The organism is Cupriavidus sp. FW305-46 (assembly GCF_058787075.1).
The window spans coordinates 8866-49382 of record NZ_JBYSZI010000051.1; the positions used below are offsets into that span (position 1 = coordinate 8866).

At 67.8% G+C, this 40517-nt stretch carries 41 protein-coding genes; 16 read left to right on the forward strand and 25 right to left on the reverse strand.

The window, feature by feature from the left end; genetic code table 11:
• The first annotated feature begins 19 nt into the window (after window positions 1–19).
• Window positions 20–1564, forward strand: a complete 1545-nt coding sequence (lysS, locus tag AC3WON_RS22770; RefSeq protein ID WP_492320851.1) for a lysine--tRNA ligase — start codon at window positions 20–22, stop codon at window positions 1562–1564.
• Between the two features lie 250 nt (window positions 1565–1814).
• Window positions 1815–2561, forward strand: coding sequence for a glycine zipper 2TM domain-containing protein (locus AC3WON_RS22775; protein WP_492320852.1), 747 nt, complete (start codon window positions 1815–1817; stop codon window positions 2559–2561).
• Between the two features lie 76 nt (window positions 2562–2637).
• Here the strand turns inward: AC3WON_RS22775 and iscX are convergent, their stop codons facing one another.
• The 14 genes from iscX to uvrB form a co-directional block, all read right to left on the reverse strand.
• On the reverse strand, window positions 2638–2832 hold the full coding sequence (iscX, locus tag AC3WON_RS22780) for a Fe-S cluster assembly protein IscX (protein ID WP_010809019.1): 195 nt from the start codon (window positions 2830–2832) through the stop codon (window positions 2638–2640).
• 32 nt (window positions 2833–2864) lie between these two features.
• Window positions 2865–3203, reverse strand: coding sequence for an ISC system 2Fe-2S type ferredoxin (gene fdx, locus AC3WON_RS22785; RefSeq protein ID WP_010809020.1), 339 nt, complete (start codon window positions 3201–3203; stop codon window positions 2865–2867).
• A gap of 40 nt (window positions 3204–3243) precedes the next feature.
• A complete protein-coding gene (gene hscA / locus AC3WON_RS22790; protein WP_492352807.1) occupies window positions 3244–5109 on the reverse strand; it encodes a Fe-S protein assembly chaperone HscA in 1866 nt (621 codons plus the stop codon).
• Between the two features lie 109 nt (window positions 5110–5218).
• The gene (gene hscB / locus AC3WON_RS22795; protein WP_492320854.1) at window positions 5219–5737 is read right to left on the reverse strand and encodes a Fe-S protein assembly co-chaperone HscB; all 519 of its coding nucleotides are present in this window, start codon (window positions 5735–5737) and stop codon (window positions 5219–5221) included.
• A 63-nt stretch (window positions 5738–5800) separates the two neighbouring features.
• On the reverse strand, window positions 5801–6022 hold the full coding sequence (locus AC3WON_RS22800) for a DUF3565 domain-containing protein (RefSeq protein ID WP_010809023.1): 222 nt from the start codon (window positions 6020–6022) through the stop codon (window positions 5801–5803).
• A gap of 25 nt (window positions 6023–6047) precedes the next feature.
• Entirely contained in the window at window positions 6048–6368 is a 321-nt protein-coding gene (iscA, locus tag AC3WON_RS22805; RefSeq protein ID WP_010809024.1) for an iron-sulfur cluster assembly protein IscA, read from the reverse strand.
• 43 nt (window positions 6369–6411) lie between these two features.
• A complete protein-coding gene (iscU, locus tag AC3WON_RS22810) occupies window positions 6412–6810 on the reverse strand; it encodes a Fe-S cluster assembly scaffold IscU (RefSeq protein ID WP_010809025.1) in 399 nt (132 codons plus the stop codon).
• A 66-nt stretch (window positions 6811–6876) separates the two neighbouring features.
• On the reverse strand, window positions 6877–8100 hold the full coding sequence (locus tag AC3WON_RS22815) for an IscS subfamily cysteine desulfurase (protein WP_269446663.1): 1224 nt from the start codon (window positions 8098–8100) through the stop codon (window positions 6877–6879).
• Between the two features lie 55 nt (window positions 8101–8155).
• On the reverse strand, window positions 8156–8710 hold the full coding sequence (gene iscR, locus AC3WON_RS22820; protein WP_011614910.1) for a Fe-S cluster assembly transcriptional regulator IscR: 555 nt from the start codon (window positions 8708–8710) through the stop codon (window positions 8156–8158).
• A 106-nt stretch (window positions 8711–8816) separates the two neighbouring features.
• On the reverse strand, window positions 8817–10913 hold the full coding sequence (locus AC3WON_RS22825) for a site-specific recombinase (protein WP_492352808.1): 2097 nt from the start codon (window positions 10911–10913) through the stop codon (window positions 8817–8819).
• An 87-nt stretch (window positions 10914–11000) separates the two neighbouring features.
• Complete coding sequence (locus AC3WON_RS22830) at window positions 11001–11489, reverse strand: low molecular weight protein-tyrosine-phosphatase (RefSeq protein WP_492320856.1); 489 nt, start codon at window positions 11487–11489, stop codon at window positions 11001–11003.
• A 90-nt stretch (window positions 11490–11579) separates the two neighbouring features.
• Window positions 11580–11822, reverse strand: coding sequence for a hypothetical protein (locus AC3WON_RS22835; RefSeq protein ID WP_035822940.1), 243 nt, complete (start codon window positions 11820–11822; stop codon window positions 11580–11582).
• Between the two features lie 33 nt (window positions 11823–11855).
• Window positions 11856–12077: a hypothetical protein gene (locus AC3WON_RS22840; protein ID WP_010809031.1), complete on the reverse strand. Its 222-nt coding sequence runs from the start codon at window positions 12075–12077 to the stop codon at window positions 11856–11858.
• A 97-nt stretch (window positions 12078–12174) separates the two neighbouring features.
• Entirely contained in the window at window positions 12175–14259 is a 2085-nt protein-coding gene (gene uvrB / locus AC3WON_RS22845; RefSeq protein ID WP_492320857.1) for an excinuclease ABC subunit UvrB, read from the reverse strand.
• Between the two features lie 185 nt (window positions 14260–14444).
• Here uvrB and AC3WON_RS22850 point away from each other — a divergent pair, with 185 nt between their 5' ends.
• Together AC3WON_RS22850 and AC3WON_RS22855 are read left to right on the forward strand one after the other, a co-directional pair.
• Complete coding sequence (locus AC3WON_RS22850; protein WP_010809033.1) at window positions 14445–15641, forward strand: amino acid aminotransferase; 1197 nt, start codon at window positions 14445–14447, stop codon at window positions 15639–15641.
• 311 nt (window positions 15642–15952) lie between these two features.
• Window positions 15953–17212 carry a polyhydroxyalkanoate depolymerase gene (locus AC3WON_RS22855; RefSeq protein ID WP_492320858.1) on the forward strand — a complete coding sequence of 420 codons (1260 nt, stop codon included), beginning with the start codon at window positions 15953–15955 and terminating at the stop codon, window positions 17210–17212.
• Between the two features lie 52 nt (window positions 17213–17264).
• Here AC3WON_RS22855 and AC3WON_RS22860 read toward each other — a convergent pair whose 3' ends face one another.
• Entirely contained in the window at window positions 17265–17900 is a 636-nt protein-coding gene (locus AC3WON_RS22860; protein WP_010809035.1) for a TetR/AcrR family transcriptional regulator, read from the reverse strand.
• A gap of 293 nt (window positions 17901–18193) precedes the next feature.
• Here AC3WON_RS22860 and rsxB point away from each other — a divergent pair, with 293 nt between their 5' ends.
• Together rsxB and nth are read left to right on the forward strand one after the other, a co-directional pair.
• Window positions 18194–19003: an electron transport complex subunit RsxB gene (rsxB, locus tag AC3WON_RS22865; protein ID WP_492352809.1), complete on the forward strand. Its 810-nt coding sequence runs from the start codon at window positions 18194–18196 to the stop codon at window positions 19001–19003.
• Entirely contained in the window at window positions 19000–19644 is a 645-nt protein-coding gene (nth, locus tag AC3WON_RS22870) for an endonuclease III (RefSeq protein ID WP_011614905.1), read from the forward strand. Before rsxB ends, nth begins: the two co-directional genes overlap by 4 nt.
• Before the next feature lie 15 nt (window positions 19645–19659).
• On the opposite strand, the gene AC3WON_RS22875 is transcribed toward nth, so the two are convergent.
• The gene (locus AC3WON_RS22875; protein ID WP_492320860.1) at window positions 19660–20286 is read right to left on the reverse strand and encodes a TetR/AcrR family transcriptional regulator; all 627 of its coding nucleotides are present in this window, start codon (window positions 20284–20286) and stop codon (window positions 19660–19662) included.
• An 85-nt stretch (window positions 20287–20371) separates the two neighbouring features.
• Here AC3WON_RS22875 and AC3WON_RS22880 point away from each other — a divergent pair, with 85 nt between their 5' ends.
• From AC3WON_RS22880 to AC3WON_RS22890, 3 genes are read left to right on the forward strand one after another with little or no spacing between them, the layout of a single operon-like run.
• Window positions 20372–21937, forward strand: coding sequence for a flavin-containing monooxygenase (locus AC3WON_RS22880; protein WP_492352810.1), 1566 nt, complete (start codon window positions 20372–20374; stop codon window positions 21935–21937).
• The gene (locus AC3WON_RS22885) at window positions 21934–22917 is read left to right on the forward strand and encodes an alpha/beta fold hydrolase (RefSeq protein ID WP_492320862.1); all 984 of its coding nucleotides are present in this window, start codon (window positions 21934–21936) and stop codon (window positions 22915–22917) included. Before AC3WON_RS22880 ends, AC3WON_RS22885 begins: the two co-directional genes overlap by 4 nt.
• A gap of 17 nt (window positions 22918–22934) precedes the next feature.
• Window positions 22935–23660, forward strand: a complete 726-nt coding sequence (locus AC3WON_RS22890; RefSeq protein ID WP_492320863.1) for a Coq4 family protein — start codon at window positions 22935–22937, stop codon at window positions 23658–23660.
• Window positions 23661–23739: 79 nt separating this feature from the next.
• Here the strand turns inward: AC3WON_RS22890 and AC3WON_RS22895 are convergent, their stop codons facing one another.
• On the reverse strand, window positions 23740–24327 hold the full coding sequence (locus tag AC3WON_RS22895) for a malonic semialdehyde reductase (protein WP_492352811.1): 588 nt from the start codon (window positions 24325–24327) through the stop codon (window positions 23740–23742).
• 88 nt (window positions 24328–24415) lie between these two features.
• Window positions 24416–25354 carry a DMT family transporter gene (locus AC3WON_RS22900; protein ID WP_492352812.1) on the reverse strand — a complete coding sequence of 313 codons (939 nt, stop codon included), beginning with the start codon at window positions 25352–25354 and terminating at the stop codon, window positions 24416–24418.
• A 102-nt stretch (window positions 25355–25456) separates the two neighbouring features.
• Between AC3WON_RS22900 and AC3WON_RS22905 the strand changes: the two genes are divergently transcribed.
• Entirely contained in the window at window positions 25457–25888 is a 432-nt protein-coding gene (locus AC3WON_RS22905) for a DUF1841 family protein (RefSeq protein WP_010809044.1), read from the forward strand.
• A gap of 133 nt (window positions 25889–26021) precedes the next feature.
• On the forward strand, window positions 26022–27314 hold the full coding sequence (locus tag AC3WON_RS22910; RefSeq protein ID WP_492352813.1) for a phospholipase A: 1293 nt from the start codon (window positions 26022–26024) through the stop codon (window positions 27312–27314).
• A gap of 15 nt (window positions 27315–27329) precedes the next feature.
• Here the strand turns inward: AC3WON_RS22910 and AC3WON_RS22915 are convergent, their stop codons facing one another.
• Both AC3WON_RS22915 and grpE read right to left on the reverse strand, forming a co-directional pair.
• The gene (locus AC3WON_RS22915; RefSeq protein ID WP_492320866.1) at window positions 27330–27758 is read right to left on the reverse strand and encodes a thioredoxin family protein; all 429 of its coding nucleotides are present in this window, start codon (window positions 27756–27758) and stop codon (window positions 27330–27332) included.
• 88 nt (window positions 27759–27846) lie between these two features.
• Entirely contained in the window at window positions 27847–28407 is a 561-nt protein-coding gene (grpE, locus tag AC3WON_RS22920; RefSeq protein ID WP_010809047.1) for a nucleotide exchange factor GrpE, read from the reverse strand.
• Here grpE and AC3WON_RS22925 point away from each other — a divergent pair.
• Window positions 28406–28855, forward strand: coding sequence for a hypothetical protein (locus AC3WON_RS22925; protein WP_492352816.1), 450 nt, complete (start codon window positions 28406–28408; stop codon window positions 28853–28855). The two genes, grpE and AC3WON_RS22925, sit on opposite strands and share 2 nt — an antisense overlap.
• A gap of 69 nt (window positions 28856–28924) precedes the next feature.
• Here the strand turns inward: AC3WON_RS22925 and AC3WON_RS22930 are convergent, their stop codons facing one another.
• The 3 genes from AC3WON_RS22930 to hrcA all read right to left on the reverse strand — a co-directional run bounded on the left by AC3WON_RS22930 (window position 28925) and on the right by hrcA (window position 31573).
• Window positions 28925–29320 carry an RNA-binding S4 domain-containing protein gene (locus tag AC3WON_RS22930; protein ID WP_492352814.1) on the reverse strand — a complete coding sequence of 132 codons (396 nt, stop codon included), beginning with the start codon at window positions 29318–29320 and terminating at the stop codon, window positions 28925–28927.
• Complete coding sequence (hemH, locus tag AC3WON_RS22935) at window positions 29317–30432, reverse strand: ferrochelatase (protein WP_492352815.1); 1116 nt, start codon at window positions 30430–30432, stop codon at window positions 29317–29319. The genes AC3WON_RS22930 and hemH overlap by 4 nt, the downstream gene beginning before the upstream one ends.
• A 106-nt stretch (window positions 30433–30538) precedes the next feature.
• On the reverse strand, window positions 30539–31573 hold the full coding sequence (gene hrcA, locus AC3WON_RS22940; protein ID WP_492320869.1) for a heat-inducible transcriptional repressor HrcA: 1035 nt from the start codon (window positions 31571–31573) through the stop codon (window positions 30539–30541).
• Window positions 31574–31675: 102 nt separating this feature from the next.
• On the opposite strand from hrcA, the gene AC3WON_RS22945 reads away from it, so the two are divergent.
• The 4 genes from AC3WON_RS22945 (at window position 31676) to mprA (ending at window position 36651) form a co-directional block, all read left to right on the forward strand.
• Window positions 31676–32593: an NAD kinase gene (locus AC3WON_RS22945; protein WP_492320870.1), complete on the forward strand. Its 918-nt coding sequence runs from the start codon at window positions 31676–31678 to the stop codon at window positions 32591–32593.
• Between the two features lie 66 nt (window positions 32594–32659).
• Window positions 32660–34414, forward strand: a complete 1755-nt coding sequence (gene recN / locus AC3WON_RS22950) for a DNA repair protein RecN (RefSeq protein ID WP_492320871.1) — start codon at window positions 32660–32662, stop codon at window positions 34412–34414.
• A 55-nt stretch (window positions 34415–34469) separates the two neighbouring features.
• Entirely contained in the window at window positions 34470–34919 is a 450-nt protein-coding gene (locus tag AC3WON_RS22955; protein ID WP_011614896.1) for a hypothetical protein, read from the forward strand.
• Window positions 34920–35028: 109 nt separating this feature from the next.
• A complete protein-coding gene (mprA, locus tag AC3WON_RS22960) occupies window positions 35029–36651 on the forward strand; it encodes an MprA protease, GlyGly-CTERM protein-sorting domain-containing form (RefSeq protein WP_492320872.1) in 1623 nt (540 codons plus the stop codon).
• Between the two features lie 18 nt (window positions 36652–36669).
• Here the strand turns inward: mprA and rrtA are convergent, their stop codons facing one another.
• Together rrtA and glnE are read right to left on the reverse strand one after the other, a co-directional pair.
• Window positions 36670–37308 (reverse strand): rhombosortase, encoded by a 639-nt coding sequence (gene rrtA / locus AC3WON_RS22965; RefSeq protein WP_492320873.1) that lies wholly within the window; start codon window positions 37306–37308, stop codon window positions 36670–36672.
• Window positions 37298–40171 (reverse strand): bifunctional [glutamate--ammonia ligase]-adenylyl-L-tyrosine phosphorylase/[glutamate--ammonia-ligase] adenylyltransferase, encoded by a 2874-nt coding sequence (glnE, locus tag AC3WON_RS22970; protein ID WP_492340389.1) that lies wholly within the window; start codon window positions 40169–40171, stop codon window positions 37298–37300. Before glnE ends, rrtA begins: the two co-directional genes overlap by 11 nt.
• Between the last annotated feature and the right edge of the window lie 346 nt (window positions 40172–40517).

Genomic DNA, 40517 nt, shown 5'->3' on the forward strand with positions numbered 1-40517 from the left:
CGCGATCCGACAAGACATCATGACTGAACCGAACCGCGCCCAGGCCAAGCCAGCCGCCGCAGACACACCCGCCGTCGACGAGAACAAGATCATCGCGGAGCGGCGCGAGAAACTGGCCACGCTGCGCCAGCAGGGCGTGCCCTTCCCCAACGATTTCCGCCCCACCCACCAGGCCGCCGCGCTGCAGGCGCAGTACGCCGAGACCGAGCAGGCCACGCTCGAGGCCGCGCCGGTCGAGGTCGCCATCGCCGGGCGCATGATGCTCAAGCGCGTGATGGGCAAGGCCAGCTTTGCCACGGTGCAGGACGGCAGCGGCCAGATCCAGTTCTACATCACCCGCGACAAGGTCGGCGAAGAGGTCTACGCGGCCTTCAAGCACTGGGATCTGGGCGACATCATCAGCGCCCGCGGCGAGCTGTTCCGCACCAACAAGGGCGAGCTGTCGGTGCAGGTGCGCGAACTGCGCCTGCTGTCCAAGTCGCTGCGCCCGCTGCCGGACAAGTTCCACGGCCTGGCCGACCAGGAAATGAAGTACCGCCAGCGCTATGTCGACCTGATCGTGTCGCCGGAAACACGCAACACCTTCCGCGCCCGCACCAATGCGATCTCGTCGCTGCGCCGCCATATGGCCGATGCCGGCTTCATGGAAGTGGAAACGCCGATGCTGCACCCGATCCCGGGCGGCGCCGCGGCCAAGCCGTTTATCACGCACCACAATGCGCTGGACATGCAGATGTTCATGCGCATCGCGCCCGAGCTGTACCTGAAGCGCCTGATCGTCGGCGGCTTCGAGCGCGTGTTCGAGATCAACCGCAACTTCCGCAACGAAGGGGTGAGCCCGCGCCACAACCCCGAGTTCACCATGATGGAGTTCTACGCGGCCTACACGGACTACCGCTGGCTGATGGACTTCACCGAGGACCTGATCCGCAAGGCCGCGATCGATGCGCGCGGCAGTGCCGTGCTGACCTACCAGGACCGCGAGCTGGACCTGTCCAAGCCGTTCCATCGGCTGACGATCTGCCAGGCGATCCAGAAGTTCGCACCGCAGTACACCGATGCGCAACTGGCCGATGCCGGGTTCCTGCGCACCGAGCTGAAGAAGTTCGGCGTCAACACCAACGCGCCGCAGTTCCTCAACGCCGGCCTGGGCACGCTGCAACTGGTGCTGTTCGAGGAAACCGCGGAAAGCCAGCTGTGGGAGCCGACCTTTATCGTCGACTACCCGGTCGAGGTCTCGCCGCTGGCACGCGCCTCGGACACGGTGCCTGGCATCACCGAGCGCTTCGAACTGTTCATCACCGGCCGCGAGATCGCCAACGGCTTCTCGGAGCTGAACGATGCCGAGGACCAGGCCGACCGCTTCCGCAAGCAGGTCGAACAGAAGGACGCCGGCGATGAAGAAGCCATGTACTTCGACGCCGACTACATCCGCGCGCTGGAATACGGCATGCCCCCGACGGGCGGCTGCGGCATCGGCATCGACCGCCTGGTGATGCTGCTGACGGATAGCCCGAATATCCGCGACGTCATCCTGTTCCCGCACCTGCGCCGGGAAGATTGAGCAAGCGCTTTGGCAAGATGAAGCCCCACCGAATCGGTGGGGCTTTTTCCTTGGGGCGCCGCCAATGTCATGCCAAGCCGCCGAATGTTACAGCCTGGCCCCGTGATATGCGCCCCAACCAACCATAAGGCATTGATATAAAAGATATTTTCCGCCTACATATATTTACAAAAACAAACGGAAAACCCCACCCGCTTCGGCCACACTGGTTCCATCCCAACGCGGCCTTCGCCGCACCGGAACCATAGCAATGCAAAGCCAAGCCACCCCGAACGACAACACCCCTGCCCCGCTGCCGCCGCAACGCCGGCTGCATCCGCTCGTCGGTGCGGCAGCCGTCGCCGTGGTGATCGCCAGCCTGACCGCGGTCGCCGCCGTCACTGGCGTGCTGCCGATCGGCAAGGCCAGCCCTGACCTGCCGGCGCAGGCCGGTGCGCAGGCAGACCCGCAAGGGCCGCTGCCGGTCACGGCAGCGCCCGCCCCGGGCAGCACCACCCGGCCGCCGGTCTACAACGACGGCCAGCAGCGCCCGGCCGGCCAGGATGCCGCCGGTTCCTCGCAAGCCGCGCCACGCACCGCCCCGGCACGCCAGGCCGCGCAGCGCGACAGCGAGCCGCGCGCCAGCCAGCGTGCCGACACCGAGCGCCACGCTGCCAAGGGCAGCCCCTACGCCGGCCGTATCGTCTCGGTGACCCCGATCCAGACCCAGAAGCCCAACACCAGCGGCCTGGGCGCGCTCGGCGGCGCGGTGGTGGGTGGGCTGCTGGGCAACCAGGTCGGCAAGGGCAATGGCCGCATCGTCGGCACCGTGGTGGGTGCCGTGGGTGGCGGCGTGGCGGGCAACCAGATCGAGAAGACCGTCAGCAAGGACACGCACTATGAAGTGCGCGTGCGCATGGATGACGGCAGCCACCGCACCTTCACCTACGAGAAAGACCCCGCCGTGCAGCCAGGCGAGCGCGTGCACCTGGAGAACGGCGCGCTGATGCGGGGCTGATCCGGCTCCCGCGCAGCGGCAAAGCAAAAGGCCGGCAATTTGCCGGCCTTTTGTCGTCATCCCGATACTGCGTCGCTTATTCGGCTTCCTGGATCCAGGCCTGCTGGATCGCCTCCAGGATCTTCTCGCCCGAGCGCTCGGGCGCGTCGGCAAAGCCGTCGAGCTCCAGCACCCAGCGGCGCAGGTCAGTGAAGCGCACGCCCGCCGGATCGACATCCGGGAACTTGTCATACAGCGCTTCGGCAATGGCGTAGGTATCGGTCCACTTCATGGGATTGTTCTCCGCTGAGATTTGCCGGCCGCTCAGTGGCCTTCCTTGGCGTGGTTGATGGTGTACTTCGGGATCTCGATGGTCAGGTCTTCATCATCGACGATGGCCTGGCACGACAGCCGCGAATTCGGCTCCAGCCCCCAGGCCTTGTCGAGCAGGTCTTCTTCCTTCTCCTCGGCCTCGTTGAGCGAATTGAAGCCCTCGCGCACGATCACGTGGCAGGTGGTGCAGGCGCACGACTTCTCGCACGCATGCTCGATCTCGATGCCGTGCGAGAGCAGCGCGTCGCAGACGCTGACGCCCTTCTCGGCTTCGATCACCGTCCCTTCCGGGCAATATTCAACGTGGGGCAAAACAACGATCTGTGGCATGTGGTGTCCTGATGTCTGTATGTCGGTGCGGGCCCGGTGATCAGCCCAGCTCCTGCACCTTGCGCCCGGCCAGCGCGCTCTTGATCGAACGGTCCATGCGGCGGGCGGCGAATTCGTCGGTACCGTGCGACAGCTTCTCCACCGCGGCGTGGATGGCGTGGTGGTCTTCGCCGGAGGCGATCTCGCGCACCGTAGCCATCAGCGCCTCGACCGCGGTGCGCTCTTCCGCCGACAGCAGGTCGCCATCGGTTTCCAGCGCGCGCTGCGTGGCCTCGACCAGCCGGTCGGCTTCCACGCGCTCTTCGGCCAGCGCGCGGCTCTTCATGTCGTGCTCGGCTTCGCGGAAGCTTTCCTGCAGCATGCGCGCGATATCGTCGTCGGCCAGGCCGTACGACGGCTTGACCGTGACCGCGGCTTCCACGCCCGAATGCGTTTCGCGCGCGGTCACCGACAGCAGCCCGTCTGCATCGACCTGGTAGGTCACGCGGATGCGCGCCGCGCCCGCCACCATCGGCGGGATGCCGCGCAGCTCGAAGCGCGCCAGCGAGCGGCAGTCGCTGGCCAGCTCGCGCTCGCCCTGCAGCACGTGGATCGCCATCGCGGTCTGGCCATCCTTGAAGGTGGTGAATTCCTGCGCGCGCGCCACCGGGATGGTGCTGTTGCGCGGGATGATCTTCTCGACCAGGCCGCCCATGGTCTCGACGCCCAGCGACAGCGGGATCACGTCGAGCAGCAGCCAGTCTTCGCCCGGGGCATGGTTGCCGGCCAGCAGGTTGGCCTGCATCGCGGCGCCCAGCGCCACCACGCGGTCCGGATCGAGGTTGGTCAGCGGGGTCTGGCCGAAGTAGTCGCCCACGGCCTTGCGGATCGACGGCATGCGCGTGGCGCCGCCCACCAGCACCACGCCCTTGACCTCGTCGGGCGCGACGCCCGCGTCGCGCAGCGCCTTGCGCACCGGCGCCAGGGTCTTCTGCACCAGGTGCGCGGTGACCTGGTCGAAGATCTCGACAGTCAGCGTCAGGTGGACGATCTCGCCGGACTCCAGCACGGCGTCGATCACGGTGCTGTCGCTTTCCGACAGCGCTTCCTTGGCCGCGCGCGCCCGCACCATCAGCAGGCGCATGTCCTGCGCCGATAGCGGCTGCAGGCTGGCCTGCTCGACGATCCAGCACAGCAGGCGCTGGTCGAAGTCATCGCCGCCGAGGGCCGAGTCGCCGCCCGTGGCCATCACTTCAAACACGCCCTGCGTCAGCTTGAGCACCGAGATATCGAAGGTGCCGCCGCCCAGGTCGTAGACCGCGTAGATGCCTTCCGAGGCATTGTCCAGGCCGTAGGCAATGGCCGCGGCAGTGGGCTCGTTGAGCAGGCGCAGCACTTCCAGGCCGGCCAGGCGCGCGGCGTCCTTGGTCGCCTGGCGCTGGGCCTCGTCGAAGTAGGCCGGCACCGTGATGACGGCGCCGACCAGGTCGTCGCCCAGCGTGTCTTCAGCGCGCTGGCGCAGCGTGGCCAGGATCTCGGCCGAGATCTCCACCGGGCTCTTTACGCCGGCGGCGGTCTTGATCTGCAGCATGCCCGGCGCGTCGACAAAGTCATACGGGCTGTGCTCGATATTGGCCACGTCGCGCAGGCCGCGGCCCATGAAGCGCTTGACCGAGACGATGGTGTTCTTGGGGTCGCGCACCGCTTCTTCCTGGGCCCGGTAGCCGATATGGGCGGTACGGTCCGGCAGGTAGCGCACGACCGAGGGCAGCAGCGCGCGGCCGCGCTCGTCGCCCAGCACTTCGGGAATGCTGCTGCGCACCGCGGCCACCAGCGAATTGGTGGTGCCGAGGTCGATGCCGACGGCCAGGCGGCGTTGGTGGGGCGCCGGCGACATGCCGGGTTCGGAAATCTGGAGCAGTGCCATGGTATTTCTTTGCTGTCTTGTGCGGCAGTGGAAACCGCCATGCGGGTGGCATTGGGGAGCGGTTTTCGCGCCGGGCGCCATTGTGTCACGGCCCCGGCAAACGTGCCGGTCAGTGTTCCAGCCGGTCGATGGCCTCGCTGGTATCGTGCTCGATCTTCTCGATAAACATCAGTTGCCGCACCGCGCCGCCAGCCGCCTCGTTGTCGCCGGAATCCAGCAACGCGCCCAGTGCTTCGTGGCGCTCGCGCTTTTCCTGGCGCAGCTCGCGCAGCAGCGCATCGAGCCGGTCCACTGCGCGCTCTTCCACCGCTTCCTGCAGCGCTTCGCGCCATTCCATCTGCTGCATCAGGAAGGCCGGCGTCATGGCCGTGTTGTTCTCGGCCTGCACATCGACGCCGCGCAGCTTCAGCAGGTAGGTCGCGCGCCGCAACGGCTGGCGCAGCGTACGGTAGGCTTCATTGGCATGCGCGGCCCATTGCATGGCCACGCGGCGTTCGGCGTCGCCCGCCTTGGCAAAGCGGTCCGGATGCGCCTGCGACTGCACGGTGCGGTACGCCGCATCCAGCGCGGCTTCATCGACGCCGTACTGCGCCGGCAGGCCGAACAGCGCAAAAAAATCGTCTTTCAACTGCTTCCCCAAGAAAAAAGAGCGGCCGCGCCGCCCCTTTGTCCATTGCCGCCACGGTGCCGCTCAGGCGGGCTTGCGTGCCCACTCGGCCGGCGGTTCGTTGCGGTCGCACTTCAGGCAGTTCACCCGCATGCCGATCATGCCGGCGCGGCCCTGCTCGCTTTGCGTCCATGGCCGCGACTGCCATGGCGGGTCGTGCCGCATATGCTGGCCGTGCCCGCATTCGAGTTCGGCCACCCAGTGGCCTTCCTCGTCCCGGCGGAACCCGACGATGCTGCGCTCCACCGGGGCTTGCTTGCGCTGGCGCGCCTCAGACCGTGAAGGACTCGCCGCAGCCGCACTCGTCCTTGACGTTAGGGTTGTTGAAGCGGAAACCTTCGTTCAACCCTTCACGTGCGTAGTCGAGTTCGGTGCCGTCGATATACGGCAGGCTCTTGGCGTCGACGATGACCTTGATGCCGTGCGATTCGAACACCGCGTCTTCCGGCAGCAGCTCGTCGACGTATTCCAGCTTGTAGGCCAGGCCCGAGCAGCCGGTGGTCTTCACGCCCAGGCGCAGGCCCACGCCCTTGCCGCGGCGCTCCAGGTAGCGGGCCACATGCTTGGCCGCCTTCTCGGTCATGGTGATCATCGTTGCGTCTTCCTTCGTCGATGCCGTGGTCAGTGCGACAGAATCAGGCAGCCTTCTGCTCGGCGCCGTGCTTCTTCTTGTAGTCTTCGACGGCGGCCTTGATCGCGTCTTCGGCCAGGATCGAGCAGTGGATCTTCACCGGCGGCAGCGCCAGTTCTTCGGCGATCTGGGTGTTCTTGATCTCCAGCGCCTGGTCCACGGTCTTGCCCTTGACCCACTCGGTCACGAGCGAGGACGAGGCAATGGCCGAGCCGCAGCCGTAGGTCTTGAACTTGGCGTCTTCGATCACGCCCGCCTCGTTGACCTTGATCTGCAGCTTCATCACGTCGCCGCAGGCCGGCGCACCGACCATGCCGGTGCCGACCGCATCGTCGTTCTTATCGAACGAACCGACGTTGCGGGGGTTTTCATAGTGGTCGAGAACCTTGGTGCTGTATGACATTTTGCTTACCTCTTGCGTATCTTTGCGGGGGTATTGCTTTTTGTTCTGATGATCTGTGCGGGCGCGTCAGTGCGCGGCCCACTGGATCGAATTCAAATCGACGCCGTCCTTGAACATTTCCCACAGCGGCGACAGGTCGCGCAGCTTGCCGATCTTGCTCTTGAGCAGTTCGATGGTGTAGTCGATCTCCTGCTCGGTGGTGAAGCGGCCCACCGTGAAGCGGATCGAGCTGTGGGCCAGTTCGTCGTTGCGGCCCAGCGCGCGCAGCACATACGACGGCTCCAGCGAGGCCGAGGTGCAGGCCGAACCCGACGACACCGCCACGTCCTTGATCGCCATGATCAGCGATTCGCCTTCGACGAAGTTGAAGCTGACATTCAGGTTGTGCGGCACGCGCTGTTCCAGGTCGCCGTTCAGGTAGACCTCTTCCATGTCCGACAGGCCGTTCCACAGGCGGTCGCGCAGCATGCGGATGCGTTCGTTCTCGGTCGCCATCTCTTCGCGGGCGATGCGGAAGGCTTCGCCCATGCCGACGATCTGGTGCGTGGCCAGCGTCCCCGAGCGCATGCCGCGCTCATGGCCGCCGCCGTGCATCTGCGCCTCGATGCGCACGCGCGGCTTGCGGCGCACGTACAGCGCGCCGATGCCCTTGGGGCCGTAGGTCTTGTGGGCCGAGAACGACATCAGGTCGCACTTCAGCTTGCCCAGGTCGATCGCCACCTTGCCGGTCGCCTGCGCGGCGTCGCAATGGAAGATGATGCCCTTCTCGCGGCAGATCTCGCCGATCTGCGCGACGTCCTGGATCACGCCGATCTCGTTGTTGACCAGCATCACCGAGACCAGGATGGTGTCCGGGCGCAGCGCCTGCTTGAACACTTCCATGTCGAGCAGGCCGTTTTCCTTCACGTCCAGGTAGGTCACTTCAAAGCCCTGGCGCTCCAGCTCGCGCGTGGTGTCGAGCACGGCCTTGTGCTCGGTCTTCAGGGTGATGATGTGCTTGCCCTTGCCCGAATAGAAGTTCGCGGCGCCCTTGATCGCCAGGTTGTTCGATTCGGTTGCACCCGAGGTCCACACGATCTCGCGCGGGTCGGCGCCGACCAGTGCGGCCACCTGCTCACGTGCTTCTTCCACCGCGCGCTCCGCTTCCCAGCCGTACGCGTGGCTGCGCGAGGCGGGGTTGCCGAACTGCTCGCGCAGGTACGGAATCATCTTGTCCGCCACGCGCGGGTCCACCGGCGTGGTGGCCGAGTAATCCATGTAGATGGGGAAATGTGGGGTGCTCATCGTTATGACTGCCTTGTTAGGGACCGCTGATCGCTGTTTTGCTGTCGTTGCCTGGGCGCGCTCAGGACTGCGCCAGGCTGAAAACTGAATTCACCATTCTGGCCCGGACCGGCTTTTCCTGCTTGTCGGCCTTGCCGCGCGCAGCGGCCGCGACCGGCTGCGCGGCGTCTTCGCGCATGTCGTGCAGCACGGCAGGCTGGCGCTCGCGTTGCTGGTCCACCAGGTTCTTGAGGGAAACGGAGTCGAGGTACTCGACCATCTTCTGGTTCAGCGTCGCCCACAGTTCGTGGGTCATGCAGCGCCCGGAGCCGTCATCTCCGTTACAATTGCCCTTGCCCCCGCACTGGGTGGCATCCAGGGGCTCGTCCACGGCGATGATGATGTCCGCCACGGTGACGTCTTCGGCCTTGCGCGCCAGACTGTAGCCGCCGCCCGGGCCGCGCACGCTTTCAACAATCTCGTGCCGGCGCAGCTTGCCAAACAGCTGCTCCAGGTAGGACAACGAGATCTTTTGCCGCTGGCTGATGCCGGCGAGCGTGACCGGTCCCTGGTCCTGGCGCATGGCCAGGTCGATCATCGCAGTGACCGCGAAGCGGCCTTTGGTGGTCAGTCTCATGGTGCAGGGCTCTGGGGGTGAAGCTAATACTTGATCGTTTCCGTCAAGTATAAAGGTACCCGACTAATTCAGTCAACTACCCCTGCCGCAGCGCACCACGCCCCGATCACGCTTCGCGCCCGCGCGCGGCCGTCTCCGGGCCTGCCGCGCGCGGCGGCGTCACCAGCGACAACGGGTGCTTCAGGATGCGCCGCCGCACGGCCGCGCTCAGTTCGGCGCGGTCCACGCGCCGCAGGTTGCGTGACCGCAGCGCCATATTGAACGCCAGCGCGAAGCTCACTGCCACGTTCAGCATCCCCATCAGCGCAATGCCCGCCACCGCCAGCCACAGCGCCGGCATGCGCAGTGCGTCCAACCCCAGCACGCCGAGCGCGGTGCCGACCGAGCCGGTCGACAGCGTCACATGGCGCACTTCCATATGCGGCCCGAAGAAGCTCAGGATTTCCGGCCCCAGCCCCAGCAGCAGGCCCAGCGACACGTTGGCGGCTATGCCCGACAGGTTGCGCTTCCAGAAATCCGCCAGCCGGGTGGCGCCGCGCGCACCCAGCACGTACTGGAGGCGCCGGTTGTAGGCCATCACGTCATGCACGCGATGCAGCGCGAACCAGTTGTCGGCCCAGCCGGCAATCAGGCTGGACAGCCACAGCAGCACGCCGGTGAAGGCGGCATAGAGCGGCGTCGGGCCCAGGATCGAGAACGACTCGATGGTGGCAATCGCCTTGGCCGGCGTGATCAGGTTGGTGCCCAGCAGCTTGTGCGCCAGCCACTGCATCCCCAGCGCCACCGGGAACACCACCGCGAGGTTGCCGACGATCGCCGCCGCGTTGGAGCGGATCATGGCAATGGTGTCGTCGACAAATATCTCGCGCCCCTCCGGCCGCCCGGCCCCGTCCAGCCGGTGCGCCAGCGCCGGCCCGGTCATGGCCGGCTGCTTGGTCGCCAGCGTGAAGTGCGCAAAGTGGATGGCCAGGAAGCTGCCGGCGTAGTTGAGCGAGGCCAGCAGCCCCTCACTGAACTTGTCCAGGTGCAGGCCGTAGATCAGGAACTTCAGGTACACGGTGGCGACCGAGACCAGGCCGCCGCCGGCCGCGGCGCGCACCAGCTCGGCGTATTCCTTGCGGTCGCGCGTGATGTAGTGCTCGCCGGTCTCGGCCGAGCGCTCCACCACCTTGCGCGCCAGCTGCGCGAACGAAGTGCCGGCCAGGTGCGAGATGCTGCGCCGGGCCTGGGTCGATCGGATCAGCTCCGCCACCAGGTGCGCATGCATGCCGGGCCGGTGGGGTTCGACCCAGGCCGCCAGCAGCAGCTCGATGCGGCTGAGCTGCACCTTCATGCGCTCGATCTGGAACACCACCTCGACCGACACGCCATTGTCTTCCAGGTCCTCATACACCTGGCGGATCGCGGCATGGCAGCCGTCCAGCAGCGCGCGGAAGTAGTTCAGGCGGTGGCCGAAGCTGTTGTCGTCATGGCGCAGGCCCTCTTCACACAAGGCCTGGATGGCCTCGTCCAGGCGGAAGAACGGTGTCTCTGCCACGCGCCCGGCCAGGCGCGAACGGATCGCCTGGCTCAGGCCGGTGGCGCGCACCTGACTGACCAGCACCGCGATGCTGGTGGCCAGCGTCTGGCCCAGCGCATCGCGATAGTGCGCCATGCCCGCCGCTTCGCCCCCGGCGCTGCCGGCCTGCAGCACGCGCGCCAGCCGCGCCAGCAGCCCGTCGTCGATGGCTTCGACCCACTCCGCGTCCTCATCCCCGACGAACACCAGCGCAAACAGCCCCGCCATGTCGCTGCGGTTGGGCGGCGGCGGCAGGAAGCGGTTCTGCAGCCGGCCCACCATCTCGCTGACGAAGCCCGGGTGCAGGGCCACGCCGGTATCGCAGAACAGTCCGGTGGGGTCGTTCTCGCGCACCAGGCTGCGCACCGTCAGGGCAAAACGCCCGGCCCAGTCGGGATGCCGCTCCAGCACCTGCAGCAGGTAGCGCAGCCGCACATGCTCGGGGTGGCGGCGGTCCGTGCCAGGTTCCTGGCTGTCAGCATCGGCACCCAGCCCGCCATCGCGGCGGATCCAGAAGCCCAGCTCGATCAGCCAGCCGTTGCGCTCGGCCAGCGGCGCCTCAGGATCGGCAGCGGCCAAGATGGCGTCGAGCTGCAGGCTGGCATTGCGCGATTCGCGCCATTTGCGGAACAGTTTGTGAAGCATGGATTCTCGTGGGATCGGGCCGCCGGCCGCGGCGCTGGTAGCGTCGCGGCGCGGGCCGCAGAAAGGACGACGGAGCGGGCGCCGGGATCAGCCGGCGTTGCCTTGCAGGCGCTGGCGCAACTCGGCCACCAGGCCGTCGCAGGCATCTTCGATGTAGTCGAGCACGCGCTCGAAGCCATCGCCTTCGCCGTAGTAGGGGTCCGGCACCTCGTCGGCGTCGTGGCGGGTGGCGAAGCTCATCAGCAGGCGCAGCTTGGCGCCAGCATCGGGGCGCAGCCGCGCCAGGCCGGCCAGGTTCTCGCGGTCCATCGCCAGGATCAGGTCGAAGCGGTCGAAGTCAGGCAGGCCGACCTTGCGCGCGCGCAGCGCGGACAGGTCATAGCCGCGCTGCAGCGCGTGGCGCTGGGTGCGGGCATCGGGTGCGCGGCCCAGGTGGTATTCATGCGTGCCCGCCGAATCCAGTTCCACCAGCGCGTCCAGCCCCGCCGCAGCCAGCTTGGCGCGCAGCACGCCCTCCGCCGTCGGGGAACGGCAGATGTTTCCCATGCAACACATCAGGATGGCGTATGTCTTCATCGGATCACGGCTAGGCGGGAGTGGAACGGCGGGCGCAGCGGCACACGGGAGGGCCGCCGGCCGGACAGCCGCAATTCTACCCGCAGCCCTTCAGGCCAGCTGCTTGGCCAGCCGCTCGCCGTGCGCAAACCCGGCCACTTCCGCGGCCTCGCGCGATTTGTAGTGCTCGGTGATGCGCGAGGTCTCGGTCAGCGTGCCGGCGGCGCGAATATTGGTACCGGGGCGGCAGACGCGCACGGTGTAGGACCATTCGCTCTGTGAGCGCTGTTTGACCTGGACCTGCACTTCGTGGGTTTCATAGACCTTCTTCTTCCATTCACCGATATCGGTCATTGTGGTTCTCCACGGAAAATGGGGGATACCTGGCTAGTTGACCTCGCCGGCGTCGATCGCGCGCATGGCGCCGGCCTCCGCCAGGGCGATGGCCCCTTCGGGCGTGGGCGCGTCGCCCGCAATCGCCTCGTAGCTGGGGCCGGAAGGCTCGCCGAAGGCATCGGCGATGCGCATCTGCGCCGCAAACCCGCCGGCGGCATTGGGGACCGCGCTGACCACGACCGCGTAGCCGCCGTATTCAAACTGGCGTTCCATCTTGCCTCCTTCGCGGCAGCCTTCGCGCTTTCACCCTTCATGACCGGCGCCGCCGCGAATTTCACTATAGGCGAAGCGCGCGTGGCGGTGCGGCGTATCAGGCAGGCGGCAGCGCGCTCTCTCCGCTGGCGCCGAACACCTGCGCCTTGAGCTTGGCCAGCTGGTCGCGCACCTGCGCCGCCTGCTCGAACTCCAGGTTGCGGGCGTGGTCGAGCATGAGCTTCTCCAAACGCTTGATTTCCTTGGAGACCTGCTTCTCGCTCATGTCCTCGTAGCGGGCCTGCTCCTGCGCCGCCAGCAGCTCGGCCCTGGCATCGTTGACGCTGTAGACGCCGTCGATGATGTCCTTGATGCGCTTGACCACGCCGCGCGGCGTGATGCCGTTGGCCTCGTTGAAGGCGATCTGCTTGGCGCGGCGGCGCTCGGTCTCGCCAATGGCCTTCTTCATCGACTCGGTCATGCGGTCCGCGTACAGGATCGCGGTACCGTTGACGTTGCGCGCGGCGCGCCCGATGGTCTGGATCAGCGAGCGCTCGGCGCGCAGGAAGCCTTCCTTGTCCGCATCGAGGATCGCCACCAGCGACACCTCGGGAATATCCAGGCCTTCGCGCAGCAGGTTGATGCCCACCAGCACGTCGAAGGTGCCCAGGCGCAGGTCGCGGATGATCTCCACGCGCTCGACGGTGTCGATGTCCGAGTGCAGGTAGCGCACCTTGACGCCGTTCTCGGACAGGAACTCGGTCAGCTGCTCGGCCATGCGCTTGGTCAGCGTGGTCACCAGCACGCGTTCGCCAACCTCCACGCGGGCGTGGATTTCCGACAGCAGGTCATCCACCTGCGTGGTCGCCGGGCGCACCATGATGATGGGATCGACCAGCCCGGTCGGACGCACCACCTGCTCCACCACCTGCCCGGCATTGTCCTGCTCGAACTGCGCCGGCGTGGCCGAAACAAACATCACCTGGCGCATCTTGCGCTCGAACTCGTCGAACTTCAGCGGCCGGTTGTCCAGCGCCGAGGGCAGCCGGAAGCCGTACTCCACCAGCGTGGTCTTGCGCGCGCGGTCGCCGTTGTACATGCCGTTGAGCTGGCCGATCAGCACGTGCGACTCGTCCAGGAACATCAGCGCGTCGGGCGGCAGGTAGTCGACCAGCGTCGGCGGCGGATCGCCGGGGCGTGCACCGGACAGGTGCCGCGAATAGTTCTCGATGCCCTTGCAGAAGCCCAGTTCGGACAGCATTTCCAGGTCGAAGCGGGTGCGCTGCTCGAGCCGTTGCGCCTCCACCAGCCGGTTTTCCTTGTGGAAGAACTCCAGCCGCTCGCGCAGCTCCGACTTGATCGCCTCGATCGCGCGCAGCACGGTCTCGCGCGGGGTCACATAGTGGCTCGACGGGTAGACCGTGAAGCGCGGGATCTTCTGGCGCACGCGGCCAGTCAGCGGGTCGAAGAACTGCAGCGACTCCACCTCGTCGTCGAACATCTCCAGCCGCACCGCCATCTCGGCGTGTTCTGCCGGGAAGATGTCGATGGTGTCGCCGCGCACGCGGAAGGTGCCGCGCTGGAAGTCGGTCTCGTTGCGGGTGTACTGCATCGCGATCAGGCGCGCGATCACGTCACGCTGGCTGATCTTGTCGCCGGCACGCAGTGTGAGAATCATCTGGTGGTATTCGGTCGGGTTGCCGATACCATAGATCGCAGAGACGGTCGCCACGATGATCGTGTCGCGGCGCTCCAGCAGGCTCTTGGTCGCCGACAGCCGCATCTGCTCGATATGCTCGTTGATCGACGAGTCCTTCTCGATAAACAGGTCGCGCTGCGGGACGTAGGCCTCGGGCTGGTAGTAGTCGTAGTAGCTGACGAAGTACTCGACCGCGTTACGCGGGAAGAACTCGCGGAACTCGGCGTAGAGCTGGGCCGCCAGCGTCTTGTTGGGCGCGAACACGATCGCCGGCCGTCCCATCCGGGCGATCACATTGGCCATGGTGAAGGTCTTGCCCGAACCCGTCACCCCCAGCAGCGTCTGGAACGACAGGCCGTCCTCGACCCCCTCCACCAGTTGCCGGATGGCCTCCGGCTGGTCGCCGGCGGGCGGGAACGGCTGGTAGAGCTGGAACGGGGAGCCGGGGAATGTGACGAATTTGTCTTCGTCCAGGGCCGGCGCGGCTTCTGCAAGGTTCGACATAGGGGGCGAATTTACGGGCGGAATTAGGGAAATACCTCAGGAATACGGGGCGAATACGCTAGAATCTTGGGGTTGCCAGCCCCCGCTTCAAGCCGGAAGCGTCACGGGGGCCTGTCAGCCCCCAGCGCAGTCCGAAGCATTCTACGCCTTCCCGTTTTCTTACATAGCCGACCACGAGATTCCAAATGAGTTTGTTTTCTGCCGTCGAGATGGCCCCGCGCGACCCGATCCTGGGCCTCAACGAAGCCTTCAATGCCGATACCCGCCCGACCAAGGTCAACCTGGGCGTTGGCGTGTACTTCACCGACGAAGGGAAAATCCCCCTGCTGCGCGCCGTCCAGGAGGCAGAAAAGGCACGCCTGACCACCGCCACGCCGCGTGGCTACCTGCCGATCGAAGGCATCGCCGCCTATGACCAGGCCGTGCAGACGCTGCTGTTCGGCAAGGAATCGCCGCTGATCACGGAAGGCCGCGTGGTGACGGCCCAGGCACTCGGCGGCACCGGCGCGCTGAAGATCGGCGCCGACTTCCTGAAGCGCCTGTATCCGGACGCCAAGGTCGCCATCAGCGACCCGAGCTGGGAAAACCACCGCGCACTGTTCGAATCCGCCGGCTTCCCGGTGGTCAACTATGCCTACTACGACGCCCCCAGCCACGGCCTGAACTTTGCCGGCATGGTGGAATCGCTGAAGTCGTTCCCGGCCAACACCATCGTCGTGCTGCACGCATGCTGCCACAACCCGACCGGCGTGGACCTGTCGCCCGAGCAGTGGAAGCAGGTGGTGGAACTGGTCAAGGAACGCAACCTGATCCCGTTCCTGGATATGGCCTACCAGGGCTTTGCCGACGGCATCGACCCGGACGGCGCCGCCGTGCGCCTGTTCGCGGACTCCGGCCTGCCCTTCTTCGTGTCGAGCTCGTTCTCGAAGAGCTTCTCGCTGTACGGCGAGCGCGTGGGCGCGCTGTCGATCGTCACCACCAGCAAGGAAGAAGCACAGCGCGTGATGTCGCAGGTCAAGCGCGTGATCCGCACCAACTACTCCAACCCGCCGACGCACGGCGGCACCGTGGTCGCCACCGTGCTGAACAGCCCGGAACTGCGCGCCATGTGGGAAGAAGAACTGGCCGAGATGCGCGACCGCATCAAGCTGATGCGTCATGCGCTGGTGGACAAGCTGGCCGCCAAGGGCGTGCCGGGCGACTTCTCCTTCGTCAAGGCACAGCGCGGCATGTTCTCGTACTCGGGCCTGACCTCGGCCCAGGTGGACCGCCTGCGCAACGAGCACGGCATCTACGCCGTCGGCACCGGCCGCATCTGCGTGGCCGCGCTGAACAGCCGCAACATCGACGCCGTCGTCGATGCGATCGCAGCTGTGATGTAAGAGCCCCAGGCATCGCCACCCGCAGCAGGATGGCGACTGGCGCAAGCGTCACAAAGCAATGCACAAAAAGCGGCTTCGGCCGCTTTTTGCATTTGTTTGCGATTTATCGGCCCAATGTCATCAAGAAATCAGCCTTTTGCCTTATTGTTTTCCGCAGCATTGGAAGTACTTTAAGGTATATGCTGCAGAGCAAGATCGTTAGCACGGTCGTTCGATTAAAGGCATAATCGGCGCCACGATCCCCCGGTGTATTGTCAGTACATTAGTACTTGGTAGTACGTACCTCATAGCTAGACCCAGGCAGAAAAGGCATGCTCTACCAATTGCATGAGTTCCAGCGCTCGATCCTGCACCCGCTGACCGCGTGGGCCCAGGCGACCGCCAAGACCTTCACCAACCCCCTCAGCCCGCTCTCGCTGGTTCCCGGCGCACCCCGCCTGGCTGCCGGCTATGAACTGCTGTACCGGCTCGGCAAGGAATACGAAAAGCCGGCATTCGACATCAAGTCGGTGCGCTCCAACGGGCGCGACATCCCCATCGTCGAGCAGACCGTGTTTGAGAAGCCGTTCTGCAAGCTGGTGCGCTTCAAGCGCTATGCCGACGACCCGGAAACCATCAAGCTGCTCAAGGATGAGCCGGTGGTGCTGGTGGCCGCGCCGCTGTCGGGCCACCATGCCACGCTGCTGCGCGACACGGTGCGCACGCTGCTGCAGGACCACAAGGTCTACGTCACCGACTGGATCGACGCACGCATGGTGCCGGTCGAGGAAGGCGCGTTCCACCTGTCGGACTACATCTATTACATCCAGGAATTCATCCGCCATATCGGCGCCGAGAACCTGCATGTGATCTCGGTATGCCAGCCCACCGTGCCGGTGCTGGCCGCGATCTCGCTGATGGCCTCGGCCGGCGAGAAGACGCCGCGCACCATGACCATGATGGGCGGCCCGATCGACGCCCGCAAGAGCCCCACCGCGGTCAACTCGCTGGCGACCAACAAGTCGTTCGAGTGGTTCGAGAACAACGTCATCTACACCGTGCCGGCCAACTACCCCGGCCACGGCCGCCGCGTCTACCCGGGCTTTTTGCAGCATGCCGGTTTCGTGGCGATGAACCCGGACCGGCACCTTTCCTCGCACTATGACTTCTACCTGAGCCTGGTCGAGGGCGATGCGGATGACGCCGAAGCCCACGTGCGCTTCTACGATGAATACAACGCGGTGCTCGACATGGCCGCCGAGTACTACCTCGACACCATCCGCGAGGTGTTCCAGGAATTCCGCCTGGCCAACGGCACCTGGGCCATCGACGGCAATCCGGTGCGGCCGCAGGACATCAAGAGCACCGCGCTGATGACTGTCGAGGGCGAGCTGGACGACATCTCGGGCGCGGGCCAGACCGCCGCGGCGCACGACCTGTGCGCCGGCATCCCGAAAACCCGCAAGCAGCACCTGAACGCGGCGCACTGCGGCCACTACGGCATCTTCTCGGGCCGGCGCTGGCGCGAAGAGATCTACCCGCAGCTGCGCGACTTTATCCGCAAGTACCACCAGGCCTCGGCCACCAGGTAAGAAAACGCCCGCGATTGCGGGCGTTTCTTCTTGCGGGGCCGGGCCGGGATGCTCAGTGCTTCTTCAGGTAGCTGAGCAGCATTTCCGAGTGCAGCTCGGCAAAGCGCTCATGCTCCTGCTGCGAGGCCACGTCGCGGCCGATCACGGCGCTGATGGTATAGCGGTTGGACAGCACGTAGTAGCCCAGCGCGGAAATCGTCAGGTAGAACTGCGGCACGTCGATATCGTCGCGGAACACGCCTTGTTCCTGCCCGCGCCGGATCACGTCGGCCAGCACATCCACCACCGGGTTGATCAGCTGCTGCAGCTGCGCCGACTTCTTCAGGTGCCGGGCCTCGTGCAGGTTCTCGCTGTTGACCAGGCGGATGAACTCCGGGTGCTCGTAATACCAGTCCCAGACGAAACGCGCCAGCGTGCGCACGCCCTGGACCGGGTCTTCGTCGACCAGGTGGAGCTGCTCCTCGTCGGCGCGGAAATTGGCGTATTGCTTCTCAAGCACCGCCAGGAACAGGCCTTCCTTGCTGCCGTAGTAGTAGTACAGCATGCGTTCATTGGTTTCCGCGCGCCGGGCAATCTGGTCGACGCGGGCGCCGGCCAGCCCCCCCTTGGCGAATTCCTCGGTGGCCGCAGCGAGGATGCGTCGGCGCGTCCCTTCCGGGTCGCGTTTGGTCTTGGGCTCAGTTGACATGGGGTGGCTGGTCGATCGTTGCGCGGATTATGGCATAGGCCGGAATGCGGCAATCCGGCGGTGCGCGCATCATCGCCGTTTCTGCCCGCCGGCGAAATCGGGGATAATCCTTGCGGCGCGATGGCTCGCAGGGGTACACAGAGATCCCGGTGCCGCAGGGTCGCTGGCCTATTGTCCGCCGCCGGGTTCGGCTGTTATGTCGCCAAACCCTCACAGTGCCCCGCAAATTTCGTGTCTTGACCGTTGATCCGGCCTTGGTCCCTGTTTTGTCCCCTGATTTCCTGCCCGTAGTCGTGAATCCCGCCGTCAAATCCCTTGCCGACCGCATCGAAGCGCTGCTGCCCCAGACCCAGTGCACCAAATGCGGCTTCAACGGCTGCCGCCCCTACGCTGAAGCCATGGCCAGCGGCGAAGCCGCCTGCAACCGCTGCCCGCCAGGCGGCGCGCAAGGGATTGTGCGCCTGGCCGCGGTGCTGGGCACCGAACCGCTGCCGCTGGACCCGGAACGCGGCAGCGAACAGCCGCGCGCGGTGGCCCGCATCGACGAGAGCCTTTGCATCGGCTGCACGCTTTGCATCCAGGCCTGCCCGGTCGATGCGATTGCCGGCGCCGCCAAGCAGATGCATACGGTGATCCCTGACTGGTGCACCGGCTGCGACCTGTGCGTGGCGCCCTGCCCGGTCGACTGCATCGACATGGTCCCGGTCACCGGCGCGCGCACCGGCTGGGCCGCGTGGTCGCAGGCGCAGGCCGATGCCGCGCACGCGCGCTACCTGGCGCGCAATGCGCGGCTGGTGCGCGAGCGCGAGGAAAACGACGCGCGCCTGGCCGCCAAGGCCGCCGCCAAGCTGGCCGCGGTGCAGGCCGAAGCGCCGGAAAACGATGCCGAGCGCGCCGCGCAGGAACGCAAGCGCGCCATCATCCAGGCCGCCATCGAACGCGCCCGTCAGAAGCAGCAGGCCGCGCAGCCGCGCAATACGGAGAACGTCTCGGCTGCGGTGCAGGCCCAGATCGACGCCGCCGAAGCACGGCGCGCGCGCGCGGGGCTTACCAAGCCTGGACCCGGCCAGAACGCCAATACCGACCCGGAAGAAAAACAATGAACGCCGCCAAGTGCCGTGCCATCTTTGAGACGCTGCGCGAAACCAACCCTGCCCCGGCCACCGAACTGGAATACAGCTCGCCGTTCGAGCTGCTGATCGCCGTGCTGCTGTCGGCGCAGGCGACCGACGTCGGCGTCAACAAGGCCACGCGGCGGCTGTTCCCGGTGGCGCATACCCCGCGGCAGATGCTGGACCTGGGCGAAGCCGGCCTCAGCGAGTACATCAAGACCATCGGTCTGTACAAGACCAAGGCGAAGCACGTGATCGAAACCTGCCGCATCCTGGTCGAGCGCCACGGCGGCAAGGTTCCGCCCGAGCGCGAAGCGCTGGAGGCGCTGCCGGGCGTGGGCCGCAAGACCGCCAACGTGGTGCTCAACACCGCGTTCGGCGAGCCCACCATCGCGGTGGACACGCATATCTTCCGGGTAGCGAACCGCACCGGGCTGGCGCCGGGCAAGACCGTGCAGATCGTCGAGCAGAAGCTGCTCAAGTGCGTGCCGCATGAGTTCCTGCACGATGCCCACCACTGGCTGATCCTGCACGGCCGCTACGTCTGCAAGGCGCGCAAGCCCGAGTGCTGGCACTGCGTGATCGAGCCGCTATGCGAGTTCAGGGAAAAGACCCCGGCGCCGCAGCTGTAACCCGGGCCTGGGGTCCTAGTCCGGCTCGTGCGCCAGCACCAGGGCCAGTTGTAGCGCGGTGCGCGCGACCATCTCCACCTCGGGCGCGTAGCCGTGCGTGATCCAGCGCAGGGCGATGTGGACCACCCCGCCCGCCACCCCCGCCGTCAGCAACGGATCGAGCTTGCGTCCCGGCGGCAGCAGCGCTTGCGCGAGCAGCCCGCCGAATTCATCCAGCGAATCCGCCAGCGCCCCGTCGACCAGCTTGCTGACGCCGCGGATTTCCACCAGGAACACCCGCGCTGAACGCGGCTCGCGCTGCAGCGCCCCGAAATAGGCGCGCAGCATGGCCAGCGCGCGTTGCTGACCATCGCCTCCGGCCCCCTCGCCCGCCAGGGCGAGGGTGTGCAGCAAGCGGTGGGTCACCGTTTGAAACGATGCCAGCAGCAAGGCCTCGCTGTTGGCGAACGACTCATAGAAATACCGTTCGGTCAGGCCCGCGGCCTCGCACACGGCCTTGACGGTGGCGTTCTGGTAGCCGCGCTCGCCGTAGACCTGCACGGCCGCGGCAATCAGCTGCACGCGGCGTTGCGCACGTCGTTCTTCGGCTTCGGCGCCACGGTAGCGGCGCGCGGGGGTGAGCTCGGTCGTCATGCGCGCCATTATGACATTCCCTATTGTCAGATTCCTTGCCGGATCGCTTCTGACAATCTATGTTGTCAGAAGCGCCACTCGCCCGGATCCCCCCATGACCGCCTCAAGTCCCGATGACGCAGTCCTTGATGTCCTGATCGTAGGCGCCGGCCTGTCCGGCATCGGCGCCGCGCGCCAGCTGCAAATGCGCTGCCCCGGCAAGCGCTACGCCATCCTGGAGGCGCGCGAGGCCATGGGCGGCACCTGGGACCTGTTCCGCTACCCCGGCATCCGCTCGGATTCGGACATGTACACGCTGGGCTACCGCTTCAAGCCCTGGCGCGGCGCCAAGGCCATCGCCGACGGGCCGTCGATTCGCGCCTACATCCGCGAAACCGCCGAAGAGGCCGGCATCACGTCACATATCCGCTTCGGCCACAAGGTCGTCAGCGCGGCATGGGACAGCGCCGCAGCCTGCTGGACGGTCGAAGCCGAACGCATGGCGGACCACAGCCGTCTGCGCTTGCGCACACGTTTGCTCTATGTGTGCGCAGGCTATTACAGCTATGCCGAGGGCCACCGGCCCGAATTTGCAGGCGAAGCGCAATTCCGCGGCAGCATGGTGCATCCTCAGTTCTGGAACGAATCGCTCGACTATGCCGGCAAGCGCGTGGTGGTGATCGGCAGCGGCGCCACGGCGGTCACGCTGGTGCCGGCCATGGCGAAAAGCGCCGCGCACGTGACGATGCTGCAGCGCTCTCCCACCTATATCGTGACGCGCCCCGGCGAGGACGCCATCGCCCACAAGCTGCGCCGCGTGCTGCCGGAGCGGCTGGCCTACGCCGCCACGCGCTGGAAGAACGTGCTGCTGGGCATGATGTTCTTCCAGCTGGCGCGGCGCCGGCCGGATCGCGTCAGGCAGCGCCTGATCGGAATGGCGGCAGCGCAACTGGCGCCAGGCTATGACGTCGGCACCCACTTCACGCCCCGCTACCGGCCGTGGGACCAGCGCCTGTGCCTGGTGCCCGACGGCGACCTGTTCCGCGCGATCCGCGACGGTCACGCATCGGTGGTGACCGACACCATCGACCGGTTCACCGAGGACGGCATCGTGCTGGCCAGCGGCAAGACGCTGGCTGCGGATGTCGTGGTGGTAGCCACCGGCCTCAAGCTGAACATGCTGGGCGACATCGCGCTCAGCGTGGACGGCCAGCCGCGCCGCCCCGCCGAATGCCTGGCCTACAAGGGGATGATGCTGAGCGATGTGCCCAACCTGGTGCTGGCCTTCGGGTACACCAATGCCTCGTGGACGCTCAAGGCCGACCTCACGGCCGAGTACGTCTGCCGCCTGCTGCGTCATATGGATCGCCACGGCCGCCGCATTGCCGTGCCGCGCGCCCCCGCTGACGTAGAGCCGACCCCGTTCCTGGATTTCACCTCCGGCTACGTGCAGCGTGCCGCCACCGTGCTGCCCCGGCAAGGTCATCGCAAGCCCTGGCGCGTGCACCAGAACTACCTGAAAGACCTGCTGACGATCCGGCACGGGCGCATCGCAGACGGCGTGTTGCAGTTCGATGTCCCGCCTCCCTCTCCCCTGGCACACCGGGCGCACCGGGACGGCCAGGACACCACCGACAACAACACGGTGCCGGCCGTTGCCGCCAGCGAGGTGCAATCATGACCATCGTCCTGACCGTTTTCGCGGTGCTGATCGGGCTGATCCTGGTGCTGGGCGCGTCGCTCTATCTGTACACGTGGCGCACCGCCCGGCGCATCGAAGCCGCCATGCCGCCGCACGGCCGCTTTGTCGACGTGCCCGGCGCGCGGCTGCACGTGGTGGAGCGCGGCCAGGGCCCGGCGGTGCTGCTGGTGCATGGACTGTCCGGCCAGTTAGAGAATTTTGGCTACGGCATGATCGGGCCGCTTGCCGAGCACTTCCGCGTGATCGCCGTCGACCGCCCCGGCGCGGGCCACTCCATACGCACGCCAGGCAGCGCCGCGGACCTGCCGGCGCAGGCCGCAGCGCTCGCCGCGCTGTGCGACAAGCTTGGCCTGGAGCGTCCGCTGGTGGTGGGCCATTCGCTGGGTGGGGCGATTGCGCTGGCACTGGCCATCCACCACCCCGAGCGCGTGGGCGGGCTGGCACTGATCGCGCCGCTCACGCACCCGCCCAAGGCGATCTCGCCGGTGTTCCAGGCCATGACCGTGCCCAGCGCGTGGCTGCGCCGGCTGATGGCATGGACGCTGGTGGTGCCGATGTCGATACGGCGCCGCGAAGCCGTGATGGACATCGTGTTCGGCCCGGACCCGGTGCCGGACGACTTCCCGACGCGCGGAGGCGGGCTGCTGGCGCTGCGGCCCCGCCACTTCCTGGCCGCGTCCGAAGACCTGATCGGCGCCGCGCAGAGCCTGCCCGCGCTGCTGCACCGCTACGGCACGCTGCGCGTGCCGGTCAGTGTCCTCTACGGCCGCGAAGACCGCATCCTGGATTTTGCCGAGCATGGCGAAGCGCTCGCCGCCAAGGTTCCGGGCGCCACGCTGACATTGGTCAGCGGCGGGCATATGCTGCCGGTGACCGCTATCGACACCAGCGTCGATTTCGTCCGCGACGCAGCCGCCCGGCTGCAAGTACCCGTGCCGGCCCAGGCGCAGGTCGCCTGATCCACGGAGCCCCGCCCATGGCCACCACCACCGGTTCCAACCCCTACAAGCACAATGTCTTCGCCGCGTTCCAGGCCGTTCGCAAGCTGATGGCGAACGGCAACGACACAGAGCAGGTGTTCCGCATCATGCGCGCGCTCAACGGGCCGTCCATGCCCCGCAACTTCAACCGGCTGCTGAACACGCCCGACGGGCGGCGCATGGTCTACCAGCGCATCGAGCTGGCGGAGCGCCTGTCCGATCCCGCCTACGTGGCCAGGTTCGCAGCGGGCACGGTGGGCGCGGCCTATCGCGCGTTCCTGGAACAGACCGGCTACAGCGCTGACGGGCTGGCCAAGGTCTCGAACCTGGACCAGGAACCGTTGATCGAGGACGCCTACATGTGGTTCGGCCGGCGTACCCGCGACATCCACGACATCTGGCATGTGCTCACCGGCTACCGGGCCGATGAAAGCCTTGGCGAAGCCGCACTGGTGGCATTCAGCTATGCGCAGACCGGCGGCAAGGGCTGGGCCTTCATCGCCATCGCGGCGTCGCTGAAAAGCCTGCGCGTGAGCGGCAGCCTGGCCTTTGCGCGGGCCGTGCTGGAGGGCTACCGTCTCGGCCGGCGCGCCCGATGGCTGTTGGGCGAAGACTACGAGAAACTGCTGCACGAACCCATCGACGCGGCCCGCGCGCGGCTTGGCATTGCCGAACCCCGGCGCTACCTGGCCTGCAATCCCGTGCAGGAATGGACGGCCTGAAGCCGCTGCGTGCCAGGCAAAAAAAAGCGACCACAGTGGGTCGCTTTTTTTGTTCAGGCACCGTTGGTGCGCAGCGCGTTCAGACGATGCGGCAGGCTTCGTCGAACGACAGGCGCGGGCCGCGCGGGAACAGCTTGTCGGCCTCGCCGTAGCCCAGGTTGCACAGGAAGTTGACCTGCCACTTGCCGTCGGGGAAGAAGGCCGCGTTGACCTTGTCGGCATCGAAGCCGCCCATCGGGCCGCAGTCCAGGCCCAGCGCGCGCGCCGCCAGGATGAAGTAGCCGCCTTGCAGCGAGCTGTTCATCAGCGCGTCGCGGGCGATCTTCTCGTCGTTGCCGGCGTACCAGGAGCGGGCGTCGGCATGCGGGAACAGCTTGGGCAGCTGGTCGTGGAAGGCGGTGTCGAAGGCGATGATGGCCGTCACCGGCGCCGAACGGGTCTTGTCGGCGTTGCCGGCCGACACGCAGTCCACCAGGCGCGCCTTCTCGGCGGCGCTCTTGACGAACACGATGCGCGCCGGGCTGCTGTTGGCAGCGGTCGGGCCGAACTTCATCGCTTCATAGATCTGGTGCAGCACGGCGTCGTCCACGTGGCGGTCCTGCCACACGTTGTGCGTGCGGGCTTCGGTGAACAGCTGCGCCAGCGCGGCGTTGTCGATCTGGGACATGCGCTTCTTTCCTGTACGGGATTTGAGGGAAGGGGCGATTGTACCCAACGCTTTGTGCGCGCCACGACAGCGCCTTTGAGCAACCCATTCAATTCCCTTGCATATCGGCGCGGGCCGGCGCCGGCGCACTGCCCCGGCGGGTCAGCCACAGCACGCCGGCCAGGATCAGCCCGCCGCCCACGGCCTGCGCCGTGCCGATATGCTCGCCCAGCAGAAACGCCGCCAGCAGCACCGTGACCACCGGCTCCAGCGTCGACAGCATCGACGCCTGCGCCGCGCCCAGCCGCTGCAGGCCGGCGAAGAAGGTCAGGATTGCCAGCACCGTCGACAGTAGCGCGATGCCCGCCAGCGCCAGCCAGCCGCCGGCAGTGGCCGGGAACTGCGGCGGCGCGCCCGCCCCCATCCGCAGCAGGCCGACGGCGCCGTAGACCAGCGCCGCCGCGGTACAGATCACCGTGGTGGTGGCGATCGGGTTGATGCCGGCGGTCACGCGCGCGCCGACGATGATATAGACCGAGTAGATCACCGCCGCCGCCAGCCCCAGCGCGATCCCCAGCGGCGTGCCCTCGCCGCCGCCGACGGTCAGTCCGGCGCCCACCGAGCACAGCACCAGCGCGACCACCGCGGCCGTGGTCAGCCGCTCCTTCAGGAAGATGGTCGCCAGGATCGTCACGAACAGCGGATACAGATACAGCAGCAGCGCCACCAGGCTGGCCTGCGCATGGTTGAGCGCGCTGAAGAAGCAGAACGACTGGCCGACATAGCCGATGCCGCCCATCGCCGCCAGCGCCAGCACGCGGCGCCACGGCGGCAAGGCGATGCCGCGCGTGCGCATCACCCAGGCCAATGCCGCCGCGGCCAGCATGAAGCGTACCAGCAGCAGCCCGTAGACATCCGCGCCGGCCGCGTAGGCAAAGCGCGCGAAGATCGCCATGGCGCCAAAGGCGCTGGCCGACAGCGCGATCAGCAGCACGCCGGCCAGCTTGTCGCGGGCATGGTCCGTGGCGGTTTGGGCGGAAGCGGTCATCGGGCGGGCGGGAAGTCGGCGATCCCGCATTCTACTTGGCGCCGCCGGCAACAAGCGGCGCCGCCAGCGCGGGCCGCGGCCCTCGTTTACAATGTCGCCACCATGTTTAATCCCTCACGAGAAGAAGTCCGCCGGTTCTTCTGCGATGCCTGGCAGAAGCAGCTCACAGGCGGCGTGCTGACCCCGCTGGAAGCCATCGCCGTCGACTGGATCGGCGAGCACCCCGAGTACCACGGCCTGCTGCGCGACACCGAAGGTGCGCTGTCGCAGGACTACACTCCCGAGCAAGGCCAGACCAATCCCTTCCTGCACCTGTCGATGCACCTGTCGATCTCCGAGCAGGTCTCGGTCGACCAGCCGCGCGGCATCCGCCAGGCCTATGAGGCGCTGGCACGCAGGCTGGATTCCCCGCACGAAGCGCAGCACCAGGTGATGGAATGCCTGGGCGAAATGCTGTGGCAGGCACAGCGCACCGGCCAACCGCCCGACGGCGACCACTACGTCGATTGCGTCAAGCGCCGCGCCAACCGCTAAGTCCGGTACGCGTCACGCATCAAGTGCAGCGTACAATTCGTCACACCCCTCAGATGGGTGCGTGGTAGGCTTTGCGGGTCTGAATTTTCCCCAGCCGCGTTGCCGTCACATGGCGGCGCGGTGCCCGCAAGTCATGTCCCGTATTGCCCTCCCCCGCCGGCGCCGGCTCGCGCCCGCCGGCCGCGCCGTTGCCCCGCTCTGCCTGTCGCTGATGCTGGCCTGGCCCCTGGCCGGCCACGCCGGCGTGGCGCTGTTGCAGCCGCCGCGCGTGATCGACGGCAACCAGCCGCTGACGCTGACGCTGGTGGTCAGCGCCGACGACGCCACGCGCCGCTACCGTATTCCCGACACGCTCGAAGTGACCGCCTCGGGCGACCTGCAGGCGCCGGTGCGGCTGGTGCTGTGGCGCGAGGTCTCGGGCCCGGCCGTGGTCAACCTGCGCCGCGGCGAGCACCGCGCGATCCGCTACACGGTGGCGCTGCCGCCGGCCCTGCGCGGCCAGGTGCGGCTGGATGCCACCGGCATCGACGCCGCGCCGGTGCTGGTGACGCTGAACCGCCTGCCGCGGCCCGGTGAATCCGCCACCGCTGAGCCGCCGGTTGCCGGCAAGGCGCTGGCAGCGAACGGCTTGGAGCCGGCCACCGAAGCCGCCGTGCCGGTGACCCCGGTCACCACCGCCGACGCTGCCGCACCCGCTCCGGCCGACCTGCGCGACAGCGCCCGGCTGTCGTTCCATGACCCGATGTATTTCATGGTCGGCGCGCATGACGGGGCCAACGCCAAGTTCCAGCTGAGCTTCAAGTACCGCCTGTTCCAGGGCGAAGATCCGGCGTCGAAGCGTCTGTTCGACAACCTCTACGTGGCCTACACCCAGTTCTCGCTATGGGACCTGTCCGAGCAGTCCAAGCCGTTCCGCGACACCAACTACCGGCCCAGCCTGTTCTATTACCTGTCGGATACCGGCGTGCGCAACAATGCCATCAGCCGGCTGTCGCTGGCGGCCGGCCTGGAGCATGAATCCAATGGCCGCGACGGCGACGACTCGCGCAGCATCAATACGGTCTTCGTCAAGCCGACCTTCTACTTCGGCGACCAGAACGACTGGCACTGGCGTGTCGCGCCCAAGCTCTATGCCTACGTGGAAAAGGGCGAAAACCCCGACATCGCCCACTACCGCGGCTTCATGGACCTGGGCATTGCCTACGGGCGCCCGGACTCATGGGAGTTCTCCGCCACGCTGCGCAAGGGCACGCGCAAGTGGTATGGCAGCGTCGACGCGCAGCTGACCTACCCGATGGCGCGGCTGATCCCCGGCACCGCGGGCTACCTGATGGCGGGCTACTTCGTCGGCTATGGCGAGAGCCTGCTGGACTACAACCACAAGCTGCCGTGGCAGTTCCGCATCGGCTACTCGCTGTCCCGCTGAACCCGCTGAACCCACTCAGCCGGCCAGCGGCTTGCCGCTGGCCTTGAGCCGCGCATTGGCCACCGCGGCGGCAAACTGGCCGTGGCCATGCCAGCCGGTGGCGCGGCCCAGCTTCTTGCCGTTCCGGAAGAACATGAACACCGGGATGCCATGCAGGCCAAAGCGCCGGCCCAGCCCGGGATGCGCGTAGACGTTGGCATGCAGCCAGCGCAGTTCCAGCGCGCGGATCGGTTCGGGGTTGGCCAGCATGGCCTTCTTGGCCATCTCGCAGTTGAAGCAGTCCTCCCCCCAGAAGAACACGCACACCAGCGCATCGCCCGCAGCGGCGATGGCGGCGTCGACGCTGCCGTCATCGACCTCGCGCATGCCGAATGCCTCGAAGGCGCGGTGGTCGAGGTGGGGGGCCGGGGGTGTCGCCGGGCCGGCGCCTGGTTCAGTGGTCATGCTCGCTCCAGAATGACAAACGCCCGGGCCAGCCGGCACCGGGCGTCAGGTCGCGATCCAGGACGGCACGCCGCCGCCCCAGGCGGCCTTATTTCGGTGCCGCCACCGTCACCAGAGCCGGCCGCAGCACGCGCTCGGCAATGGTGTAGCCGCGCTGGAGCACGGTCACCACGGTATTCGGTTCCTGGTCCGCCGGCACCATCGAGATGGCCTGGTGGCGGTGCGGGTCGAATTTCTCGCCCACCGGGTTGAGTTCAACGATCTTGCCGCGCTCAAAGGCGGCGGCCAGCTGGCGCGCGGTCAGCTCGACGCCTTCGCGCAGCTTGGCGATATCGCCCGAGCCGTCGGCGAGCGCGGCCTGCAGGCTGTCCATCACCGGCAGCAGGTTGTCGGCGAAGTTCTCGATGGCGAACTTGTGCGCCTTGGCGACATCTTCCTGCGCCCGGCGGCGGATGTTCTCGCCCTCGGCAACGGCGCGCATATACAGGTCGTAATGCTCGCGCGCCTTGGCTTCCAGGGCGGCCAGCTGGGCCGCCACGTCGTCGACGGCAGCGGTTTCCGGCGCGCCGGCCTCCTGGCTGGCGTTGGCCGCCTCATCGCCAGCGGGCGTAGGCGTCTGGGTGGTTGGCGTCTGCTTCTGTTCTTCCATGTCGATCCGTATCAATGCATTGTCGCGGCCCGCCGTGGGTCTGGCCGCGGGTGGTAAATCGGCGCGTGTTCCGTGCAGGTGGTGGCAAGGCGCAGGTTTTCAAGAGTGGCGCTGGCGTGACGCGGAAACACACGGTTACAAAGGCCACGCATATGCAATCGACACCTTATTGCTTTGCTGCATCGCAATTACTAAGATTCTTAGTAATAAAAATGACAAAAATGCCGGGGTTGTGGAGATGGTTCATCTTTGTGCCTCTTCCGGAAGGTTGGCCATGCATAAGCTGCCAGTCGTGACACTCTGCCTTGTGGCCGCATTGGCGGTCATGACCGTCTTTATCTGCGTTTCCGGCGCATTCACCCCGCGCGATACGGAGTATGGCAGCGGCAAGGCGGTGTTCAAGCACTACATCGTCCCTATCGTCAGCCAGGAAGTCACGCAGGAATAAGCGCCACCTGGCCCTGATCCAAGCGCGCGGCGGCACCGGGGGCTTCCCGGTGACCGCCGCGTTGTCATTTCAGCTCTTCAGGTGGTCGATGCGGCGCCGGTCCCGCTTGGTCGGGCGCCCCTGGATCTGCGCGGACGGCTCCGGCTGCAGGCGCCGGCGCTCGGCATCGGCCAGCCGGCGCGACTGGCTTTCGGCACTTTCCTCGTACAGCGTCTGCGCCACCGGCGCCGGCCCGCGCGCCGCGGCAATGCCTTTCACCACCAGCTCCCAGCGCTGCTGGTGCGCTTCCAGCACCACCGTGTCGCCGGGCTTCACCTCGCGCGAGTTCTTGCATGGCTGGCCGTTGACGGTCACCTTGCTGCGCTCCACCGCTTCAGCCGCGAGCGAGCGCGTCTTGAAGAAGCGCGCGCACCACAGCCATTTGTCGATGCGCTGGCGCGCATCCGGCTCAAAGTCGACGTTCATGCCGCCGCTCCCCGGGTCTGGGCGCGCGTGCGCCGTGCTTCCAGTTCATGCGGATGCGGCGTGGCCAGCGGCCAGCCCTGCAGGTGCTGCAGCGCGATCTCGGCCATGGCCGCGACCCACGGATCGGCGTCATTCAGGCACGGGATGAAATGGAAATCCTTGCCGCCCGCGACCTTGAACTCGGTCTGCCCTTCCATGGCGATCTCCTCCAGGGTCTCGATGCAGTCGGCCGGAAAGCCCGGGCAGAAGACATCGACCCGGCCCGCGCCGACCTTGCCCAGCTCGGCCAGCGTCGGCGCGGTGTACGGCTGCAGCCATTCCGCCTTGCCGAAACGAGACTGGAACGTCACCTGGTACTGGCCCGGCTCTAGGCCCAGCGCCTCGCCCAGCAGCCGGCCGGTCTTCAGGCATTCGCAGTGATAGGGGTCGCCCAGCTCCAGCGTGCGCCGCGGCACGCCGTGGAACGACAGGATCAGCTTGTCGCCGCGGGCAAAGTCCGGCATGCCGTGGCGCGCCCAGTAGGCGGCGACCTGCTGGTGCAGCGCCGAGATATAGGCCGGGTGGTCATGGAAATGCTTGACCAGCCGCAGCTCTGGCTGGTTGCGCCACTGGCCCAGCACCCGGAACACCTCGTCGAAGGCCGTGGCCGTGGTGGTGCCGGAGTATTGCGGATACATCGGCAGCACCAGCACCTGCTCGCAGCCCTGCCGGCGCAGCGCCTCCAGCACCGAGGCGATCGACGGGTTGCCGTAGCGCATTGCGCACGCGACCGTCACTTCATGGCCATGCTGGTGCATCAGCCGCTGCAGCGCATGGGCCTGGCGCTCGCTGTAGACCAGCAGCGGCGAGCCCGTCATATGGGCCTCGCGCAGCCAGATCGATTCGTATTTCAGAGCCGAGGCGCGCGAACGCAGCGGCAGGATCACCCCATGCAGCAGCGGCAGCCAGGCCGCGCGCGGGATCTCGACCACGCGCGGGTCGGACAGGAATTCCTTCAGGTAGCGCCCCACCGCCTTGGGCGTGGGAGCGTCCGGGGTGCCCAGGTTGACCAGCAGGATCGCCGTGCGCGGCGCGTGGCCGTGCTGGTAGGCCGGTTCGGGAGAAAACGTCATGTCGCTTCCGGGTTGACACGGTGCCGGGACGGCGCCGGTGCGGCGCACCGGCGATTGCCGCGCCCGGCGGGAATGGAGCCGCTTGTCAGACCAGCCAGTCTTTGCACTAGTTCTGGCTCAGGGCGCTGGACAGCAGGCGCGCGGTGATGTCGACAATGGGGATCACGCGCTCATACGCCATGCGCGTAGGGCCGATCACGCCGAGCGTGCCGACGATCTGGCCGTCGACCTCGTACGGGGCGGTGATGACCGCCATTTCTTCGATCGGCACCAGCCGGCTTTCGCCGCCGATAAAGATCTGCACGCCCTGCGCATGGCTGGACACGTCCAGCAGCTGCAGCAGGCTGGTCTTGTGCTCGAACACGTCGAACAGGCGCCGCAGCTTGTCCATGCTGGAGGCCAGGTCTTCCACTTCCAGCAGCTTGCGCTCGCCACTGATAAAGACGTGGTCGTCGTCCTCGTCCTCGGCGACGCTGCCGGCCTCGACCGCGGCCTGCATCAGCTGCGACATGTCGCGGCGCAGGTCCTGCAGTTCCACCCGCAGGTGGCCGCGCACCGCGTCGAAGCTCATGCCGGCATAGTGCGAGTTGAAGAAGTTGGCCGCCTCGATCAGCTGGGCCGGCGTGTACGACAGCTCGGTCTGGATGATGCGGTTCTGCACGTCGCCCTCGGGGCTGACGATGATCAGCAGGATGCGCTTGTCCGACAGCCGCATGAATTCGATCTGCCGGAACGCCTGCGCGCGGCGCGGCGTCATCACCACGCCGGCAAAGTGCGACAGGTTGGACAGCGTGCGCGCCGCCGCTGTGATCATGCGCTGCGGCCCCAGCTGCTGGCCGCCGAGCTGGTCCTGGATCTGGCCGGTCAGCTCGGCCAGGTCGGCGTTGCGCTCCAGCGGCTTGGCCGTCAGCATCGAATCGACGAACAGCCGGTAGCCGCGCGGGGTCGGGATACGGCCCGCGGAGGTGTGCGGGCTGGCAATAAAGCCCATTTCCTCCAGATCGGACATCACATTGCGAATCGTCGCAGGCGACAGGTCCAGCCCCGAGTATTTCGACAGGGTGCGGGAACCGACCGGCTGCCCTTCGGCAATATAGCGCTCGATCAGGGTCTTGAGCAGCGTTTTGGAGCGTTCATCCATGATGCCCCGATTTTACGCAAGTTTTGGACCTTCTGGCGGACGGCCTGGCCCGCCCGCCCGCGCCTGCTGACAACCGTCATGGCGGTATGGTCTAATCCCGCCATGTCCGCCCCCCCGAGAGCCAGCGCCGTGCGCACTTCGTTCAAGACCGTCGCCCTGGTGGGCCGGTACTCCACTGCCGGCATCGAAGGGCCGCTGGAGGAGATCGCCTCTTATATCCTGCGCAACGGGCAGGACGTGGTGTTCGAGCGCGAAACCTCGCTCGCCACCGGGCTGACCGCCTACCCTGCCCTGTCCGCCGAGGAGATCGGCCGGCAGGCCGACGTGGCCGTGGTGCTGGGCGGCGACGGCACGCTGCTGGGCATCGCGCGCCAGCTGGCCGGCTACGACGTGCCGCTGATCGGCGTCAACCACGGGCGGCTGGGCTTCATGACCGACATCGCGCTGGAAGACGCGCACACCGTGCTGCCCGACATGCTCGACGGCCGGTATGAGGCCGAGACCCGCCTGCTGCTGGAATCGCGCGTGGTGCGCGACGACATGGACATCTTCTCCGCGCTGGCCCTGAACGACGTGGTGGTGAACCGCTCGGGCATCTCCGGCATGGTCGAGCTGGCGGTGTCGGTGGACGGCCACTTCATGTACAACCAGCGCTCGGACGGCCTGATCGTGTCGACCACCACCGGGTCCACCGCCTACGCGCTGTCCGCCGGCGGCCCGATCCTGCACCCGACGCTGTCGGGCGTGGTGCTGGTGCCGATTGCCCCGCACGCGCTGTCCAACCGCCCGATCGTGCTGCCGCACGACGCCGAGGTCACCATCGAGGTGGCCAGCGCGCGCGACGCCAGCGTCAACTTCGACATGCAGTCACTGACCTCGCTGCTGCCGGGCGACCGCATCGTGGTGCGGCGCTCCGAAAAGACCATCAACCTGCTGCACCCGGTCGGCTACAACTACTACGCCACGCTGCGCAAGAAGCTGCACTGGCACGAATACCCGTCCGAAGACAACCGCCTCTGAGCCAGTATCAAGCCGCCCTCCAAGCCTGAGCCCGAACCCATCGGACCGACTACCTTCCACGCCACGATGCTGCGCAGCCTGTCCATCCGCGATTTCGTCATCGTCGATACGCTCGACCTGGACTTCACCACTGGCTTCACCGTCTTCACCGGCGAGACCGGCGCCGGCAAATCCATCCTGATCGATGCCCTGGCGCTGGTGCTGGGCGAACGCGCCGATGCCGGCGTGGTGCGCGAAGGCGCCCCGCGCGCCAGCGTCAGCGCCACCTTCTCGACCCACCCGGCACTGGATGCCTGGCTGGCCGAGCGCGAGCTCAACAGCGAAGCGGAAGACGGCGTGCACACCGTGCTGCTGCGCCGCACGGTCGATGCCGGCGGCCGCAGCAAGGCCTTTATCAACGGCGCCGCCGCCACCCTGGCGCAGCTGCGCGAAGTCGGCGACCAGCTGGTCGACATCCACGGCCAGCACGCGCACCAGCTGCTGCTGCGCCCCGATGCGCAGCGGCTGCTGTTCGACGCCCACGCCGGCCTCACCCAGCAGGCCGGCGCGGTGGCCGAGGCCTGGCGCGCCTGGCGTGCCTGCGTGCGCCAGCGCGAGGCGGTCGAGCACCAGTCGCGCGAGATGCAGCTTGAACGCGAACGGCTGGAATGGCAGGTCGGCGAACTGGACAAGCTCAACCCGCAGCCGGGCGAATGGGAAGAGATCCAGTCCGAGTACAACCGGCTGTCGCATGCCGCCGGCCTGATCGACGGCAGCCGCGCCGCGCTGGACGCACTGTCCGAGGCCGACGGCTCGGTGCTGTCGGCGCTGAATACCATCGTGCACAAGCTGCAGCAGCTGGCCGATGTCGATGGCGCGCTGCGCGACGTGCTGGCCGCGCTCGAGCCCGCGCAGATGCAGGCCGAGGAAGCCGCGCACTCGCTCACGCGCTATGTCGACCGGCTCGAACTCGATCCCGAGCGGCTGCAGGCGGTCGACGAACGCATGCAGGCGCTGCACGCCACCGCGCGCAAGTACCGCCTGCCGCCCGAGCAGCTGCCCGACGAGCTGGCGGCCCGCCGCCAGCAGCTGGACGACCTGCAGGCCGCGCAGGACCTGAACAAGGTGATGGCGCGCGAGGCCGCGGCCAAGGCCGCCTACCTGACCCTGGCGCAGCATCTCAGCCACGCCCGCCAGCAGGCCGCGCAGGCGCTGTCCGCCGCGGTCACCGACGCCATGCAGGGCCTGTCGATGGCCGGCGGCAGCTTTGTCGCCGCGCTCAATGCGCTCGACGAAGGCCAGAGCCATGGGCTCGAGCAGGTCGAATTCCTGGTCGCCGGCCATGCCGGCGTGAGCCCGCGGCCGCTGGCCCGGGTGGCCTCCGGCGGCGAGCTGGCGCGCATCAGCCTGGCGATCTCGGTGATCACCAGCGAAGCCTCGCCCACGCCCACGCTGATCTTCGACGAGGTCGATACCGGCATCGGCGGCGCGGTGGCCGAAGTGGTCGGCCGGCGCCTGCAGGAACTGGGCCGCGCGCGCCAGGTGCTGTGCGTGACGCACCTGCCGCAGGTGGCGGCGCAGGCCGGCACCCACCTGCTGGTGAGCAAGGAAACCACCGATGCGGGCGACGGTTCGGTCACGCGCTCGCGCATCCGGGTGCTGGATCCCGCCGGGCGCGTGGTCGAGACCGCGCGCATGCTGGGCGGCGCCACCGTCACCACCACCACGCTGCAACATGCGGAAGAAATGCTGGCGCAAGGCATGGCCGGCGGCCAGGGCAGCCAGCCCGCGCGCGGCGCGGGCGGCAAGGATGGCCGGCGCAGCCGCCGCGCCGCCGGCTGACGGCCCCCGCCCGCCCCGCACATGCGCCAATCCATACACTGACAGGAGCCTCACCATGACCCGCCAAGCGCAAGCCGGCCTCCGGCAACGACCGCGCGCATCGCTGCGCGCCGTGCTGGCCATCGCCACCGCCGCATCGGCCGCACTGCTGGCGCTGTCCGCCTGCCAGGCCCAGCCCAAGTCCTCGGCCCCGCCGCCGGGCAGCATCAGCGATGACCGTTCCCTTGGCGACATCATGGTGCGCTTCAAGCCGCCCGCAGTGAACCTGTCAGAGGATGCCGGCAAGCTGCTGGCCGGGATCAAGGGCCCGATCCGCTACGTGGTCAAGCGCCCGATGTCCGGCGGCGTCTGGCTGGTCACCGCGATCTCGCCGTCGGCGGACGCCACCATCGACCAGGCGGTCGAGACCCTGCGCGCCACGCCCCGCATCGAGACCGCCGAGCCGGACCGCGTGCTCAAGCCCAACCGCAACATTCCCACCAGCCGCGACATGCCGCAGAGCTGAGCCCGGATTCAGGACAGGTCTTAAGCCGTCGGTTGCCCTTGCGCAACTACGCTGAATCGTATTCGCTACATAACAAGCCCCCACGCGCGCTACGCCCCAGGAGGTATACATGCCGCAACCCGCGCAGTCCGACTTCCGTAGCAGCCTCGTGACCCGCCGCTGGCGGGCCATCGTCTTCGCCGCCGCCGCTGTGTGCGGCGCGATACCGGCCAGCGCGGCACTGGCTGCCGGCGCCCATGCCGCACCCGCCTACACCGGCCAGATCATCGTGCGCTGGCGCGATGGCGCCGATGGCAGCAGCAAGACGCCTGCGGCGGCGGATGCGCTCAAGCAGCTGAGCGAGCGCACCGGCATTGCCGTCACGGCGCGCCGCGCCATGGGCGGCAACCTGCAGTTGCTGCAGGTCCCCGACGCACTGGCAGCCGACCCGGAAGGCGCGGCGGCCCGGCTGCGCCAGGACCCGCGCATCGCCGATGCCGTGCCCGACCGCTGGCTGCGGCTGCACGACACCCTGCCCAACGATTCCGAGTTCATCTCGCGCCAGCCTTACCTGATGGGTACCGGCACGGCGGTGGGCGGCGTCAACCTGCCGCGCGCGTGGGACCGCAGCCGCGGCAGCAGCGGCGTGGTGATCGCGGTGGTGGACACCGGCATCCTGCCGCACCCCGACCTGGCGGCGCGCGTGTTGCCGGGCTACGACTTCATCAGCAGCAGCACCATTTCCAATGACGGCGATGGCCGCGACGCCGATGCCACCGATGCCGGCGACAATCTCGAGGCCGGCTTTACCTGCCCCGGCAGTTCAACGCCCACGCAGACGGCGACCGGCAACAGCTGGCATGGCACGCGCGTGGCGAGCGTGTTCGGCGCGCAGACCAACAACGCGCAGGACATCGCGGGCGTCGACTGGAACGCGCGCATCCTGCCCGTGCGCGTATCGGGCCGCTGCGGCGCGCTGCTGTCCGATACCGTGGACGCCATGCGCTGGGCCGGCGGCTTGTCGGTACCCAACGTGCCGGCCAATCCGACGCCGGCGCGCGTGGTCAATATCAGCCTCGGCGGCGGCACCTGCAGCAGCATTGAGCAACAGGCCGTCAACGACCTGAACGCGCGCGGCGTGGTGGTGGTGGCCGCCGCCGGCAACGAGCGCGGCGCGGTGGAAGCGCCGGGCGACTGCAGCGGCGTGATCGCGGTCACGGCGCATGCCAACGACGGCGAGAACGCCAGCTATGCCAATGTCGGCCCGCAGGTCGCGATCAGCGCGCCGGGCGGCGGGTGCGGCAACTCGCAGATAGTCAATGGGCAGTGCACGACCGCGCCCTCGGTCATTCGCACCTTGAACAACGATGGCAAGACTGGCGTTGGCAACTATGTGGTGACGTCATCCGCGGGCACCAGCTTCGCCGCACCGATGGTCTCGGGCGTGGTGTCCATGATGTTCGCGGTCAATGGCTCGCTGACCCCGGCCCAGGTCACCGCGGCGCTGAAGGCTTCGGCACGCCCGCATCCGTCCGGCACCTATTGCACCACCAATCCGGGCGTCTGCGGCGCCGGCCTGCTCGATGCCGACGGCGCACTGGCGACCGCGGCGGGCACGCCACCGGCGCAGGCTGCGCCGGCACCGGCCTCGGGCAACGGTGGTGGCGGTGGCGGCGGCGCCGTTGCGCCCTGGACCGCGCTGCTGCTGGCGCTGTCCGGCCTGCTGGCCTTCGCGCTGCGGCGCCGCATGTAAGCCCGGCGCCTGGCCGGCTCAGGCGTCGTCGCCGCGGGCCGGGCGCCGCGCCAGCCACCACTCCTGCACGACCCAGCACAGCAGGCCGGCGACGGCGCCGGCCGCGTGCGCGACGCGCACCACGCCAAACCCCCAGGCCGGATCGAACACCACCGGCGCCAGCCACGACTGCTCCACCCAGACCTTGGCCAGCACGCCCAGGCACAGCAGCACGCCGGTGACGCGCGCCAAGCCCGAGGCCCGCAACAGCCCGAGCGCGCCCCACAAGGCCAGCCCGTGCAAGGCGCCTGAGAGCCCGCCATACCACGCAATCGCCGGCACGCGCAGCACCACCACCTGCACCGCGATGCCGCAGGCAACCAGCACCAGCAGCAGGATGCGCGCACGCGCCACGCGCGCGGCGATGGCCAGCACGCCGGTGGCCGCCAGCGCGTCGGCCAGCCAGTGGTGTCCGTCCAGGTGCACCCACATGGCGGTGGCCAGGCGCCACCACTGGCCGTCCAGCCGCACCGCATCGCGCAGGTAGAGGCCGTGCGCATGCCACCACGGCATGAAGGTGAACCATGCCGACAGCGCCCACACCAGCGCGATCGCCGCCAGCAGCCCCGGCCACGATGCCCCGGCGGGCGCCGGCGGGACTGCCGCGTCAGGCTTCACCGAACACGGCCTGCCACAGCGCGCGCACCTGTCCGGTCTGCTGCGCCACCGACGCGGGCGCCACACGCGCGTGCGCCTGCCCGTCGAGCCGCAGCTGGTGCTGGCGCGCGCGGAACAGCCGGTAGGCATCGCCCACCGCCAGTGCCAGCGTGGCGTCGATCAGGCCCAGCTCGCCCGCTTCGCGCAGCAGTGCGATATTGCCCGCGTTGCGCGTCAGCTGCGGGTGCGCACGGCTGTGCAGCAGCACCAGGTACTGCACCGTGAATTCGATATCGACCATGCCGCCGCGATCGTGCTTCAGGTCGAACAGGTCGGTCGGGTTGGGATGGCCTTCGGCGACCTTGCGGCGCATCTGCACGATCTCGTCGCGCAGCGCGGCGGCATCGCGGCCCTGGCACAGCACCTCGCCGCGCAGCGCCTCGAAGCGGTCGCCGATGGCGGCGTCGCCGGCGCAGAAGCGCGCGCGCGTCAGCGCCTGGTGTTCCCACACCCAGGCGGTGTTGTCGCCTTCGCGCAGCTGGTAGCGGCGGAACGCCTCGAAGCTGGTCACCAGCAGGCCGGCCGCGCCGTTGGGGCGCAGCCGCGTGTCGACGTCGAACAGCGCACCGGCGGCGGTATGGCTGGTCAGCCAGGTGATCAACCGGCGCGCATAGGCGGAGTAGACGTCGGGCGCGCGCTCATGGTCATCGTCGTACAGGAAGATGATGTCCAGGTCCGAGGCATAGCCCAGTTCCTTGCCGCCCAGCCGGCCGTAGGCAATCACCGCGAAGCGCGGCGTGTCGCGGTGGCGCGTGGCCAGCTGGCGCCAGACCGTTTCCAGCGTGGCCTCGAGCATGGCATCGGCCAGGTCGGACAGGCGGTCGGCCACCTGCTCCACCGTCAGCATGCCCTGCAGGTCCTGCAGCAGCACGCGGAAGGTCTCGACATGGTGCTCGCGCCGCAGGATGTCCATCTGCTGCTCGATCTGGCCTTCGGCGGCCAGCAGCCGCTCATGCAGGCGCTTGCGGAAGGCGGCCCAGTCGGGCGCGCCAGCCAGCGCATCGCTGTCCAGCAGTTCGTCCAGCAGCTGCGGGTGCCGCGTCAGGTAGGCCGCGGCCCAGCGCGAGGCATGCAGCGTCTGCGCGACGCGGTCCATCGCCTGCGGGTATTCGGACAGCAACGACAGGTAGGAGGCGCGGCGGCTGATCGCCTCGAGGAAGTCGATAAAGCGCGCGATGGTGCTGTCGGCGTCTTCCTGGCGCGCGGCCAGGTCGAGCGCGCGGTTCACCAGCTGGTCGAAGCGCGCGCGGCTGGACTCGGACAGCGCGCGGTAGCGCAGCGACGAGGCGATCGCGCGCAGCCGGTCCAGCAGCCCGGTGCAGTCGGTAAAGCCGGCGGCCTGCAGGCGCTGGCAGGGCGCGGCGTCATCGCCGCAGGCCGCATCGTCCTGCTTCTGTTCCGGGTTGTCCTGCGCTTGCGCGGCGTTGTCGTCGAACACGATGCCCGGCCACAGCGCTTCGCACGGGGCGGCATCGGGATCCGAGAAGGTGGCCTCGAACTGCTGCGCCACCGGCTCCTGCAGCGCCGCCAGGCGCGCCAGCAGTTGCTGCCAGTCGGCGCAACCCATCATCTGCGCCACCGCCAGCTGTTCTTCGGGCGAAGTCGGCAGGTGGTGGGTCTGGGCGTCGTCGCGGTACTGCAGCCGGTGTTCGAGCTGGCGCAGGAAGCGGTAGGCATCGCCGAGCTGCTCGGCCTGGCCGGCGGGCAGCAGCCCGCGCTCCACCGCCACCGCCAGCACTTCCAGCGTCGGGCGCACGCGCAGTGCGGGGTCCTGGCCGCCGCGGATCAGCTGGAACACCTGCGCCATGAATTCGATCTCGCGGATGCCGCCGCGGCCCAGCTTGATATTGAACGACCGCTGGTTGACGCCATGCCCCGCCAGCCCGCCGCTGCGCTTGGCGGCCTCGCTGCGGATCTGCGCGTGCAGCGAGCGGATGGCGGCGATCACGCCGTAGTCCAGGTAGCGGCGGAACACGAAGGGCGTGGTCAGCCGCGCCAGCAGGCTGGCGGTGCGCTGCGCATGCGGCGTGTCGAGCGCCGACACCACGCGGCCCTTGATCCAGGCATAGCGCTCCCACTCGCGCCCCTGCACCACCAGGTATTCCTCCAGCATGCCCAGGCTGCACGCCAGCGGTCCGGCGTCGCCGTTGGGGCGCAGCCGCATGTCGACGCGGAACACATAGCCGTCGGCGGTCACCTCGGCCAGCAGGTTGATCAGCCGGCGGCCGAGACGGATGAAGTACTCGTGGTTGGACAGGCTGCGCGAGCCGCCCTGGGTCTCGCCGTCCTCGTCATAGAGGAAGATCAGGTCGATGTCGGACGAGACATTGAGCTCGCGCCCGCCCAGCTTGCCCATGCCCACCACCACCAGTTCCTGCACCTCGCCGCTTTGGGCGCCGACCGGGCGGCCAAAGGTGGCGGCCAGGTCGTCGCCCAGCATCGCCAGACCGTGCTGGATCGCCAGCTCGGCCAGGTCGGTCATGGCGCCGGTGACCTCGCCCAGCGTGGCCAGGCCGCGCAGGTCGCGCTCGATCACCGCGCACATCACTTCGGCGCGCAGACGGCGCAGGCTGCGCTTGGCGGATTCCTCGGCATCGGCCGAGGGCTCGTGCAGCGCCTGCAGCCGCGCCTGCATCCAGGCGCGCGTCAGCGGCTGGGCGGCCGCGGCGGCCAGGATGGCCGGCAAATCCGGCCGGGCCTGCAGCACGCGGCGCGCGTAGTGCGAATACGCAGCCGAGTACAATACGTGGCCGCCCGCGTGGCCAGCCCCGTCAGCCGGCTGCAGCTCCTGCGCCGCGGTGATGGCGAAGGCGCCGGCAGCCATGGTGCCGGCGCCCGGCCCCGGCTGCGGGTCCGCCGGATTGGCCGGATCCGGTGTGGCGCGCGCGCCATGTTGGTCAGCAGCGTCGCCAGCGGCGGAACTCGTCGGTTCAGAGGCAGTCATTCCAGTATTTGAAATGCGAGAAAAGGTGCGGCCCGTGGTTGGTCCCGCGGTTCACCTGCTCGCGTCCTGTTGTCCGCGCAGCGGGCGCGCCATCGTGGCTATTGTCGCTTTGGGTGCGCGCAGCTTGCGCGTTCTTGTTTCAGCCGGCCGGGCACCAGATTGGAGAGCGGCTAGTATTGTCGGATAATCTGCGCATGTCCAGCCGCGCCCCACAACCCGCTGATGG

Bases quoted from the DNA above. Each gene is read 5' to 3' on its own strand.
- lysS (WP_492320851.1), top strand. From the start codon at position 20: ATGACTGAACCGAACCGCGCCCAGGCCAAGCCAGCCGCCGCAGACACA.
- AC3WON_RS22775 (WP_492320852.1), top strand. From the start codon at position 1,815: ATGCAAAGCCAAGCCACCCCGAACGACAACACCCCTGCCCCGCTGCCG.
- iscX (WP_010809019.1), bottom strand. From the start codon at position 2,832: ATGAAGTGGACCGATACCTACGCCATTGCCGAAGCGCTGTATGACAAG.
- fdx (WP_010809020.1), bottom strand. From the start codon at position 3,203: ATGCCACAGATCGTTGTTTTGCCCCACGTTGAATATTGCCCGGAAGGG.
- hscA (WP_492352807.1), bottom strand. From the start codon at position 5,109: ATGGCACTGCTCCAGATTTCCGAACCCGGCATGTCGCCGGCGCCCCAC.
- iscA (WP_010809024.1), bottom strand. From the start codon at position 6,368: ATGATCACCATGACCGAGAAGGCGGCCAAGCATGTGGCCCGCTACCTG.
- iscU (WP_010809025.1), bottom strand. From the start codon at position 6,810: ATGTCATACAGCACCAAGGTTCTCGACCACTATGAAAACCCCCGCAAC.
- iscR (WP_011614910.1), bottom strand. From the start codon at position 8,710: ATGAGACTGACCACCAAAGGCCGCTTCGCGGTCACTGCGATGATCGAC.
- AC3WON_RS22825 (WP_492352808.1), bottom strand. From the start codon at position 10,913: ATGCTTCACAAACTGTTCCGCAAATGGCGCGAATCGCGCAATGCCAGC.
- AC3WON_RS22830 (WP_492320856.1), bottom strand. From the start codon at position 11,489: ATGAAGACATACGCCATCCTGATGTGTTGCATGGGAAACATCTGCCGT.
- AC3WON_RS22835 (WP_035822940.1), bottom strand. From the start codon at position 11,822: ATGACCGATATCGGTGAATGGAAGAAGAAGGTCTATGAAACCCACGAA.
- AC3WON_RS22840 (WP_010809031.1), bottom strand. From the start codon at position 12,077: ATGGAACGCCAGTTTGAATACGGCGGCTACGCGGTCGTGGTCAGCGCG.
- uvrB (WP_492320857.1), bottom strand. From the start codon at position 14,259: ATGTCGAACCTTGCAGAAGCCGCGCCGGCCCTGGACGAAGACAAATTC.
- AC3WON_RS22850 (WP_010809033.1), top strand. From the start codon at position 14,445: ATGAGTTTGTTTTCTGCCGTCGAGATGGCCCCGCGCGACCCGATCCTG.
- AC3WON_RS22855 (WP_492320858.1), top strand. From the start codon at position 15,953: ATGCTCTACCAATTGCATGAGTTCCAGCGCTCGATCCTGCACCCGCTG.
- AC3WON_RS22860 (WP_010809035.1), bottom strand. From the start codon at position 17,900: ATGTCAACTGAGCCCAAGACCAAACGCGACCCGGAAGGGACGCGCCGA.
- nth (WP_011614905.1), top strand. From the start codon at position 19,000: ATGAACGCCGCCAAGTGCCGTGCCATCTTTGAGACGCTGCGCGAAACC.
- AC3WON_RS22875 (WP_492320860.1), bottom strand. From the start codon at position 20,286: ATGGCGCGCATGACGACCGAGCTCACCCCCGCGCGCCGCTACCGTGGC.
- AC3WON_RS22880 (WP_492352810.1), top strand. From the start codon at position 20,372: ATGACCGCCTCAAGTCCCGATGACGCAGTCCTTGATGTCCTGATCGTA.
- AC3WON_RS22885 (WP_492320862.1), top strand. From the start codon at position 21,934: ATGACCATCGTCCTGACCGTTTTCGCGGTGCTGATCGGGCTGATCCTG.
- AC3WON_RS22890 (WP_492320863.1), top strand. From the start codon at position 22,935: ATGGCCACCACCACCGGTTCCAACCCCTACAAGCACAATGTCTTCGCC.
- AC3WON_RS22895 (WP_492352811.1), bottom strand. From the start codon at position 24,327: ATGTCCCAGATCGACAACGCCGCGCTGGCGCAGCTGTTCACCGAAGCC.
- AC3WON_RS22900 (WP_492352812.1), bottom strand. From the start codon at position 25,354: ATGACCGCTTCCGCCCAAACCGCCACGGACCATGCCCGCGACAAGCTG.
- AC3WON_RS22905 (WP_010809044.1), top strand. From the start codon at position 25,457: ATGTTTAATCCCTCACGAGAAGAAGTCCGCCGGTTCTTCTGCGATGCC.
- AC3WON_RS22910 (WP_492352813.1), top strand. From the start codon at position 26,022: ATGTCCCGTATTGCCCTCCCCCGCCGGCGCCGGCTCGCGCCCGCCGGC.
- AC3WON_RS22915 (WP_492320866.1), bottom strand. From the start codon at position 27,758: ATGACCACTGAACCAGGCGCCGGCCCGGCGACACCCCCGGCCCCCCAC.
- AC3WON_RS22925 (WP_492352816.1), top strand. From the start codon at position 28,406: ATGTCGATCCGTATCAATGCATTGTCGCGGCCCGCCGTGGGTCTGGCC.
- grpE (WP_010809047.1), bottom strand. From the start codon at position 28,407: ATGGAAGAACAGAAGCAGACGCCAACCACCCAGACGCCTACGCCCGCT.
- AC3WON_RS22930 (WP_492352814.1), bottom strand. From the start codon at position 29,320: ATGAACGTCGACTTTGAGCCGGATGCGCGCCAGCGCATCGACAAATGG.
- hemH (WP_492352815.1), bottom strand. From the start codon at position 30,432: ATGACGTTTTCTCCCGAACCGGCCTACCAGCACGGCCACGCGCCGCGC.
- hrcA (WP_492320869.1), bottom strand. From the start codon at position 31,573: ATGGATGAACGCTCCAAAACGCTGCTCAAGACCCTGATCGAGCGCTAT.
- AC3WON_RS22945 (WP_492320870.1), top strand. From the start codon at position 31,676: ATGTCCGCCCCCCCGAGAGCCAGCGCCGTGCGCACTTCGTTCAAGACC.
- recN (WP_492320871.1), top strand. From the start codon at position 32,660: ATGCTGCGCAGCCTGTCCATCCGCGATTTCGTCATCGTCGATACGCTC.
- AC3WON_RS22955 (WP_011614896.1), top strand. From the start codon at position 34,470: ATGACCCGCCAAGCGCAAGCCGGCCTCCGGCAACGACCGCGCGCATCG.
- mprA (WP_492320872.1), top strand. From the start codon at position 35,029: ATGCCGCAACCCGCGCAGTCCGACTTCCGTAGCAGCCTCGTGACCCGC.
- glnE (WP_492340389.1), bottom strand. From the start codon at position 40,171: ATGGCTGCCGGCGCCTTCGCCATCACCGCGGCGCAGGAGCTGCAGCCG.